The sequence below is a fragment of the Actinoplanes nipponensis genome (assembly GCF_016862275.1).
GTDB lineage: Bacteria > Actinomycetota > Actinomycetes > Mycobacteriales > Micromonosporaceae > Actinoplanes > Actinoplanes nipponensis.
In genome coordinates, this window is sequence record NZ_BOMQ01000103.1 from 1 (window position 1) to 57,003 (window position 57,003).

General features: G+C 72.8%; 47 protein-coding genes and 1 pseudogene (1 of these 48 only partly in view). 22 read left to right on the top strand and 26 right to left on the bottom strand.

The annotated features are described in order from the left end of the window. The first annotated feature begins 127 nt into the window (after positions 1–127). The gene (locus Ani05nite_RS39945) at positions 128–1,441 is read left to right on the top strand and encodes an alpha-amylase family protein (RefSeq protein WP_203777289.1); all 1,314 of its coding nucleotides are present in this window, start codon (positions 128–130) and stop codon (positions 1,439–1,441) included. A 46-nt stretch (positions 1,442–1,487) separates the two neighbouring features. Here the strand turns inward: Ani05nite_RS39945 and Ani05nite_RS39950 are convergent, their stop codons facing one another. Further along, positions 1,488–1,643: a hypothetical protein gene (locus Ani05nite_RS39950; protein ID WP_203777291.1), complete on the bottom strand. Its 156-nt coding sequence runs from the start codon at positions 1,641–1,643 to the stop codon at positions 1,488–1,490. A gap of 83 nt (positions 1,644–1,726) precedes the next feature. After that, a complete protein-coding gene (locus Ani05nite_RS39955) occupies positions 1,727–3,529 on the bottom strand; it encodes a sulfatase-like hydrolase/transferase (RefSeq protein ID WP_239131094.1) in 1,803 nt (600 codons plus the stop codon). Positions 3,530–3,600: 71 nt separating this feature from the next. On the opposite strand from Ani05nite_RS39955, the gene Ani05nite_RS39960 reads away from it, so the two are divergent. The 4 genes from Ani05nite_RS39960 to Ani05nite_RS39975 all read left to right on the top strand — a co-directional run bounded on the left by Ani05nite_RS39960 (position 3,601) and on the right by Ani05nite_RS39975 (position 8,320). Then, positions 3,601–3,963, top strand: a complete 363-nt coding sequence (locus Ani05nite_RS39960) for a DNA polymerase ligase N-terminal domain-containing protein (RefSeq protein ID WP_203777293.1) — start codon at positions 3,601–3,603, stop codon at positions 3,961–3,963. Positions 3,964–4,090: 127 nt separating this feature from the next. Next, complete coding sequence (locus Ani05nite_RS39965; protein WP_203777295.1) at positions 4,091–6,949, top strand: GH92 family glycosyl hydrolase; 2,859 nt, start codon at positions 4,091–4,093, stop codon at positions 6,947–6,949. Between the two features lie 155 nt (positions 6,950–7,104). Then, the gene (locus tag Ani05nite_RS39970) at positions 7,105–7,776 is read left to right on the top strand and encodes a DedA family protein (protein WP_203777297.1); all 672 of its coding nucleotides are present in this window, start codon (positions 7,105–7,107) and stop codon (positions 7,774–7,776) included. Between the two features lie 58 nt (positions 7,777–7,834). Next, positions 7,835–8,320: a hypothetical protein gene (locus Ani05nite_RS39975; protein WP_203777299.1), complete on the top strand. Its 486-nt coding sequence runs from the start codon at positions 7,835–7,837 to the stop codon at positions 8,318–8,320. A 74-nt stretch (positions 8,321–8,394) separates the two neighbouring features. Here Ani05nite_RS39975 and Ani05nite_RS39980 read toward each other — a convergent pair whose 3' ends face one another. Beyond that, positions 8,395–9,150: a hypothetical protein gene (locus tag Ani05nite_RS39980; RefSeq protein ID WP_203777301.1), complete on the bottom strand. Its 756-nt coding sequence runs from the start codon at positions 9,148–9,150 to the stop codon at positions 8,395–8,397. Between the two features lie 117 nt (positions 9,151–9,267). Between Ani05nite_RS39980 and Ani05nite_RS39985 the strand changes: the two genes are divergently transcribed. Genes Ani05nite_RS39985 through Ani05nite_RS40000 form a run of 4 tightly spaced genes read left to right on the top strand, consistent with a single transcriptional unit; the run spans position 9,268 to position 13,402 of the window. Then, complete coding sequence (locus Ani05nite_RS39985) at positions 9,268–10,698, top strand: flavin-containing monooxygenase (protein WP_203777303.1); 1,431 nt, start codon at positions 9,268–9,270, stop codon at positions 10,696–10,698. Beyond that, on the top strand, positions 10,695–11,531 hold the full coding sequence (locus Ani05nite_RS39990; RefSeq protein ID WP_239131095.1) for an SDR family NAD(P)-dependent oxidoreductase: 837 nt from the start codon (positions 10,695–10,697) through the stop codon (positions 11,529–11,531). The genes Ani05nite_RS39985 and Ani05nite_RS39990 overlap by 4 nt, the downstream gene beginning before the upstream one ends. 45 nt (positions 11,532–11,576) lie before the next feature. After that, the gene (locus tag Ani05nite_RS39995) at positions 11,577–12,575 is read left to right on the top strand and encodes an ATP-binding cassette domain-containing protein (protein ID WP_203777305.1); all 999 of its coding nucleotides are present in this window, start codon (positions 11,577–11,579) and stop codon (positions 12,573–12,575) included. Next, positions 12,572–13,402 (top strand): ABC transporter permease, encoded by an 831-nt coding sequence (locus Ani05nite_RS40000; RefSeq protein WP_203777307.1) that lies wholly within the window; start codon positions 12,572–12,574, stop codon positions 13,400–13,402. Before Ani05nite_RS39995 ends, Ani05nite_RS40000 begins: the two co-directional genes overlap by 4 nt. A 45-nt stretch (positions 13,403–13,447) precedes the next feature. Here the strand turns inward: Ani05nite_RS40000 and helR are convergent, their stop codons facing one another. The 3 genes from helR to Ani05nite_RS42065 form a co-directional block, all read right to left on the bottom strand. Beyond that, the gene (gene helR, locus Ani05nite_RS40005) at positions 13,448–15,598 is read right to left on the bottom strand and encodes an RNA polymerase recycling motor ATPase HelR (RefSeq protein ID WP_203777309.1); all 2,151 of its coding nucleotides are present in this window, start codon (positions 15,596–15,598) and stop codon (positions 13,448–13,450) included. Between the two features lie 161 nt (positions 15,599–15,759). Next, positions 15,760–16,923, bottom strand: coding sequence for a WD40 repeat domain-containing protein (locus Ani05nite_RS40010; protein WP_239131096.1), 1,164 nt, complete (start codon positions 16,921–16,923; stop codon positions 15,760–15,762). A 7-nt stretch (positions 16,924–16,930) separates the two neighbouring features. Next, entirely contained in the window at positions 16,931–19,069 is a 2,139-nt protein-coding gene (locus Ani05nite_RS42065; RefSeq protein WP_275410723.1) for an alkaline phosphatase family protein, read from the bottom strand. Between the two features lie 267 nt (positions 19,070–19,336). Between Ani05nite_RS42065 and Ani05nite_RS40020 the strand changes: the two are divergent. After that, a pseudogene (locus Ani05nite_RS40020) lies at positions 19,337–20,491 on the top strand (glycoside hydrolase family 18 protein); the annotation flags it as partial. On the opposite strand, the gene Ani05nite_RS40025 reads toward Ani05nite_RS40020, so the two are convergent. The 3 genes from Ani05nite_RS40025 to Ani05nite_RS40035 form a co-directional block, all read right to left on the bottom strand. Then, positions 20,488–21,270 (bottom strand): LamG-like jellyroll fold domain-containing protein, encoded by a 783-nt coding sequence (locus tag Ani05nite_RS40025; protein WP_203777313.1) that lies wholly within the window; start codon positions 21,268–21,270, stop codon positions 20,488–20,490. The pseudogene Ani05nite_RS40020 and the gene Ani05nite_RS40025 sit on opposite strands and share 4 nt — an antisense overlap. A gap of 115 nt (positions 21,271–21,385) precedes the next feature. Then, a complete protein-coding gene (locus tag Ani05nite_RS40030; protein WP_203777315.1) occupies positions 21,386–22,894 on the bottom strand; it encodes an MFS transporter in 1,509 nt (502 codons plus the stop codon). Between the two features lie 70 nt (positions 22,895–22,964). Further along, positions 22,965–24,677: a CocE/NonD family hydrolase gene (locus Ani05nite_RS40035; RefSeq protein WP_203777317.1), complete on the bottom strand. Its 1,713-nt coding sequence runs from the start codon at positions 24,675–24,677 to the stop codon at positions 22,965–22,967. A gap of 94 nt (positions 24,678–24,771) precedes the next feature. On the opposite strand from Ani05nite_RS40035, the gene Ani05nite_RS40040 reads away from it, so the two are divergent. Further along, positions 24,772–25,254: a GbsR/MarR family transcriptional regulator gene (locus Ani05nite_RS40040; RefSeq protein WP_203777319.1), complete on the top strand. Its 483-nt coding sequence runs from the start codon at positions 24,772–24,774 to the stop codon at positions 25,252–25,254. 60 nt (positions 25,255–25,314) lie between these two features. Beyond that, the gene (locus Ani05nite_RS40045; RefSeq protein WP_203777321.1) at positions 25,315–27,117 is read left to right on the top strand and encodes a glycoside hydrolase family 15 protein; all 1,803 of its coding nucleotides are present in this window, start codon (positions 25,315–25,317) and stop codon (positions 27,115–27,117) included. A 3-nt stretch (positions 27,118–27,120) separates the two neighbouring features. Here Ani05nite_RS40045 and Ani05nite_RS40050 read toward each other — a convergent pair whose 3' ends face one another. After that, a complete protein-coding gene (locus tag Ani05nite_RS40050; RefSeq protein ID WP_203777323.1) occupies positions 27,121–27,396 on the bottom strand; it encodes an HPr family phosphocarrier protein in 276 nt (91 codons plus the stop codon). 393 nt (positions 27,397–27,789) lie between these two features. Between Ani05nite_RS40050 and Ani05nite_RS40055 the strand changes: the two genes are divergently transcribed. From Ani05nite_RS40055 to Ani05nite_RS40065, 3 genes are read left to right on the top strand one after another with little or no spacing between them, the layout of a single operon-like run. After that, positions 27,790–28,320, top strand: a complete 531-nt coding sequence (locus Ani05nite_RS40055) for a SigE family RNA polymerase sigma factor (protein WP_203777325.1) — start codon at positions 27,790–27,792, stop codon at positions 28,318–28,320. Beyond that, complete coding sequence (locus tag Ani05nite_RS40060) at positions 28,317–29,480, top strand: TolB family protein (protein ID WP_203777327.1); 1,164 nt, start codon at positions 28,317–28,319, stop codon at positions 29,478–29,480. Before Ani05nite_RS40055 ends, Ani05nite_RS40060 begins: the two co-directional genes overlap by 4 nt. A gap of 42 nt (positions 29,481–29,522) precedes the next feature. Continuing rightward, positions 29,523–30,551: a lysylphosphatidylglycerol synthase transmembrane domain-containing protein gene (locus tag Ani05nite_RS40065; RefSeq protein WP_203777329.1), complete on the top strand. Its 1,029-nt coding sequence runs from the start codon at positions 29,523–29,525 to the stop codon at positions 30,549–30,551. Here Ani05nite_RS40065 and Ani05nite_RS40070 read toward each other — a convergent pair. The 5 genes from Ani05nite_RS40070 to Ani05nite_RS40090 form a co-directional block, all read right to left on the bottom strand. Continuing rightward, on the bottom strand, positions 30,517–31,245 hold the full coding sequence (locus Ani05nite_RS40070) for a tetratricopeptide repeat protein (protein WP_203777331.1): 729 nt from the start codon (positions 31,243–31,245) through the stop codon (positions 30,517–30,519). The genes Ani05nite_RS40065 and Ani05nite_RS40070 overlap by 35 nt on opposite strands. Before the next feature lie 102 nt (positions 31,246–31,347). Further along, entirely contained in the window at positions 31,348–32,301 is a 954-nt protein-coding gene (locus Ani05nite_RS40075) for a cyclase family protein (RefSeq protein WP_239131097.1), read from the bottom strand. A gap of 14 nt (positions 32,302–32,315) precedes the next feature. Beyond that, on the bottom strand, positions 32,316–32,903 hold the full coding sequence (locus Ani05nite_RS40080) for a TMEM165/GDT1 family protein (RefSeq protein WP_203777381.1): 588 nt from the start codon (positions 32,901–32,903) through the stop codon (positions 32,316–32,318). Positions 32,904–33,188: 285 nt separating this feature from the next. Next, positions 33,189–34,790 (bottom strand): alpha/beta hydrolase, encoded by a 1,602-nt coding sequence (locus tag Ani05nite_RS40085; RefSeq protein WP_203777333.1) that lies wholly within the window; start codon positions 34,788–34,790, stop codon positions 33,189–33,191. Between the two features lie 97 nt (positions 34,791–34,887). Further along, the gene (locus Ani05nite_RS40090) at positions 34,888–36,117 is read right to left on the bottom strand and encodes an MFS transporter (protein ID WP_203777335.1); all 1,230 of its coding nucleotides are present in this window, start codon (positions 36,115–36,117) and stop codon (positions 34,888–34,890) included. Between the two features lie 79 nt (positions 36,118–36,196). On the opposite strand from Ani05nite_RS40090, the gene Ani05nite_RS40095 reads away from it, so the two are divergent. Together Ani05nite_RS40095 and Ani05nite_RS40100 are read left to right on the top strand one after the other, a co-directional pair. Further along, positions 36,197–36,829, top strand: coding sequence for a TetR/AcrR family transcriptional regulator (locus tag Ani05nite_RS40095; RefSeq protein WP_203777337.1), 633 nt, complete (start codon positions 36,197–36,199; stop codon positions 36,827–36,829). 21 nt (positions 36,830–36,850) lie between these two features. Further along, the gene (locus Ani05nite_RS40100) at positions 36,851–37,357 is read left to right on the top strand and encodes a hypothetical protein (protein ID WP_203777339.1); all 507 of its coding nucleotides are present in this window, start codon (positions 36,851–36,853) and stop codon (positions 37,355–37,357) included. An 8-nt stretch (positions 37,358–37,365) separates the two neighbouring features. On the opposite strand, the gene Ani05nite_RS40105 is transcribed toward Ani05nite_RS40100, so the two are convergent. The 5 genes from Ani05nite_RS40105 to Ani05nite_RS40125 all read right to left on the bottom strand — a co-directional run bounded on the left by Ani05nite_RS40105 (position 37,366) and on the right by Ani05nite_RS40125 (position 42,511). Next, the gene (locus Ani05nite_RS40105) at positions 37,366–38,226 is read right to left on the bottom strand and encodes a zinc-dependent alcohol dehydrogenase family protein (protein ID WP_239131098.1); all 861 of its coding nucleotides are present in this window, start codon (positions 38,224–38,226) and stop codon (positions 37,366–37,368) included. 124 nt (positions 38,227–38,350) lie between these two features. Then, entirely contained in the window at positions 38,351–39,181 is an 831-nt protein-coding gene (locus tag Ani05nite_RS40110; RefSeq protein ID WP_203777341.1) for a carbohydrate ABC transporter permease, read from the bottom strand. Then, on the bottom strand, positions 39,178–40,110 hold the full coding sequence (locus tag Ani05nite_RS40115) for a carbohydrate ABC transporter permease (RefSeq protein WP_203777343.1): 933 nt from the start codon (positions 40,108–40,110) through the stop codon (positions 39,178–39,180). The genes Ani05nite_RS40110 and Ani05nite_RS40115 overlap by 4 nt, the downstream gene beginning before the upstream one ends. Before the next feature lie 55 nt (positions 40,111–40,165). Then, the gene (locus Ani05nite_RS40120) at positions 40,166–41,527 is read right to left on the bottom strand and encodes an ABC transporter substrate-binding protein (RefSeq protein WP_239131099.1); all 1,362 of its coding nucleotides are present in this window, start codon (positions 41,525–41,527) and stop codon (positions 40,166–40,168) included. 81 nt (positions 41,528–41,608) lie between these two features. Continuing rightward, positions 41,609–42,511 (bottom strand): DeoR/GlpR family DNA-binding transcription regulator, encoded by a 903-nt coding sequence (locus Ani05nite_RS40125; protein ID WP_239131100.1) that lies wholly within the window; start codon positions 42,509–42,511, stop codon positions 41,609–41,611. Positions 42,512–42,774: 263 nt separating this feature from the next. Here Ani05nite_RS40125 and Ani05nite_RS40130 point away from each other — a divergent pair, with 263 nt between their 5' ends. Further along, on the top strand, positions 42,775–45,030 hold the full coding sequence (locus Ani05nite_RS40130) for a putative bifunctional diguanylate cyclase/phosphodiesterase (RefSeq protein WP_203777347.1): 2,256 nt from the start codon (positions 42,775–42,777) through the stop codon (positions 45,028–45,030). Between the two features lie 1,570 nt (positions 45,031–46,600). Further along, positions 46,601–47,446 carry a DUF4190 domain-containing protein gene (locus tag Ani05nite_RS40135; RefSeq protein ID WP_203777349.1) on the top strand — a complete coding sequence of 282 codons (846 nt, stop codon included), beginning with the start codon at positions 46,601–46,603 and terminating at the stop codon, positions 47,444–47,446. 19 nt (positions 47,447–47,465) lie between these two features. Here Ani05nite_RS40135 and Ani05nite_RS40140 read toward each other — a convergent pair whose 3' ends face one another. Continuing rightward, complete coding sequence (locus Ani05nite_RS40140) at positions 47,466–47,825, bottom strand: fluoride efflux transporter FluC (protein WP_203777351.1); 360 nt, start codon at positions 47,823–47,825, stop codon at positions 47,466–47,468. Further along, the gene (locus tag Ani05nite_RS40145) at positions 47,822–48,190 is read right to left on the bottom strand and encodes a fluoride efflux transporter FluC (RefSeq protein WP_203777353.1); all 369 of its coding nucleotides are present in this window, start codon (positions 48,188–48,190) and stop codon (positions 47,822–47,824) included. Before Ani05nite_RS40145 ends, Ani05nite_RS40140 begins: the two co-directional genes overlap by 4 nt. A gap of 328 nt (positions 48,191–48,518) precedes the next feature. On the opposite strand from Ani05nite_RS40145, the gene Ani05nite_RS40150 reads away from it, so the two are divergent. Further along, a complete protein-coding gene (locus Ani05nite_RS40150; RefSeq protein ID WP_203777355.1) occupies positions 48,519–50,828 on the top strand; it encodes a putative bifunctional diguanylate cyclase/phosphodiesterase in 2,310 nt (769 codons plus the stop codon). Between the two features lie 64 nt (positions 50,829–50,892). Beyond that, positions 50,893–51,066, top strand: coding sequence for a CsbD family protein (locus tag Ani05nite_RS40155; protein ID WP_203777357.1), 174 nt, complete (start codon positions 50,893–50,895; stop codon positions 51,064–51,066). A gap of 154 nt (positions 51,067–51,220) precedes the next feature. On the opposite strand, the gene Ani05nite_RS40160 is transcribed toward Ani05nite_RS40155, so the two are convergent. The 4 genes from Ani05nite_RS40160 to Ani05nite_RS40175 all read right to left on the bottom strand — a co-directional run bounded on the left by Ani05nite_RS40160 (position 51,221) and on the right by Ani05nite_RS40175 (position 56,062). Further along, complete coding sequence (locus Ani05nite_RS40160) at positions 51,221–53,404, bottom strand: MMPL family transporter (RefSeq protein WP_203777359.1); 2,184 nt, start codon at positions 53,402–53,404, stop codon at positions 51,221–51,223. Between the two features lie 72 nt (positions 53,405–53,476). Beyond that, positions 53,477–54,085, bottom strand: coding sequence for an HAD family hydrolase (locus Ani05nite_RS40165; protein WP_203777361.1), 609 nt, complete (start codon positions 54,083–54,085; stop codon positions 53,477–53,479). Then, positions 54,082–54,726, bottom strand: coding sequence for a response regulator (locus Ani05nite_RS40170; protein WP_203777363.1), 645 nt, complete (start codon positions 54,724–54,726; stop codon positions 54,082–54,084). Before Ani05nite_RS40170 ends, Ani05nite_RS40165 begins: the two co-directional genes overlap by 4 nt. Positions 54,727–54,736: 10 nt before the next feature. After that, positions 54,737–56,062: a sensor histidine kinase gene (locus Ani05nite_RS40175; RefSeq protein WP_203777365.1), complete on the bottom strand. Its 1,326-nt coding sequence runs from the start codon at positions 56,060–56,062 to the stop codon at positions 54,737–54,739. Between the two features lie 153 nt (positions 56,063–56,215). On the opposite strand from Ani05nite_RS40175, the gene Ani05nite_RS40180 reads away from it, so the two are divergent. Then, a protein-coding gene (locus Ani05nite_RS40180) for a serine hydrolase domain-containing protein (protein WP_203777367.1) crosses the window boundary here: on the top strand, positions 56,216–57,003 show its 5' portion. Its footprint extends 337 nt past the window's final position; 788 of the gene's 1,125 nt are visible here — the first part of the coding sequence; it begins with the start codon at positions 56,216–56,218; its stop codon lies beyond the right edge, outside the window.

The window sequence follows — 57,003 nt, forward strand, 5'->3', positions numbered from 1 at the left end:
CACCAAGGCCCTGACGAAGCTGCGCACGCAGCTCGCCAGCGAGACCATCTGAGCAACCCGCAGACTGAACGCCGGCCCGGTTCGGGCCGGCGTTTCTGCGTACCCGTCGACGGTGAGGAGTGCGGCTGTGCGAGAGCCGAATTGGGTCGAACACGCGGTGTGGTGGCAGGTCTATCCGCTCGGGTTCACCGGCGCCTACCCGGAGGGCCGGGAGAACGGCGGGCTGACCCGGATCACCGCCTGGCTCGACTACGCCGTCGAGCTCGGCGCCTCCGGCCTCCTGCTCGGGCCGGTGTTCGCGGCCGAGACGCACGGCTACGACACGACCGACCACCTCCGCATCGACCCGCGCCTGGGCGACGACGCCGCCTTCGACGCGTTGGTCGCCGCCGCGCATGACCGCGGGCTGCGGGTCCTGCTGGACGGCGTGTTCAACCACGTCGGACGCGGACACGCCGCCTTCCAGGACGTGCTCGCCCAGGGCCGGGACGCGCCGACGGCCTCGTGGTTCCGGCTCACCTGGCCCGACGGCGGGGGCGAGCCGGAGTACGCCACCTTCGAGGGACACGGCGCGCTGGTCGGGCTCAACCACGCCGAGCCGGCCGTCGCCGACTACGTGACCGAGGTGATGACGCACTGGCTGCGGCGCGGCGCCGACGGCTGGCGGCTCGACGCCGCCTACGCGGTCCCGGCCGGCTTCTGGGCCACCGTGCTCCCCCGGGTCCGGGCCGAGTTCCCCGGCGCGTACCTGGTCGGCGAGGTCATCCACGGCGACTACGCGCAGTTCGTCGAGCAGTCCACCATGGACTCGGTGACCCAGTACGAGCTGTGGAAAGCGATCTGGAGCGCGCTCAACGCGGCCAACTTCTTCGAGCTGAGCTGGGCGCTGGAACGGCACAACGGCTTCCTGGACACCTTCGTGCCGCAGACCTTCGTCGGCAACCACGACGTGACCCGGCTGGCCAGCAAGCTCACCGACGAGCGGCACGTGCCGCTCGCGCTGGCGCTGCTGTGCACCCTGGGCGGCACGCCGTCCATCTACGCCGGCGACGAGCAGGGCTTCCAGGGCGTCAAGGAGGACCGGGAGCACGGCGACGATGCGGTCCGGCCCGCGTTCCCCGCCGAGCCGGCCGGCCTGGCCCCGTACGGGTGGCCGCTCTACCACCTGCACCAGGAGCTGATCGGGTTGCGCCGGCGGCACCCGTGGCTGCACCACGCCCGGACCGAGCCGGTGCACCTGACCAACGAGCAGTTCGCCTACGCGGCCTCGGACGGCGACCGGCGGCTCATCGTGGCCCTGAGCGTCGGCGCCGGGCCCGCCGAGCTGCCCGTGCCGTACGGGAAATCGGTGTTGCACGGCCGCGCGGAGCTGCGCCGGCCCGGGTCGGCCGGGACCGTCGTGGTGCTGCCCGCCCATGGCTGGGCCGTGCTGGAGGCATGAAAAAGCGCCCGCCGGACGGCGGGCGCTCTTCAAGGACTGGTGCGGATCAGAACCAGACTTTTCGGCCACCGACCGGACGGCCGACGGCGCCCAGGATCCACAGCACGGCGCCCACGACCAGCAGCACGGCACCGATCGTGTAGAGGATCGAGACGTTGAGGAAGATACCCAACAGCAGGAGGATGAGACCGAGGATCAACATGGGGGGCTCCGTTCGTCGGCGGCTTGTCCGCCGGCCCCCTGATACCCAGGCGGCCCGATTCCCAATCACGGCCGGGATCGGGCTCAGCGCTTCGGCGGCGCCAGGACCCGGCTGACGTCGCCCGACGGGCCGAACGTGGTCAGGAACCGGTCGCGGAACTCGTCCATCTTCCACACCGGCGCCTTCGGGTCCGGCTTGATCCCGTCGGTCCAGCCCCAGTCCGCGGTCCTGGCCATCACGCCGCGGTCCTTGGCCAGGATGGTGATCGGCACGTCGCGGCTGGCGCCGTCGCCCACGACCATCGGGGACGGCTGGTGGTCGCCGAGGAAGACCATCACGGTGTTCTGGTCGCCGTAGAGCTCCAACCAGGAGACCAGGGTGGTCAGCGTGTACTGGATCGAGCGGGCGTACTCGTGCCGCAGCTTGACCGGGTCCCGCCAGACCGCCTTGACCTTCTTGCCGTCCTGCTGGATCTGCTTGTAGACCGACCCGTCGCCGACGTCGTCCCAGTCGATGAACTGCGGCAGCGGCGCCCACGGCGTGTGGCTGGAGACCAGCGGCATCTCGACGAACATCGGGTCGTGCGCCGGGCCGTGCACGTTCTTCTGGAACCAGCTCAGGGTGTACTGGTCCGGCTGCGGCGCCCAGCTGAAGGCCGGGCCCTGGTAGCCGGTGTTGCGGGAGTCGTAGACCTTGTCGTAGCCGTAGAAGTTGCCCTCCGGCCAGGCCCGGGTGGCGCCCGGCATGACACTCATGGTGTCGAAGCCGGCCCGCTTGAAGGCGCTGGTCAGGGTCAGCCGGTTGCTCGAGGTCAGGTTGCGGTAGCGGTTCTGCTTGTCGATCCAGAGCCCGCTCAGCAGCGTGGAGTGGGCCAGCCAGCTGCCGCCGCCGGCCGTGGGCGAGCCCAGCCAGCCGCTGCGGGTCACGTAGCCGGCCTTCTTCAGCGTCGCCGTGCCCTCGGCCAGCACCTCCGTGGTGCCCGGGTTGAGCACCGGGTCCTCGATCGCCGACCGGCCGTAGCTCTCCACGAAGAAGACCATGACGTCCTTGCCCCGCAGGCCGGTGAGCAGCTGGTCACCGGGGGTGCCGGCGAACGCGTCGGTGGCGGCGAGCCGCTCGAACGCCTTCTCGTCCCGCAGGCCGGCCTTGACCATGCCGGCCCGGTCCCAGACGTAGGTCGCCGAGCTGCGGGCGGCCACCGGGATGCTGTTGAAGGTCTGCGCGCCCAGCAGGAGCAGCACCACCCACACGGCCGTGCCGGTCAGGGCGGTGCCGTAGCCGGCGCGGCGGTGCCGGTCGGCGACCTTGGTGATCCGGATCGCGGCCAGGCTCAGCAGGGTCAGGACCGCCAGCACGAGAACGATCACGCCGATCAGTGCGCCGATCGCGCCGGCCCGGCCGGCCGAGTCCTCGAGGAAGGACTGGGCGTCGTCGAGCAGCACCCAGTCCAGGACCGGGTCGAACGGGCGCGACAGGGTCGCGTGGAAGCCCATGTCGGTGATCTTCTCGATGGTGATCAGCGCGAGACCGGCGCCCAGGATGCCCGCGGCGATCCGCTTCCACCGCCCGGGCAGCAGCAGGACGAGCCCGATGGCCACGAAACCCTCGATCGGGAGCCGCAGGTAGGTGCCGGGGCGCTCCAGCCGGCTCAGCACGTTCGGCAGGATCAGCGCGGCGAAGACCAGCAGGACGGCCGACACGGTCAGCGCATGGCCCGCGACCTGCCGCAGGCGACCGCGTTGACCGGCCGGTTCGGCCTCGATCGGCTCGGCGCCGGCCGTCGCCTCCGGCTCCGCGGTGGCCGCGGGCGCCGTGGTCTCCGGCGCCTCCGGCTGCGGAGCACGACGAAAACGAACAGCGAGTGCTTCACGTACCGAACCAGACAAAACTTGGCCCTCCTCCGGGACATCCCGAAGAGGGGAACGGATCTCGGCCGGATGTAGTTCAATCGGTGCCCATGGACGCCGCGCCCGGACCAGCCTTCGTCCTGCACGACCACCGCAAGCCGCGCCCCCATTTCGACCTGCGGCTGGAGCAGGACGGGGTGCTGCGGTCCTGGGCCCTGCCCCGCGGGCTGCCCACCGACCCGGCCCGCAACCGGCTGGCCATCGCGGTGCCGGATCACGCCCTGGACCACCTCACCTACACCGACGCCGACAAGTTCATCGCGGACATCGGCTGGTGGCAGGAGGAGGACAGCAACGAGCGGCGCCTGCTGTTCACGCTGCACGGCCGCGTTGCCGCGCGCCGGTACGCCCTGATCCACACCGACGGCACGAGCTGGCTGGCCCACCTGACCAAGGACCAGCCGGCGGCCTGACGCGGGGCTGTCCACAGGTTGTCCACAGGCCCCGAGGAATCGCGCGGGCGGGTTGACACATCGGATGTGATCGATACAGGCTGACCTCCGACAGGGTTATGACATCGATGTCAGCAGGGGGCTGCGCATGCTCGGATCCCGTACCGTGGCCGTGCTCGCCGGGGTGGTCCTGACCGTGCCGATCGGCGCGTCGGCCCAGGCGGCGCCGCCACCACCACTGATCGCGGAGCCCGCGGCGTACGTGAACCCGTTCATCGGCACCACCAACCTCGGCAACACCTATCCCGGCGCGGTCACGCCGTTCGGCATGCTCGCCTGGAGCCCGCAGACCTCGCGCGGCAACCAGCTCGCCACCCCCGCCCCGGGCGGCTACCAGTACACGGCGACCCGGATCCGGGGACTGAGCCTGACCCATCTCAGCGGGGTCGGCTGCTCCGGCGCGAACGGCGACATCCCGGTCCTGCCTCACGTCGGGGAGATCACCGGCTCGCCGACGGCCGACGCCACGGACGCGATCTTCGCCAGCACGTTCTCGCACGCCAACGAGGCCGCCCAGCCCGGCTGGTACAAGGTCGGCCTGGACAGCGGCGCCGGCGCGGAGCTCACCGTGACCCCGCGGACCGGGTTCGGCACGTTCACCTTCCCGGCCGACCGGCCGGCGTCGCTGCTGTTCCGCACCTCGATGTCGGAGACCGGCAGCGAGGCAGCCACCGTGCACATCGACCCGGCCACCCGGACGGTGAGCGGCTCGGTGCGCGCCGGCAACTTCTGCGGCCCGCAGAGCACGAACAACTCGCACGCGTACTACACGCTGCACTTCACCGCGCACCTCGACCAGCCCTTCGCCGCCACCGGCACCTGGACGGACACCACTCTGCAGCCGGGCGGCACCGACGCCGCCGGCGGCAGCGGCTACAGCAGCACCGGGCGGCCCAACCCCGGCCGGGGCTCCGGCGGCTACGTGACCTTCGCCCCGGGCACGACCAGCGTCGGCATGCGGGTGGCGATCTCGTACGTGAGCCTGGCCGGCGCCGAGGCCAACCTCGCCGCCGAGTCACCCGCGCGGCTGAGCTTCGCGGCGATCCGGGCCGCGGCCCGCAGCGCGTGGTCGCGGCGGCTCAAGAAGATCGGCATCGGTGGCGGCACCCCGGACCAGCAGACCACGTTCTACACCGCGCTCTACCACGCGATGCTCGAACCGACGCTGACCAGCGACGTGGACGGCCGGTACCACGGCGCCGACGACGCCGTCCACACGCTGTCCCCCGGCCAGCAGGCGCAGTACGGCACCTTCTCCGGCTGGGACGTCTACCGCGCCCAGGTGCAGCTGCTGGCGCTGCTGGACCCGAGGATGGCCAGTGACTTCGCGCAGTCGCTGTACACGTACGCCACCCAGCGTGACGGCGAGTGGGACCGCTGGCTGCTGCAGCACGGCAAGACGGCGGTGATGTCCGGCGACCCGTCGGCGGCCGCGGTGGCCGGCATGTACGCCTTCGGGGCCCGCGACTTCGACGTGCGGGGCGCGTACGAGTCGCTGGTGCGGGCGGCGACCGTACCGAGCGCGAACGACTCGAGCGACGCGGGCTGCAACGTCGAGTGCGTCGGGCAGCGGCCGTCGCTCGACAAGTACCTGACGCTGGGTTACATACCGGCCGACGACTGTCACTGCTGGGGCGGCGCGGCCGAGACCCTGGAGGACGCCGCAGCCGACTACGGGATCGCCCAGCTGGCCGGGGCGCTGGGCGACGACGCCCGGCGCCGCGAGTTCCTGGCCCGCTCGCACAACTGGCGCCACGTCTTCGACCCGGCCGCGCGGGCCGACCCGGGCCTGGCCCACAGCATCCGCGAGCGGATCACCGAGGTCACCGCGAGCGCCGACAACCCGCCCGGCGAGGCGAAGGGCCGGGCCTTCGACGGCGACAAGGGGACCAAGTGGCTGGCCTTCGCGGCCACCGGCTGGGTGCAGGCCCGCACGGCGGCCCCGGTGACCGTCGAGAAGTACGCGCTGACCTCGGCGAACGACGTGCCGGCGCGGGACCCGCGGGACTGGCGGCTGCAGGGCTCGGCGGACGGCAGCACCTGGACCACCCTCGACACGCGGACCGGGCAGGGCTTCACCGGGCGCGGCCAGACGCTGGAGTTCACGGTGGCCGACCCGCGGCCGTACAGCTATCACCGGCTCTCGGTGGACGCCAACGGCGGCGCCCCGATCGTGCAGCTGGCCGAGCTGGAGCTGGCCGACCCGGCCGTGCCCACCCCGGTGCCCGCCGACGGCGGGGCCGTGGGCTGGATGCGCGACCGCTACGCCGACGGGCACTGGGCCGAAGGATTCAGCCCGTCGACCGGCGCCGGCTTCGTCGAGGGCAGCAGCGCGCAGTACACCTGGATGGTCTACTCCGACGTGGTCGGCCTGGCCGCGGCGATGGGCGGGAACGAGGCGGCGGCCGAGCGGCTGGACGCGTTCTTCCGCAACCCGGACGGCACCTTCGACCTGGGCGCCACCCGCAGCACCCGGTTCGACGCCACCAACGAGCCCGACATCCAGACGCCGTACCTCTACAACTATCTGGGCGCCGCCTACAAGACTCAGGAGACGGTCCGGGCGATCATCGACGGCCGGTGGGGCAACTCCACGGGCGGCATCCCAGGCAACGACGACGCGGGCACGATGAGCGCCTGGTACGTCTTCTCCGCCCTGGGCCTCTACCCGACCGTGCCCACCCGGGCGGAGCTGATCCTCACCAGCCCGCTGTTCCCCCGGGCGGAGGTCCGGCTGGCCAACGGGCGGCAGCTGAAAATCACGGCGCCACGGGCGGATGACAAGTCAATCTACGTGCGGGAACTGACGGTCAACGGGAAAACGGCCACCCGGGGATGGCTGCCCGCGTCCACCCTCGCCGACGGCGCCGCGCTCACCTGGACGTTGGCCCCCACACCCAGCCTGACCTGGGGCAGCAGCCCGGAGGACACGCCACCGCAGAACTAGTTGCGGCCCGGTTGTATTACTGGTGCGAGCAGGACGCGGGGTGCCCCGACGAGGGATCGTCAGGGGCACCCCCACGTTTGCGATCCGCGCGGGTGGATACCGTTGGGGCCGGGGTCGCCAGGCCCCGCCAGCGACGACGGGAGACTGCTCAGCCCATGCCCCCCGCCGACGACCTGCCCAGCTTCCTGCACAGCGTGGCGCCCATCCTCGACCGCTGGGGCTATCTGGCCGTGGCCGGCGTCATCGGCGTGGAGAGCTTCGGCGTCCCGGCGCCCGGTCAGACGATCATGGTCGCCGCGGCGATCTACTCGAGCTGGGGCCGGCTGGACATCTTCGCCGTCGCCGCCATCTCGTTCATCGCCGCCGTGCTCGGCGACAACGTCGGCTACTGGATCGGGGTCCGCGGCGGCCGCCGGGCCGTGCACCGGTTCGGCAAGTACATCTTCATCACGCCGGCCCGCCTCGAACGAGCCGAGAAGTTCTTCGCCCGCCGGGGCAACCGGATCGTCGTGGTGGCCCGCTTCATCGACGGCCTGCGCCAGCTCAACGGCGTGATCGCCGGCATCACGGCGATGCCCTGGCGCACCTTCCTGATCTACAACGCGATCGGCGCGGCGCTCTGGGTGGGCTGGTGGTGCACGATCTCGTACCTGCTGGGCACCCACCTGGTCGAGATCATCGACCAGCTGCACCGGTACAAGTTCTGGGCGATCGGGGTGGGCGTCATCGCGGTCGGCGCGTACGTCTGGCTGCACATGCGGCACATCCGGCGGCGCCGGGCCCGCGAGGCCGCCGGCCCGGTCACCGCCGAAGACGCCCCGGCCTGACGATTGCCGGGCGCCCGTCCGGGTACGTCGGAGGGAAGACCGGATGGGAGTGATAGCTGTGACCACGACCGCCCGACCGCTGGACCGTCGCCGTGACAAGGCCGGCGCCGCCGATGCCGCTGCCACCAGGGCCGAGGCCGCGGTGAGCGACATCGACCACCAGCTCGAGACCATCGCCCACCTCACCGAACAACAGCGGCAGGCCCTGCACCGGGCCGCCGAGGAGAGGGACCGGCTCAAGCGGTCGCTCAAGGCCGCCGCCAAGCGCCGCGCGGAGCTGGCCAAGGAACGCAAGAAGGCCGTCGCGAAGGCGGCGCGGGCCCGCACCCGGGCCAAGGCCGCCGAGAGCAAGTACGACCGGGAAGTGCTGGCCGATCTGGTCCGCCGCGAGAAGGAGAAGGACCGCGCGGGTTCCACGGCCGCCCGGGCGCCGCGGCGGTCCGCCGCGGCCGACCCGCCGCCGGAGCAACCGGACGAGGGCACCCAGACGGCGCGGCGCACGGCCGCCCGCAAGACCGCGAAGGCCGCGCGCCTGATCCGCTGACCTCTTTTTCCGGTACGCGGAACAGCGTCGCCGACCGCAGGACCGGCGTACCGGCCCCGACGGGTCGGCGCCGGTCAGGTGCCGGTGACCGCGCCGCCCTGCCCCGTGCCGCCCTGCCCCGTGTCGCCCTGGGTCATGCCGTCCGGAAAGCCACCGCCCGGCTGGGTGCCGCCCGGCTCGCCGGTGGTGGCCAGGTCGGTGTCGATCACGGTCGTCGCCGTCGCGGTGTCGCCCGAGACGCTCGCCACTACCCGGACGGTGTGCCCAGCCCGCACGTCGGCGATCCGGTCGGCGCCGTTGTCGACCGTGGTCGCGCTGCCGACCACGTACGTCCCACTGAAGCCGTCCGCGCTCTTGACGGTGATCGCGCCCGGGCTGACCTCGGACACCGTGCCGGTCTGAGTTTGCTGGGTGACGTAGTTGCCGCTGCCGTCCGACACCACGTACGTGCCGTGCAGCGCTGCCGCCGTACCGCCGCCACCACCGGGACCGCCACCCCGGCCGCCGCCGGGACCCGGACCGCCCGCGAAGCCCGGCCCGGCCGCGCCGGCCGGTCCGCTCGCCGCCGCGGCCCCGCCACCGTCGTCCGCGCCGGCCACCGCCGCGGTGATCCCGGCCGTCGCCGCCACCGCCGCGACGACGATCCCGGCCACCACGAGCTTCGCCCGGTGCCGGTTGGCGCCGGGCGGCGGGTCCCCGTTGTCACCGGCGCCGGCGGACAGCGGCGGCGTCCACTCGGGCGGGCCGCCGGGCGCGAGGGCCGGCGGATGCGCGGCCACCGGATACACGTCGATCACCGTGCGGTCGTCGGCGCGGTCGTGAACAGTCATCGGTACGGGTCTCCCTCTGCTGAACGGGTCCTGTCAGCAGCGTGACCACGCGGGCTGTGGCCGGGCTGTGCGTGCGTCAGGAGCCCGGTGTGGACCGCCGGGCCGGATAATCGGCGGATGAGCGAGCACAGGGACGTCCTGGTCATCGGCGCGGGCCTGTCCGGGATCGGCGCGGCCTACCGGTTGCAGACCGAGTGCCCGGGGCGCAGCTACGCCATCCTCGAGGGACGCGAGTCCAGCGGCGGGACGTGGGACCTGTTCCGTTATCCCGGCGTCCGCTCCGACTCCGACATGTTCACCCTGGGCTATCCGTTCCGGCCGTGGCGGCAGCCGACGTCGATCGCCACCGGGGAGACCATCCTCGAATACCTGCGCGACACCGCCGCCGCGTACGGCATCGACGACCACATCCACTACGGCCGGCGGGTGGTCAGCGCGTCCTGGTCGACGGCCACGGCCCGCTGGACGGTACGCACCGCCACCGGCGAGGAGTGGACGTGCTCGTTCCTCTACCTCTGCACCGGCTACTACCGCTACGAGAGCGGCTACGAGGCCGAGTTCCCGGGCCGGGAGAGCTTCACCGGCGAGGTCGTGCACCCGCAGCGCTGGCCGGCGGCGCTCGACTACGCGGGTCGGCGGGTGGTGGTGATCGGCAGCGGGGCGACCGCCGTGACGCTGGTGCCCGCGCTGGCCGAGCGGGCCGCCCACGTGACGATGCTCCAGCGCTCCCCCAGCTACCTGCTCTCCGTGCCCGCCCGCGAGGACGCGGCCCGCCGGGTCGGCCCGCACGTGGTCCGGGCCCGCAACGTGGTGCTGACCTGGGGTCTCTACCAGGCGTCGCGGCGCTGGCCGGGGCGGGTGTCCCAGCTGCTGCGCGACGGGGTGGCCAAGCAGCTGCCCCCGGAGGTGCCGGTGGATCCGCACTTCCGGCCCCGCTACGACCCGTGGGACCAGCGGCTCTGCGTCGTGCCGGACGGCGACTTCTTCGCCGCGATGCGCGCCGGGCGGGCGTCGGTGGTCACGGCGACGATCGACGCGTTCACCCCGGACGGCATCCGGCTGACCGACGGCCGGCAGCTCGACGCCGACGTGATCGTCACCGCCACCGGGCTGACCATGGTGGCGTTCGGCGAGATCGCGCTGAGCGTCGACGGGCGGCCGGCCCGCTCCGCCGACCTGCACGTCTACAAGGGAATGATGTTCGACGGGGTGCCCAACCTGGCCTGGTGCGTCGGCTACACCAACGCCTCCTGGACCCTGCGCGCCGACCTCACCTCCTCGTACGTCTGCCGGCTGCTCAACTATCTGGACCGGCACCGGATCGACGTCGCCACCCCGCGGCTGCCCGCGTCGGCGCACGACACCGGCGAGCCGTTGATGAACCTCTCCTCCGGCTACGTCCGGCGGGCCGCCGCGGTGCTGCCCCGGCAGAGCGACCGCCGCCGGTGGCGGATGCTCAACAACTATCTGCTCGATCTGCCCCGGATGCGACTGAGCCGGATCGACGACGGTGACATGATGTTCGCCCGGACCAGGTTGGGAGAATGATCGTGGAACGTTTCGCCTTCGCCGGGCGTACGTGTGTCGTCACCGGCGCCGCCAGCGGCATCGGGGCCGCGCTCACCCTCGACCTGGCCCGGCGCCGGGCCGGGCTGGCGCTGGTCGATCGCGACGCCGAGGGCCTGGAGCGGGTCGCCGCCCTGGCCCGCGAGCTGGGCGCCCAGGACGTCAGCACGCACGTGCTGGACCTCTCCGACGGCGGCGACCGGCTCGACCTGGCGGCCGCGGTCGCGGAGCGCCACGGCGGCGCCGACCTGCTGGTCAACAACGCCGGGGTGGCCCTGAGCGGCACGTTCGAGCAGGTCAGCATGAAGGACTTCGACTGGCTGCTGGAGATCAACCTGCACGCCGTGATCCGCACGACCAAGGCTTTCCTGCCGCAGCTGCTGAGCCGCCCCGGCGCCCACGTGGTGAACATCTCCAGCCTCTTCGGCCTGGTCGCGCCCCCGACCCAGGTCGCCTACGTGACCAGCAAGTACGGCGTCCGCGGCTTCTCCGAGGCGCTGCGGCACGAGCTGGCCGGCCGGGTCGGGGTGACGGTGGTGCACCCCGGGGGCGTCCGGACCAACATCGCCACCAACGCCCGGCTCAGCGGGCCGGACCTGGACGGCAAGCAGGCCGCGCAGAACGCCGAGTTCACCCGCAAGGCGCTGACCCTGCCGCCCGAGGAGGCGGCCCGGCAGATCGTGGCGGCCGTCCGGGACCGCAAGCCCCGCCTGGTGATCACCCGGGTGGCCAAGCTGGCCGACGTGCTGGCCCGGGTCGCGCCCGGCCGGTACTGGAGCATCATCCAGCGTCAGCTCGACAAGCGCGGCATGTAGGCGCCGTGTCGGTGCCGTGTCAGCGGCCGCGCGCATCGTGGGGGCATGACAGCTGAACTGGTGATCGAGGCCGAGGGCCTCGTCAAGCACTTCGGGTCGACGAAGGCCCTGCAGGGCGTCGACCTCGCCGTGCCCCGGGGGACCGTGCTCGGCGTTCTCGGCCCCAACGGCGCGGGCAAGACCACCGCCGTCCGCATCCTCTCCACCCTGCTCACCCCCGACGCCGGCCACGCCCGGATCTCCGGCTTCGACGTGGTCCGCGACGCCGAGCGGGTCCGCCAGGTGATCGGCCTGACCGGCCAGTACGCCTCGGTCGACGAGGACCTGACCGGCCGGCAGAACCTGGAGCTGTTCGGCACGCTGCTCGACCTGGGCCGGGCCGGCGCCCGCCGGCGGGCCGCCGAGCTGCTCGAGTGGTTCGACCTGACCGACGCGGCCGGGCGGCAGGCCAAGACCTACTCCGGCGGCATGCGCCGGCGCCTCGACCTGGCCGCGAGCCTGGTCGGCTCGCCCGACGTGATCTTCCTGGACGAGCCGACGACCGGCCTGGACCCGGCCAAGCGCGAGGACATGTGGGACGTGGTCCGCTCGCTGGTCACCGCCGGCTCGACGGTGCTGCTGACCACCCAGTACCTGGAGGAGGCGGACGCGCTGGCCGACGAGATCACGGTGATCGACCACGGCCGGGTCATCGCGCACGACACCCCCGAGGGACTCAAGCGGGTGGTCGGCGGTCAGACCCTCTCGGTGCGCCCCGCCGACCCGGCCCAGCTCCCGCTCACCGCGGCCATCCTCGCCGAGGTGTCGGCCGGCGCCGAGGCCGACGAGATCCGCAAGGGCATGCTGGCCGTCCCGGTCGCCGACGACACGGCGATGACCGAGGCCGTCGCCCGGCTCGCCGCCGCCGGGGTCGCGGTCACCGAGCTGGCCCTGCACCTGCCCAGCCTCGACGAGGTCTTCTTCACCCTCACCGGTCGCACCGCGTCCGACGACGACACGACCACCACCACCACCACCACGATCAAGGAAGAGGTGGCGGCATGACCACGACGCTCAGCACGCCCCGGACCAGCCACCCGGTGATGCCGGCGGCGGTGACCCCGAACCCGCGACCGTTCCGCCTCCTGCGGCACTCCCTCGCGCTCGCCAAACGCAGCCTGATCAAGACGGCCCGGACGCCCGAGGCGCTCATCGACGTCACGCTCCAACCGGTGCTGTTCCTGATCATCTTCGTCTACGTGTTCGGCGGCGCGGTCGCCGGCTCCACCCACGACTACCTGCAGTTCCTGCTGCCCGGCATCCTCGCCCAGACCATCGCGACCGGCTGCATCGCGATCGGCGTCAACCTCAACACCGACCTGGCCAAGGGCATCTTCGACCGCTTCCGCTCGCTGCCCGTGCCCCGGTCGGCGCCGCTGCTCGGCGCGGTCCTCGGCGACATCGTCCGGTACGTCATCGTCACGCTCTCCACCCTGGCCATCGGCTACGTGATGGGCTTCCGGATCACCACCGACCCGCTGAGCGCGGTGGCCGGCTGCGCGCTGGCGGTGCTGTTCGCGCTGTGCCTGAGCTGGCTGCCGGTCTACGTGTCGATGAAGGTCCGCACCCCGGGCGCGGTCCAGGGCCTGATGTTCGCGCTGATCATGCCGCTGAGCTTCGCGTCCAACGTGTTCGTGGGAACCAGCACGCTGCCCGGCTGGATGCAGGGCTTCGTCGACGTCAACCCGCTGACCCACCTGGTCGGGGCGGTACGGGGACTGTTCCTTGGCTCGCCGCTCGGCAACCACGTGTGGTGGACGCTGGCCTGGTGTGCCGGCTTCGTGGTGGTGTTCATGCCGCTGGCGCTGCGGGCGTACCGGAAGAAGGTCTAGCGGATCGAGCCGCCGCGTCCCCCCGGGCGCGGCGCTCGGTCGCCTTCACGCCGTGGTGAGAATGACCAGCTGCTGGGTCGCCCGGGTCATCGCGACGTAGCGGTCCACCGCCCCCTCGATGCCCGCGCCGAAGGACTGCGGGTCGACCAGCACGACCAGGTCGAACTCCAGCCCCTTGGCCAGTTCCGGGGTCAGCGACCGCACGCGGGGCGACGCGGGGAACGACGGGTCGCCGATCACGCAGGCGATCCCCTCGGCGGGCCCGGCCAGCCAGGCGTCGACGACGGCGCCCAGCTCCGCGGTGGATCCGTGGTGGACCGGCACGCCGCTGCTCCGCACGGACAGCGGCACGTTGGCGTCCGGCAGCACGGCCCGGATCACCGGCTCCGCCTCGGCCATGACCTCCGCCGGCGTCCGGTAGTTGATGCTCAGCGAGGCGAGCGCGATCCGGTCGAGCCCGATCCGCTGCAGCCGTTCGCGCCACGACTCGGTGAACCCGTGCCGGGCCTGCGCGCGGTCCCCGACGATGGTGAGGCTGCGGGACGGGCAGCGCTGCAGCACCATCTGCCACTCGGCGTCGGTCAGCTCCTGCGCCTCGTCCACGACGACGTGCGCGAACGGGCCGGCGAGCAGGTCCGGGTCGGCGCCGGGCAGGGCGGCCTCGTCGACCAGGGCGTCCTGCAGGTCCAGCTGGCGCAGGCTGGACAGCACGCCCTCACCGTCGTCGTACGCGTGCGCCTCGATCAGGTCGTCGACGACGGTGGCCATCCGCTCGCGCTCGGTGGCGAGCACGGCATCGCGCCGGCGGTTGCGCCGCGACGCCTCCGGGTCACCGAGCCGGCGGCGGGCCGCGTCCAGCAGCGGCAGGTCGGACACCGTCCAGGCCCGGGGGTCGCCACGCTGGAGGCGGCGGACGTCGTCGCGGCTGAGCCGGGGAGCGCACCGGCGCAGATAGGCGGGCACCGACCACAGGTCGCCGACGAGGTCGGCCGCTTCGAGCAGCGGCCACGCGCGCTGGAAGGCGCTGCGCAGCTCCCGGTTCTCCAGCAGCGACCGGCGGACCAGGCTCTCCGGTTCGTCGCCGTCGTACTTGGCCAGCAGGATCGTCAGCAGTTCGGCCCAGACCTCGTCGCGCGCCTCGTTGTGCGGCGTACCGGGTCCGGGCGCCCCGAACGCCTCGGCCCAGTCCTCGGCGCTCAGCCGGATGTCGGTGTCGCCCGCCGGCACGGTCATCGGTTGCGCCGGCGGCTCCTCGTAGAACGCGACGGCCGCCTCGATGGCGCGGACCAGATCGGCCGACGACTTCAGCCGGGCCACCTCCGGGTCGGTCTCCACCGTCGCCGTGGCCCCCTCGGCGACCAGGTCGCGCAGGGTGCAGGTCTGCACGTCCTCCTCGCCGAGGCTGGGCAGCACGTCGCCGACGTAGGCCAGGTACGGCTCGTGCGGGCCGATGAACAGCACGCCACCCCGGCGGTGCCCGAGGCGCGGGTCGGAGTAGAGCAGGTACGCGGTGCGGTGCAGGGCGACGACGGTCTTGCCCGTACCGGGGCCGCCGTCGACGACCAGGGCCCCGGCCGAACCGGCCCGGATGATGGCGTCCTGGTCGGCCTGGATGGTGCCGAGCACGTCGCGCATCCGGGCCGAGCGGTGGCCGCCCAGGCTGGCGATGAAGGCGGAGTCGTCGTCGAGGGCCGCCCCGGCGTAGCCGTCCGGGTCGAACACCTCGTCCCAGTAGTCGCTGACCAGGCCGCCGGTCCAGCGGTACCGGCGGCGGCTCACCAGCCCCATCGGGTTGGCGTGGGTCGCGCCGAAGAACGGCTCCGCCGCCGGGGACCGCCAGTCGAGCAGCAGCCTGCGGCCGGTGCGGTCGGTGAGGCCGAACCGGCCCACGTACACCGGCTCCGGGTCGTCCGCGCGGACCATGCGCCCGAGGCACAGGTCCAGGCTGAACCGGCTGAGCCCGCGCAGGCGGGCGGCCAGCCGGCGCACCTCCAGGTCCCGGTCGACCGCCTGCCGGCCCTTGCCGGCCGGGGCCCGGCGCTCGGCGTCGAGGCGGTCGGACAGGTCCGCGGTCACCTGCGCCAGGCTCTCGGCGATGGCCGCGAAGTGCCGCTCGTCGACCGCGATCAGCGCCGGGCCGGCCTTGTGGGCGAGCCGGGCGGGCAGGGCGAACGCGCTGGTGGCCCGGGCGCTCATGCGGGACCGCCCGGCGAGTTCTCTGTTGACAAAAACCTACGCACTTCGCAGATCACCCATTTCCGCAGCTTCCGGCCTCGGGCGATGATTCTGCGCCGGCACCCGGGTCTTGCCACAAGCCCCCGGGTCCGATATACGTTAAAAAGGGAGAACGTTAGCGGCTAGAAGAACGCGAGACGCTTGCGGTTCTGGCCGTTGATCGTGGTGAAGTCGCCGCCCGCGGCGATCCCCATCCGGGCGCGGTCCACCGCCAGCGCGCGTACGCCGATCACGCCGTTCGCCCGCGGGGCCCACGAGGTCAGCCCGCCGCGCCGGTCGATCGCGGCCAGCTTGACCCGGTCGACCGCGCCGTCGGTGCAGGCGCCCTGGCTGCCGTTGCGGTTGGTCAGGCAGGCCCGGTCGAAGTGCCCGCCGACGTAGACGATCCCGCCCAGCGCGGCGACGGCCACCGTGTCGCCGTCGAAGGTCCTCCGCCAGCGGGCCGCGCCGGCGGAGGAGTACGCCAGGACCTTGCCGCCCTGCCCGCCGGTGGCCGCGTAGACGCCGTTCGGGTCGGTGGCGAGCGCGTTGACCTGCGCCGGCGCGTTGGGCCGGAAGGTGCTGAGGACCCGGCCGCTGGTCGCGGAGAGGGCGGCGATCCGCAGCGTGCCGGCGGCCCCGTTGACCTTGTGGAACGCGCCGCCGGCGTAGAGCCGGGAGCCGGACAGCGCCAGCGCGTGCACCGAGTCGTCGGCGCCGGCCCGCCAGGTGCGGTCGAGGCGGCCCCCGGCCAGGGCGAACGCCGCCAGGTTGGGCCGGGGCACGCCGTCGACCGAGGCGAAGCTGCCGGCCACGTACAGCCGGCCGTGACCGGCCGCGAGGGCGTACGGCGCCCCGGTCACCACGTGCGAGAAGGTGCCCACCGCGCCGGTGGTGGCGTCGATCCGGGCCAGCGCGTCACGCCGCAGGCCCGAGACCCGGTGGAAGTCACCGCCGGCGTAGACGGCGGACCCGCTGACCGCCAGGGCCCGGACGGTGGCGTCGGCGGCCGGCGACCAGCTCAGCAGCGTCCCGGACGACACGTCGAACGCCGCCAGCCGCTGCCGGTCGTAGCTGCGCCCGCCCCAGCCCACGCTGGTGAAGGACCCGCCGACGTAGACAGTGCTGCCGCGGTACGCGACCGCGTACACGGAGCCGTTGAACAGCGGGGCCTTTCCCGGGCCGGCGCTCACCGCCGGCGCCGGGGCCGCCCCGGAGACGAGGGCGACGGCGGCGGCCACGCCGGCGGTCAGCAGACGGCGGGACGAGGTGCGCAGCGAATCACGCGCGAACTGGAAGAAGAGCACATCCGGGTTAACCGTCCCGGCTGGGGGAAAGTCGCGCCGCGGCGCCGTCGCGCTCCGCGCCGGGCCGGCTCAGGCCGGCCAGCCGCAGCGGTTCGCCCGCGCCCAGCTCGACGTGGGCGGCCGGCCGGCTGCGCAGCCCGAGCCCCGCCAACCACTCGACCAGCTGCCGGTGCACCGCGTCCGGCCCGACCAGGTCGCCCTGGGTGATCTGCCACTCGGCCGGGTGCACGAGCATCGCCTCGGTCTGCCAGCCGCCCAGCCCGCCGTGCGAGCCGACCAGCTCCTCGAACGCCGCCACCTCGTCGGTGACCGGATCGACCGAGCTGATCAGGACGAGATCGCCGATGTGGGCCGCCTCCTGGTGCCGCAACAGATCCGCCCGGGCGTGCGGCCCGTACGGCAGCAGCGGGTCCACCCCGTGCACCGCGCCCTCGACCAGCCGGTGGCTGCCGGCGGCCCCGATCGCCACCGGCCCGTCGTCGTCGACGACCACCAGCCCGACCCCCGGGTGCCCGGCGAGACCGGGGATGAGCTGCGGATACTCCCGGTCGATGGCGGCCCGGTCGAGCCGGCCGGGGAACCGGGTCAGATAGATCAGGGCCAGGTTGCCGGACGAGACGACCAGCAGCGGCGCCACCGGGGACGGCGGGAAGCCGGGCTCCGCGGTGGCCTCGGCCGGGGTCGTGGGCGCGTCGGCCGGGTCCGGGGCGGAGTAGCGCTCGACCGCCTGCGTCAGGGTCTCGCCGTGCCGCTGCCGGAAGGTGGCGCCCTGGCTCTGGCCGTGGTCGGAGAGCACCACGATCCGGTACGGCCGGGCCGCCTCGGGCGCCAGCCGTTCGATCACGCCGAGCATCCTGTCCAGGCTCTCCAGCTGCCGCATCGACTCCGGCCGGGCCGGGCCGGCGTGGTGCGCCACCTCGTCGTAGTCGACCAGGTCGCAGTAGACGGCCGGGGCGCCGCGGGCCATCTGCTCGGCGACCAGCGAGATGTTGACGTCCCGCAGCAGCATGGAGGCCGGCCGCAGGGCGAGGAACGCCCCCGAGCGGCTGACCCGGGGTTGCAGGTTGCGCCGGCGCTGGAGCCGGGCCTGGTGCAGCTCGGTGAGGACCTCGCCGACCCCGAGCACCAGCGCCCGGGTGAAGCCGAAGGGGCTGGCCATGAACGCCGCCCAGCCGCGGGCCGAGCGGCCGGGCAGCGCGGCGTGGCTGACGGTGAGCAGGCTGATCGCGGCGTCCCCGGAGAAGGCGTTGCCGATGCTGACGCCGCCGTCGCGCAGCAGCCCGCGGCCGTCGGAGAGCCGTGGCTCGATCATCGCCGCGTCCCGGGGCCGGTTCGACACCATCAGCCGGCCGGTCGCCTTCTCGTACCAGCGGAAGGCCGGGATCTGGCCGGAGGCGCCGTGCAGGATGCCGGCCTGCGCGGCGGGGGTGGTCGAGGGCAGCCCGGTGTGCCAGCCGCGCATGGCGTGCGTGCCGGTCCGCAGCCAGCGCCCGATGGTCGGCAGGTTGCCCGCGCGGACCGCCCAGCGCAGCACCGGCTCGCTGACCCCGTCGAGCTGCACCATCAGCAGCCCCGGCTCGGTGCCCTGACGCGGACGGCGCAGCGTGAGCAGCCGGCCGCCGCCGTGGCGGGCCTGACGCCGCCGGATGCCGCGCATGAGCCGGCGGGCCTCCTTGACGAAGGTGTCCTCGGTACCGCTGTCGGCCATCCAGTCGAGGATCGCCGCGCAGACCACCGCCAGCAGGGCCGCGATGCCCACCGTGGGCCAGCCGCTGAGCCGCTTCGACGGATCCAGCTGCAGCGCCACCGCCATCACGATGACCTGGGCGGTGACGCCGAGCAGCATCGCTCCCCAGCCGCCCAGCGCGACCACGCCGGCCAGCAGCAGGGGGCGCAGCACCGCGCCGACGGCCGCGACCAGCAGCACCAGGCCCAGGGTGTCGATCACGTCAGTGGCGCGTACGCCGGGCATCAGCCACAGCGTGAAGGTCAGCACCACGAAGGTGGTGACCGCGCTGCGGATGACCGCCCGGCTGCGGTCGACGACCCGGGGCCAGGCGAACAGGGCACGCAGCTCGGCCCGGCGGTTGCGGGCGCCCGGCAGCCGCGCGGGATCGCGCGGGCTGCCCCCTGTGCTTACGGCCACCCGAAAACGATCGCACAGCGGGTGCGACTCCGGCCGCCCCGCGTCGCGAACGCCACTCACCCGGAGGCCCGGAACCCCGGTCCCGGCAGGCCGCGGACGACGGGGGGTGTCACACGATCGAGGACTACCCGATCGGGTTAGCGGCCGGGCCGTCGCCCTCGCCGCCGCGATAGGTTCGGGTCTCGGCGAGGGACTGGGGAGGCCCGCATGCGGGTCGTACCCGTCGTCCTGGCAGCCGCGCTGCTGCTGACCGGCGCCTGCGACGGGCCGGCCCGGAAGACGTCCGCGCCGTCGCCCCCGGCCGGCGCGACGGCGCAGCGGGTGGTCGGCTACTTCACCGACTGGGGCGTCTACGGTCGCAACTTCCAGGTCCGCAACGTCGAGGCCAGCGGCGCCGCGGCCCGCCTCACTCACCTGAACTACGCCTTCGGCAAGGTCGCCGACGGCGGCTGCGCGACCGGCGACAAGTGGGCCGACCACGAGAAGCCGGTCGCCGCGGCGGACAGCGTCGACGGGGTCGCGGACACCCCGGGCCGGGGGCTGCGCGGCAACTTCGGTCAGCTGCGCAAGCTCAAGGCCCGGCATCCGGGGCTCAAGGTGCTGTGGTCCTTCGGCGGCTGGACCGGCTCGAAGGGCTTCACCGCGGCGGCCGGCGACCCGCGCGCCTTCGCCCGCTCGTGCCGTGCGCTGCTCACCGATCCCCGCTGGGCGGACGTCTTCGACGGCATCGACCTGGACTGGGAGTATCCGAACGCCTGCGGGCTGGTCTGCGACTCCAGCGGGCGGGAGGCGCTCCCGGCGCTGGTCACGGCGCTGCGCGCGGAGCTGGGGCCGGCGCGGCTGATCACCGTCGCGGTCTCGGGTGACCTCGCCAAGCTGACGGCCACCGACTACGCCGCCGTGGCGCGCGACGCCGACTGGCTCAACGCCATGACCTACGACTTCTTCGGCACCGGGACGGGTACGGGGCCGACCGCGCCGCATTCGCCGCTGACGGCGTACCCGGGCATCCCGCGCGCCACCGCGACCACCGACGCCGCGATCAGCAAGCTGGTGGAGCTGGGGGTCCCGGCCCGGCAGGTGCTGCTCGGCGTCGGTTTCTACGGCCGCGGTTGGGCCGGGGTCGGCACCGCGGCCCCGGGCGGCCGGGGCACCGGGCCGGCGCCGGGCAGCTACGAGCCGGGCCTGGAGGACTACGCGGTGCTGCGCGAGACCTGCCCGCCGACCGGGACGGTCGGCGGGACGGCCTACGCGCTCTGCCGCGGCCAGTGGTGGGGCTACGACACCCCGGAGACGGTCCGGGCCAAGATGGCGTACGCGCGCAGCCGGGGTCTCGGCGGCGCGTTCGCCTGGGAGCTCTCGGGGGACACCGACGACGCCCAGCTGATCGGCGCGATGGCCGCCGTCCTGCGCTCCCCCTAGCCCACCCGCACCCACACGTCGTCGAGGGTGCCCTGGAACTGGTCGTTGTCCGAATAGGCGCCCTTGCCGCCGATGCTGAGCGGCCGGTCGTTGGCCACCGACAGGCCGGGCTGGATCGCCCGGTTGCCCCGCACCGCGCCGTCCACCAGCACCGTCAGCGCCCTCGCGGTCCGCCGGCACTCCACCGTGTGCCAGGTGCCGTCGGCGACCGAGACCGTGCTGGTGATCAGCTTGATGCCGGGCCGGGCGCCGACCAGCACGCAGCTGGCCCGGCCGGCGGCGCCGTCCACCTGGAGCTTGTACTGGCTGCTGGTGGCGGAGTAGCCCTTCTGCACGACGTTCTGGCCCTTGCTGGTCTGGCTGGGCGAGAGCAGGACCTTGGCGCCGTACGAGATCGGCCTGGTGCCCGGGTTGAGGTTCGGGGCGCTGGGGCTCTGCAACGCGGCGTGCGGGCATCTGCGCCCGGTCAGGCACTTGCCGGGGAAGCGCAGGGCGTGGCCGATGCCGTGCCGCACCGCGCTGACCGTGCCGCCGTTGCGGGTGACCAGGCGCAGGGTGTGGCCCTTGCCGGACTCGTCGGCGATCGGCGTGGGCCGGCCGCCGTCGAAGCCGTACCGCGCCACCAGGGTCCACCCGGCGGTCACGCGGGACGCCGGTGCCGCGCCGACGACCGCGGCGGAGGGCGTGCTGACCTGCTCATGAGCCGAGGCCGGATCCGCGACGGAGCCGGCGAGCAGGCCGGCCAGCACCGCGGGGACGACGAGAGAACGAGATCGCATGCCCGAATTATTACTTGTAGACCGTTTGTCGGGTCACGCAACCACCTACAACGGATGGTCGATGATGGTGACCTTTCGGGCCAATTCCCCGGCGGACCGCGGGGCGCGGCGCGCGTCAGCCGACGTGGACGGCGGCCTCCCCCGCCGGCAGGTCCTCCTTGCCGACCTTGACGAACACCGCGGTGACGACCCCGGCGAGCAGGATCAGCCCGGCCGCCCAGGTGAACGCGTCGGCGTAACCGTCCACCTGCGCCTCCAGCGCCGCCCGCGGCGTGGGCTGCCCGCTCGCGGTGAGGTGGCCGGCCAGGTACGCCGCGATGGCGCTGGTCGCGATGGTGTTCAGCAGCGCGGTGCCCAGCGAGCCGCCGACCTGCTGGGTGGCGTTGAGCGCCGCGCTGGCCGCGCCGGCGTCGTGCTCCGGCACGCCCACCAGGGCCAGGCTGGACAGCGGCACGAACGTGAAACCCAGCCCGAGGCCGAGCAGCACCTGCGCGGGCATCAGGTGGCCCCAGAAGGACGTGTCCAGGTCGATGAAGCGCAGCGAGATCATGCCGGCCGCGGCCAGCACCGGGCCGGTCATCATCAGGATCTTCGGGCCGAACCGCGGCAGCAGGTTCGACGCCACGGTCGCCGAGACGAGCACGCCGGCCGTCACCGGCAGCGAGGCGAAACCCGCCTCGAGCGGGGTGTAGCCCAGCACGTTCTGCAGGAACAGGGTGAGGAACAGGAACGCGCCGAACAGGCCCGCGCCGACCAGCATCGAGGTCAGGTACGCCCCGCCCCGGTTGCGGTCGAGCACGATGCGCAGCGGCAGCAGCGGGTTCCGGCTGGCCCGCTCGATCAGCACGAAGATCACCAGGAGCAGCAGCCCAGCGCCGATGTACGCCCAGGTGGTGCCCGCGTCCCAGCCCTTGTCCGGCTTGGCGGCCTCGGTGAAGCCGTAGACCAGCGAGGCCAGGCCCAGCGTGACGACCACCGCGCCCGGCACGTCGTACGAGGTGTCACCGTGCGCCTTGCTCTCCGGCACCAGCGGGATCGCCAGGGCCAGGGCCAGCAGCGCGATCGGGATGTTGACCAGCAGGCACCAGCGCCAGCTCGCGTACTCGGTCAGCACGCCGCCGAGCAGCAGGCCGACCGCCGAGCCACCGCCGGCGATGGCGCCGTAGACCGCGAACGCCTTGGCCCGCTCGCGCGCCTCGGTGAACAGCACGGTGAGCAACGCGAGCGAGGCGGGGGCGAGCAACGCCCCGAAGGCGCCCTGCAGGGCGCGCGCGCCGAACAGCAGCGGACCGGTGGTGGCGAGGCCGCCGACGGCGGAAGCGGCGGCGAACCCGACGGCGCCGACCATGAAGGTGCGCTTGCGGCCCCAGTAGTCGGCGATCCGGCCGCCGAGCAGCAGCAGGCCGCCGAAGGCCAGCGTGTACGCGGTGACCACCCACTGCTGGTCCGCCACGGTGATGCCCAGGTCGAGCCGGGCGCTGGGCAGCGCGATGTTGACGATGGTGGCGTCGAGCACGACCATGAGCTGCGAGATCGCGATCACGCCGAGGGCGGCCCAACGCCGGGGATGCGGCTGCGAGGCGTGCCCCGGGCGTACGGCGGACGCTTCTGCGGCAGCGGACATCGGGCGGTCCTTTCGGCGGTGCGGGGAGGCGCCGGTTCGCCGTCACGTACCGGCGCCGGTCAGGGCGACACTACTGAGGCGTGATCCCGGAAACCCGCCGTGAGCTGGGAATGAGACGCGGCTCGCAGTCCCGCGCGGCCGGGAGGACGAGCCGCGAGGCCGACAGGTCGATGGTCCGGCGGGAAGGCTCCGTCCGGGTCGAGGTGGCCGGGTCGTCGCCCGTTCCGAGGTTGCGTTCCCAGCGCGGGTGCGACCCGCCCGCCACGAGCAGCCGGATCCGGCTGCCTCGCGCGAAACGGTGCGCGACACCATCGAGGGCCAGCCGGGTGACGCCCCGGGGCGGCGCGGGGTCGAGCCGGACGAACCCGTCGCTGACGTTGCGTGACCGGCCCCGGGCATCCACCTCCGACACGCGGACGAAGAGGTCGGCGTGGCGGTTGTCCGACCCGTGACCGAGTTCCACGACCGGGCTGCCGGTGACCTCGAGCTCCGTGGCCAGCGGCTCCGACGTGAAGGCCAGCACGTCGGAGCGCCGAGCGAGGGCGCTGTCATCCACGTAGCCGGCGGTCAGCCCCGGCGACACCTGGGTGACGAAGGCCCCGCCGGTGGTCGGGGTCGGCGCGGCCGGGTCGTACGTGAACCCGGCCGTCTCACCGGGCTGGGCCGGGTGCGCGGCCAGGAGGTTACCCACGCGGGGATAGAGGATCCGCTCGGCCGTGGCCGGCGGCCACGCCGGGAGGTCACGCCACCCCGCGTCCGGGCCGCCGACGAAGACCCGGACCGGCATCGCCCGGCGCCCGGTGCCGGATCCGGCCAGGTGCTCGTCGAACCAGGCGAGGGCCTCGGGAAGCAGGACGCGGGTGCCCGCGGCGCCGCCCTGGGCATGCGTCCACGGCCCCAGGGTGAGACCGACATCGACCCCGCGCTCGGCCAGCCGCGCGTACGCGCCCAGCGTCTGGTGCAGAAAGCCGTCCTGCCACCCGCCCTGGAGCAGCACGGGTACGGACACCCGCTCCAGCGCCTCGGTCAGGTCGGCGCGCTGCCACCAGGCGTCGCCCAGGTCCCGCCGCCTGATCCACTCCTGGTACCAGGGCGCCCCGCCCATCACCTTCGCCGCGGCATCGGCCAGCGGGAGCTCGGCCAGGGCGTCCTTGATCCGGCCCCGGGCCGACAGCACCGACACCATGCGCGGCAGGATCGGCCGCTCCTGCCGGGTGGTGACGAACGACCACTCGAACGCCGTGCTGAGCAGGAACGCGCCGCCCGGGTAGAGGAATGCCCCGAAGTCGTAGGGCGCGAAGGCGATGACCGCGGTCACCAGTTCGGGTGGCGGGTCCATCAGCAGCGCCCACTGGGTGAACCCGCAGGACGAGTAGCCGTAGGTGGCGAAGCGCCCGTCGAACCACGGCTGCTCGCGCATCCACGCGACGATGTCGGCCCCGTCGTCGACCTCCCGCATGTGCGGTTCGAAGGCGCCGCCCGACCCGAACGTGCCCCGCCACCTGACCAGCACCACCCGGTAACCGCGGCAGCAGAACACCCCGCCGGTCATCGCCGCGCCGACCACGTTCCAGCCGTAGGGCGAACTCACCAGGACGGTCCCCGAGGCCGGCCGGTCCGGCTCGTAGACATCGGCCAGCAGCTCGACCTCGTCCCGCATCGGGATCCGCACGTCGCGGGTGGTGGTGTAGCTGGTCGTCGGGGCGGGAAGCCGGGCGTAGCGCGACCACTGGGAGTCGGCGAGCCGCTGCCAAAACGTCCGTTCCTCAGCCGGCTGGCTCATCCGTCTCCCCCTCGCGCCGCAATGGGCACCGGAAGAGTAGCATCAACTTTCACTAATTCCTGAAAGTTCATGTCGTCGGCGTAAGCTCGGCGACGTGGCTGACGACGAGACCGCCAAGATCGACGCCTTCGTCGAGCGGTTCGCCTCGACCCTCGCCGACGCCGGCTTCCCGCGGCTCGCGGCCCGCGTGTTCGCGGCGCTGCTGGCCAGCGAGGAGGGGCGCATGACCGCGGCCGCACTCGCGGAGAGGCTGCACGCCAGCACCGGCGGGGTGTCGGGCGCCGTCCGCTACCTGGTCCAGATCCGCCTCATCCGGACCGAACGCGACCCGGGAACCCGCCGGCACGCCTACGTCGTCGATGGCTCCTGGTACGAGGCGACGGTCACCGGCAACCCCTTCCTCTCCCGGGGCGAGGCCGACCTCCGGGCCGGCATCGCCGTCCTGGGCGACTCGCCGGCCGCCGACCGCCTGCAGGAGACCCTCGAGCTCATCCAGTTCCTCCGGGCCGAGACCAGCGCGATGATGCGCCGCTGGGAAGACCGCAAGGCGACGCTGCGCGCGCGGCGCACCGCCTGACAAAGTCGCCGGATCACGCCAGGCGGGTAGAGATCCGGTCGCGCCGGGTAAGGGCATCGGATGGCCCTGCCGATCGAGGACTACGCGATCATCGCCGACACCCAGACCGCCGCCCTGGTCGGGCGCAACGGCTCGATCGACTGGTTGTGCGTGCCCCGCTTCGACTCCGGCGCGATCTTCGCCGCGCTGCTGGGCGACGAGGACAACGGACACTGGACGATCGCCCCGGCCGGCGAGATCCGCGCGGTCCGGCGCCGCTACCGCCCCGAGACGCTGGTGCTCGAGACCGAGTTCGAGACCGACGAGGGCGTGGTGCGGCTCACCGACTTCATGCCGCCCCGCGACGAGGCGCCCGACGTCATCCGCATCGTCGAGGGCGTCCGCGGCGAGGTGCCGATGACCATGCGGCTGCGGCTGCGCTTCGACTACGGCCACGTGGTGCCGTGGGTCTACCGCGAGCAGGGTGACCTGGTCGCGGTGGCCGGTCCGGACGCGGTCTGGCTGCGCACGCCGGTCGAGACCCACGGCGAGAACATGGCCACCCGGGCCGACTTCACCGTGGCGGCCGGCGACCGAGCCCCGTTCGTGCTGACCTGGCGGCCCTCGCACCTGCCGCCCCCCGAGCCGCTCGACCCGGTCGAGGAGCTGGGCGCTACCGACGGCTACTGGCGCGGCTGGGTCTCGGCCTGCACCTACGAGGGCGAGTGGCGCGACGCGGTGGTCCGGTCGCTGCTCACCCTCAAGGCCCTGACCTACGCGCCCACCGGCGGCATCGTCGCCGCCGCGACCACCTCGCTGCCGGAGAAGCTCGGCGGCGTCCGCAACTGGGACTACCGCTTCTGCTGGCTGCGCGACGCCACCATCACGTTGCAGTCGCTGCTCTACTCCGGCTTCCAGAGCGAGGCCCGGGACTGGCGCAAGTGGCTGCTGCGGGCGATCGCCGGCGATCCGGCCGAGCTGCAGATCATGTACGGCGTGGCCGGCGAGCGCCGCCTCGACGAGTACCGCGCGGAGTGGCTCAGCGGCTACGACGGCAACCCGGTGCGGATCGGCAACGCGGCCGCCGAGCAGTTCCAGCTCGACGTGTACGGCGAGGTCATGGACGCCCTGCACCAGGGCCGGCGGGCGGGCCTGAAGGCCGACGACCCGGCGTGGGGACTCCAGGTCAAGCTCATGGACTTCGTCCGGGAGCACTGGACCGAGCCGGACGAGGGCATCTGGGAGGTCCGGGGCGGGCCCAAGCAGTTCGTCCACTCCAAGCTGATGGCCTGGGTCGCCGCCGACCGCGCGGTGAAGGCGGTCGAGGAGTTCGACCTGGACGGCCCGGTGGACGACTGGCGCGAACTGCGCGACGCCATCCGCGCGGACATCCTCGAGAAGGGCTACGACCGCGAGCGCCGCACGTTCACCCAGTTCTACGGCTCCGAGGAGCTGGATGCCGCGCTGCTGATGGTGCCGCTGGTCGGCTTCCTGCCGGCCGACGACGAGCGGGTGGCCGGCACGGTGGCGGCGATCGAGGAGCACCTGCTGCAGGACGGCTTCGTGCAGCGCTACACCCAGCACCCCGGCACCGATGTGGACGGCCTGCCGCCGGGCGAGGGCGCGTTCCTGGCCTGCACGTTCTGGCTGGCCGACAACTACGCGCTGATGGGGCGGCACGAGGAGGCGCGCGCGGTGTTCGAGCGGCTGCTGGCCCTGCGCAACGACGTCGGGCTGCTCTCCGAGGAGTACGACACCGACGCCGGGCGGCTGGTCGGGAACTTCCCGCAGGCGTTCAGCCACGTGCCGCTGATCGACACCGCCCGTACCCTCACGGACACGCTGGCGGCCACCGAGGCGCGCGCCCGCGAGGGCCGGCGGTAGGGCTCAGCTGCCGACCACGTCCGGGTCGACGGCGAGCAGGGTGGCCAGCTGCCCCAGGGCCTCGCGCGCCCCCGGGCCGTACGCCTCGAGGATCAGCTCGGTGCCGCAGAGCGCGCCCAGGCTCAGCAGCTCCAGGACGCTGTCCGCGGGCACGGCCACCGGGCGTTGCGCGGTGCGTACCGTGATGGGCACCGGCTGGCGGGCCGCGGCCTCGGCGATCCGCACGGCCGCGCGCAGGTGGATCCCGGAGCGGCCGGCCAGCAGCACTGTGCGGATCATGCCGGCGCCACCGGATGGGTCCTGGCGGCCATCCGGCCCGTCCTGCTCGCAGCTCGTACCGGCACGCCGCCATTCTCGCCGCGTTCACCCGCCGCCACCAGGGCCGGAGCGTCACTGAGGCAGGTGACACCCGCCTGGCGCGGCGCTCCGGAACCGGCTGACCGTTCGGCCGGCACGAACCGGCCGAACGTACTGTCACCCGGGAACGGGCCCGCGCGCGTCTAGCTGGCGTACGCGCGTGAGCCGGTGCTGGAAATCGGGGGGCACCGGCCTACGCCTCTCATCCTCAGCGCGGGAAAACGGGTTCGGAGACGAGACGTGAGCACCGATGCGGCGATTGACCGTCCGCTGTACGCTCACGACTCTTTCCGGACACCGATCGGAAAACGGGGCATGGACGACGTTCGCGACTGCGCCTACGCGGACTTCGTTCGTGAGCGCTCGCACGCCCTGCTGCGTTCGGCGTTCCTGCTCACGGGCGACCAGCACCTCGCCGAGGACCTCGTGCAGGAGGCGCTGGCCCGCACCCACCGGGCCTGGTCCCGGCTGGAGCGGCCGGGCAATGCCGAGGCGTACGCCCGCAAGGTCATGTATCACGCCCAGGTCTCCTTCTGGCGGCGGCCGCGGGTCGCCGAGTCCCTGCCCGGCGACGACCTGGAGCGCCACGGCGGCAGCACCGACGACCCGGCCGAGGCCACGGTCCGCCGGGTCGCCCTGCACCGGGCCCTGCTCGCCCTCAGCCCCAAGCAGCGCGCGGTGATCGTGCTGCGCTACTTCGAGGACCACACCGAGGTCGAGGCGGCGCAACTGCTCGGCGTCTCGGTCAGCACCGTCAAGACCCAGTGCGCCCGGGGCCTGGACCGGCTCCGCACCCTGGTGCCCGACCTGCGGGTGCTGGCCGACGCGCACGAGGCCGGCCGATGAGCGCCCCCGATCCGTTGCGCGAGGAACTGCGCGAGCTCGCCGACTCGGTGGCCCCGGCGGACCTGTACGAGCGGTCGCTGGCCCGCTCGCGCCGGCTCGGCCGCCGGGAGGCCGCCGTGGGCACGGCGGCCGCGGTGGCCGCCCTGGCCCTGCTGGGCAGCGGGCTGTGGCAGTTGCCGGGCTCCGGCCCGGCTCCGGCCACGCCGGTGGCCGGTCCGCCGGTCGTGTCGTCGGCCCCGGCCCCGGTCGCCGAGGCCGCGACGAGCGCCGCCACCCTGCCGGTGCGGCCACCGGGCACCGACCGGCCCGACCGGCCCCGGCCCGCCCGCACCACGACGAGCCCCCGCTCGACCTCCATCGCCGATCTGCCCGGGCACATCTTCTACGCCGACGCCGCCGACGACGGCCGGCTGGTCCGGCTCACCCCGGGCGGCCGGCCCGAGACGGTGCTCACGAAGCCGTACGCCACGGTCGGCGTCTCGCCCGACGGCGCCCGGGTGGCCTACGTCGCGGACGGCGCCCTCCTGGTGGCGGACACCGCCGGGGGCGACCCGCAGCAGGCCTACGCGGGCACCGCCTCGGCGGCGCAGGCCCCGGCCTGGTCCCCGGACGGCTCCCGGCTGATCATCGAGGCCGCCGAGCCGGGCGTGCTCGACATGGCCACCGGCGCGGTGACCCCGCTGCCCAGCGGCCTGGACGGGCAGCACTTCCGCTGGTCCGGCGACGGCTCCACGCTGGTCTACGCCACCGCCGGCTGCGGGCTGGAGGTGGCCGACGCGACCGCCCAGTCCGGCACCCCGGTGCCCGCGACCGGCGACACGGACGGCCGCGCCGTCTGCCGACCGGTCAGTGTCGACGCGACCGGCGACCTGGTGACCGTGCGGCTGGGCCGGGGCACGCCCGACTCCGCCGAGACCACCGACGCGGCCGGGACGCCCGCCGACGCGGTCCTGGACACCGTGACCGGCGACATCGTCGACCTGCCGGTCTCCGGCCGGATCATCGGCGCCGTGTTCGACCCCGCCGGCAACCTGCTGGTCCGCTCGGTCCAGGACGGCCGGCGCCGGCTCTCCCTCTTCGCACCGGACTTCACCCTGCTGCTACGGGCCCGGGAGCCGGCCACTGTCGCCGACCTGACGCTGGTGGCGTACACGCGGTGAACGCCGTGCCGGCCGGCGCGGATGGTGCGACGATGATCGGCGATGGTCGTTTCGGAGGAGACCGCGCGGCCGGCCTGGTGGCGTCGCCCGCCGGCCGTCGTGGCCGTCATCGTGCTCATCCTCGGCACCGAGCTGATCCTCGGCTGGTCGTCGCTGGCCGGGGCCGTCCACCAGCTGCGCACCCCGGCCTGGAACTGGGTCGCGGGCGCGGTCGTCGCCGAGATCGCCTCGATGGGCACCTACGCCCGGATGCAGCGGGCGCTGCTGCGCGGCGCCGGCACCAGCGTGCCGATCCGCAAGCACGTGGCGCTGGCCTACGCGGCCCACTCGCTGAGCGCGACACTGCCCGGCGGCCCGGTCTTCTCCACCGCCTTCAACTTCCGCACCCTGCGCCGCTACGGCGCCTCGTCGGCCGTCGCCTCCTGGTGCATCGCGCTCAGCGGCGTGCTGTCGGCGGGCGCGCTGGTGGTGATCGGCGCGGTCTTCGGCATCCTGACCCGCAGCACCGGCAGCTGGCGCACCCTGGTGCTCTACATGGCCGGCGCGCTGCTGGTGGCGTTCCTGGTGCGGTTGCTGGCGCAGCACCCACAGTGGCTGATCACGCCGTCGCGCGGGCTGCTCAGTGGGGTCAACAAGGTGCGCCGGCGGCCCGCCGACTCCGGGCACGCCCGGCTGGCCGGGTTCGTGGACCAGCTGCGCTCGGTGCGGGTGCGGCCGGCCGACTTCGGCTTCGCGGTGGTGCTGGCCGTGGCCAACTGGCTGCTGGACGCGCTGTGCCTGTGGATGTGCTGCATCGCGGTCGGCGCCGAGGGCATCCATCCGGCGCAGCTCGTCATCGCGTACTGCGCCGGGATGGCCGCGGCCAGCGTGCCGATCGTGCCGGGCGGGCTCGGCGTGGTCGACGGCGCGCTGGTGCTGGGCCTGGTCGCCGGCGGCCTGACCAGCGCTTCCGCGCTGGCCGCGGTGGTGCTCTACCGGCTGATCAGCTTCGGCTTCATCATCGGTACGGGCTGGCTGGTCTGGCTGATCATGCGGGCTAGGGCAGGTGCTCCTCGGGGCGTGCCGGCATAGCGGCGGTGCCACCGCGCTTGCCGAAGAGCTTCCAGCCCCGCTTCTTGCGCTCCGGCGCCCGTACGCTTTCGCCGTTGAGCACCGCCAGCCGGTGCTGGGCGACGGGGTTCTCCGGCTCCAGCCTGAGCGAGATCAGGAACGCCTGCCGGGCCTGATCGGCGTGGCCCAGCGCGTCGAGGGTCACGCCGTGGGTGAAGTAGTAGTGCGCCTCGTTCGGCTCCAGCCCGATGGCGGTCCGGGCGGCCTGCTCGGCGTCGGCGTACTGGCGGTCGGCGGCCAGCAGGGCCCAGGCGACCCGGTCGTGCCACAGCGGGTTCTTCGGCTCGACGATCACCGCCCGGTACGCCGTCGCCACGGCCTCCTCGTGCCGGCCCAGCAGGGTGAACGCGCGGCTCGCCATGGCCAGCGGCCGGGGGTCCTCCGGGGCCAGGGCGATCGCCCGGTTCGCGGCGTCCAGGGCCTTGTCGACCTCGTCCAGCACCAGCCGGATGCGGGCCAGCAGGATCCAGCCGGCCGCGGACCCCGGATCGGCGGCGAGGACCGGCTCCAGGTGCGCCGCCGCGGCCGCGGGGTCCACCCGTTCGAACAGGGCGGCGGCCCGCGCGACCCCGATCTCGGTGGGCGTGCGCGGCTCGGGTGTGCCCGGCCCCGGTTCGCCGGGCTGCCGCGTCCGCGTCGCGTCCAGATCGGTCATCGCCCTGCTCCGGAGTTAAAGCTCACACCGTCATCATCGGCATCCCGGGCGCCCTTCTGAGCCGATTCCCCGATTCCCACCCGCCCGGAGCACCGCCCCGGGTCACCCGTCCGACGTCGGCAGCCAGCCGGCGGACCTGCGGTGATCGTGCTGCTCGACAGCGGGCACCGACGCGTACGCCCGCACCGGGAACGTGCCGAAGGCGGACACCCGGGGCGGCGCCGCCGTGAACCGGGCCCCGGTCGGCGGCAGGTTCGCCAGGCCGGTCAGGTGCTCGACGATCGGGATGCCGGCGGCCAGCAGCAGCGTGTGCGCGGGACGCTCCCCCGCCGGGACCATGTCGTCGATGTTGATCGCGTCGATGCCGACCAGCGCCGCGCCGTGGTCCACCAGCCACTGCGCGCCGGCGGCGCTGAGGTGGGGCGCGTCCTCCGCGTACTGCGGGGTGGCCCAGTGGACGTCGCCGCCGGTGTGCAGCAGCACCGCCCGGCCCGCGACGTCCAGCCCTTCCAGCGCGTCCACCCCGACGGCCCGTACCCCGCTGCCGGCGGTGCGGACGACGACCGCGGGCAGGTCGGCCAGCTTCTCCAGGGGCAGCCCGGCCAGGTCGGCGCCGTCCGGGTAGCGGTGGAACGGGCTGTCCAGGTACGTGCCCGTGTTGCCGACCATGGTGATCCGGTCGATGGTGAACTCGGTGCCGGCGGCGTAGACGTCGCGCGAGGCCGCCCGGCTCAGGTGCGGGGTGATCTCCGGGACCGGCATCCCGGGCAGCGTGGTCAGCCCGGCCGAGATGACGTGGCTGAGCTCCACCCAGCGCCGCCGCTGCGGGTCCGCCGGCCCGGCCGGGGTGCCCCGGTGCGGCTCGGCGAAGACCCGGATGTTGCGCAGCTCGACCCGGGCCACCGGCGGCAGCCGGCACGCGGCGACGAACAGCGCCGCGATCTCCGCCTCGGCCGGCTCGGCGTGCGGCACGTCGACCGTGAAACCCTGCGCGTGCAGGCCGCCGCCGGCGCTGAACATGACGGTGGCGTCGAACTCGGCCCGGTACTGCAGCACCGCGTCTCCCCCTGCTAGTTGAGCTCGAGGAACGCTTCCACGAGCAGCCAGATGCCGAAGATAGCGAAGAGCGCCGCCGCGCCGTACCTGATGACCCGCTCGGGCAGGTGCCGGCCGAGCAGCCGGCCGACCAGGATGGCCAGGGCGTCGGCGGCGACCATGCCGAGCGTGGAGCCGAGCCAGGTGCCGAACCAGCCGTGCTGGGTGGCCAGCGTGATGGTGGCCAGCATGGTCTTGTCACCCAGCTCGGCGAGGAAGAACGCGCCGCCCACGGCGAGGATCGCGGAACCGGTCGAGCGTTCCGCCTTGGTCTTCTCCTCGTCGGTGAGCTTGTCGCCGCGCAGCGTCCAGGCCCCGAAGGCGAGGAACGCCAGCCCCGCGACCAGGGAGATCCAGCCGGTCGGCAGGGTGGCGCCGAGGCCGTAGCCGATGCCCACGGAGAAGGCGTGCACCACCGCGGTGGCGACCGTGATGCCGATCAGCACCGGCACGGTCTTGAACCGGGTGGCGAAGGTCATGGCCATGAGCTGCGACTTGTCGCCCAGCTCGGCGACGAAGATCACCGCGAAGCTGAGCGCGGTGGCGGCGAGGAACCCGTTGATGAGAATCTCCCGGTGCTCGGTGGGCCGGGATCCAGGCGCAGGGCGACCTCGACCCGGCCGGTGTGGGAACGGCCAAGTCGAAGGTCTCGCTCGCCCCGGCGAACCGAGGCCGCGTGGCCGGGCTCTCGAACCGCAGAGCCAGTATGTCGACCACGACGTTGGGAGCTACTCCCCTTCGCGCTGACAACCCTACCGGGAGCAGGCCCGGGGCGTCGCGGACCGATCATGTGAGCCTGCAGACACCGCCCGCGCCGGGACCGGAGCCGGTCCCGGCGCGGGACCGGCTCACCGGACGCCGATCAGCTCCTGCAGCTCCAGGCGGGTCCGCAGCGCCGCGCTCTCGGTGCTCCTGGCGGTGGCGACGGCCGGGCTCGGATCCGGCGGCGCGATGGGCCGGCACTGCCGGTCCGACCGGTTGGCCTTCACCCGCCGGGGCAGGGCGCCGGTGGCGAGGTAGTCGGCGACCGCGTTGTCCACGCAGGCGTTGCCGAAGAGCGAGCCCGCGTGGGTGGTGCCGCCGACCCCCTCGATCAGGGCCGAACGCGGGAAGAGCCGGCGGACCTGGAGAGCGCCCTCGAACGGGGTGGCCGCGTCCAGGGTCTCGCTGAGCAGCAGGACCGGCGGGGCGGCGGCGCCGTTCACCCGTACCGGCCGGCCGGCCGGGGCGGCCCAGTCGCGGCAGGGCGCGTTGTACCAGGCGTTGCCCCAGGTCTCGAACGGCGCGGCCCGGTGCACCCGCCAGTTGTCCCTGCGCCACTGCTGCCAGGACGCCGGCCACGGCGCGTCGGTGCACTGCACGGCGAGGTAGATGGCGTAGCCGTTGTCGGAACCGGCCTCCTGGGTGTTGTTGTCGTCGTAGAGCTTGCGCAGCGCCGCCGGGTCGTGGTCGTTGACCCAGCTCGCGAACGCCGCGGCGACCGACTCCCAGCCGAAGACGTAGTACCCGGCCTGCAGGAAGACGTCGGTCAGCTCGTCCGGGCCGAGCACACCGCCGGCCGGCTTGCGCTCCAGTTCCGCCTGCTCGGCGTAGAACAGCTGCTCGACCTTCCGCGCCGTCCGGCCGAGGTGGTAGACGTCGTCGTGGTCGGCCAGCCAGCGGAAGTAGATCCTGATGTTGCGGTCGAACGCGATGTCCTGGTCCAGGTTGGCCGCGTACCAGACCCGGCGGGGGTTCACGTTGCCGTCGAGCACCATCCGGCGGACCCGCTGCGGGTAGCGGGTGGCGTAAACCTGGCCCAGGTACGTGCCGTACGAGAAGCCGTAGAAGTTGAGCTGCTCCGCGCCGAGCGCGGCGCGCAGCAGCTCCATGTCCTGCACGGTGTCGGTGGTCCGCAGGTGGCGGAGCAGCGCGCCGCCGCTCGCGGCACAGGCCGCCGCGTAGCCCTTGGCCCGGGCCAGCCACGCCTGCTCGATCGCGCGGGTGCTGGGCACGTACGGCGGCCGGTCGTAGCCCATGTACTTCGGGTCGCAGGCCAGCGCCGGCCGGCTGGAGCCGACGCCGCGCGGGTCGAGGCCGATCCAGTCGTACGCCGCGCCGGCCCGCTTCGGCACGAGGCCGCCGAGCGCCGACAGGGCCAGCCCGGAGCCCCCGGGTCCGCCCGGGTTGACCAGCATGACGCCCTGGTACTCGCGGTCCGGCACGGTGTGCTTGATCCGGGAGACGGCCAGTTCGATCTGCCGGCCGCCCGGCGCGGCGTGGTCCAGCGGGACGCGCAGGAAGCCGCACTCGGCGTTGCGGGCCTTGAGGACGGCGTTCTCGCACCCCCGCCAGGCGATCGCCGGATATCCGGACGTGCCACGCGGCGGTTCCGCGTGCGCGCCGGACGCGACGGCCGCGCCGCTCAGTGCCAGCGCGAACGTGGCGACAGTCGCCAGAAGTCTCTTCATGCCCAGCCCTTCGTATGGATTCGCCCCTTATGCTCCGGGGCGAACGGCCGCTTGACCGCCGCCCACGCCGGGGAGATACCACGAAAGAGCTGACCGGTCAGGCTCGCCGCAGTCGCTGGGCGATCAGCGCGAGCACGCCGAGCACCACCACGACCAGGCTGTAGACCACAGTGGTCGGGTGCAGGCCGGCGGAGGTCGCAGCCAGGCCGGCGAGCACCGCCGGCAGGCTGAACGCGACGTACGCGATGGTGAGCGCCACCGCGAACAACTCGCCGCGCTCGTGCGGGCCGGCCAGCATCGCCAGGGTGCCGAAGCTCGCCAGCGCGGAGGCGCCGAAGCCGATGCCGGCGAGCACCGTGCCGGTCGCGCCGAGCACGACGCTGCCGGTCAGCACCCCGGCCAGCGTCACGGCGGTGCCCACGGTGAGCAGCGCGCCGGCGATGGTCAGCACCCGCGGGGTCGGCCAGGCACGCAGCACGAATGCGGCCACCGCCCCGGTGCCGCAGAGCAGCGTCACCACCAGCCCGCCGATGAGGTGGTTCGACAGCCCGAAGACGCCCACCGCCACGGACGGGCCCAGCGAGAGGTAGAGGCCGCCCAGCGCCCAGCTGGCCACGATGATCGGCACGAGCGCGAACACCGCGCCGCGCAACCGGGCCGGCACGCCGAGCCGGGGCACCAGCGAGGCCGCGCCGCCGGGGCGCCGGGTCGAGGTCTCCGGCATCAGCAGCACCGCGACCGCGGCGGCGGCCATGCCGGCCAGCAGCAGGGCGTAGACGAGGTGGGTCGGGCCCGGCGCGAACTGCACCAGCGCGCCGGTGCCCAGCGAGCCGATCGCCAGGCCGGCCGGCGGCACGACGCTGTTGACCAGGCCGGCCCGGCCGGGGGCGTGCGGCGGGTTGAGGTCGACGAGGGCGGCGCCGAGGGTGGTGAGCGCGGCGCCGGTCGCGATGCCCTGGAGGAAGCGGGCGGCGAGCAGCACCGTGACGTCGCCGGCCGCGAGGAAGAGCAGCAGCGCGACGATCTCCAGGCCGATCGCCGCGGCGAGCACCGGCCGCCGGCCGACGTGGTCGGAGAGGGCGCCGAGGATCAGCAGCGCGGCGATCAGGCCGACGACGTAGACGGCGAAGACCACCGTGAGCGTGACCGCGGAGAAGCCCCACAACTGCTGATAGACGACGTAGAGGGGGGAGGGCGCGCTGGACGCGGCGGTGAACGTCACGAAGATCGCCGCGATCGCGGCGAAGGCGACCGGCGGCGACAGGCGTCGGCGACGGGCGGCCGGCGCGCCGGTACGGGCGGCCGCGGGGGTCGTGGTGGTGGTCATGACACTCCCTGACGGAACGAACAGACAGGTCTGTCTGCAGGCCCGACACTAGACAGATCTGTCTGCTATCGTCAAACGCATGTCTGCCGCGTCACCCGTGACCGCCCCCCGCAAGCCCTCGGCGCGTGCCCGGCTGCTCGCCGCCGCCGACGAGCTGTTCTACGCCGAGGGCGTGCACACCGTCGGGATCGACCGGATCATCGAGCACGCCGGGGTCGCCAAGGCGTCGCTGTACAGCGCGTTCGGCAGCAAGGACGGCCTCATCCGGGCCTACCTGGAGGGCCGCCACCAGCGCCGCCGGGAGCGCATCCTGACCGCGCTCCAGCGGTACGACAATCCCCGCGACCGCCTGCTGGGCGTCTTCGACGTGCTGGCCGAGCTGGCCGCCTCCGCCTCGTTCCGCGGCTGCGCGTTCTACAACGCCAGCGCCGAGTCCCCGGACGGCGGCGTGGTCCAGGAGGTCTGCGACGAGAACCGGGCCTGGACCCGCGCGCTCTTCACCGACCTGGCCCGCGACGCCGGCGCCCGGGACCCGCAGGCGCTGGCCGCCCAGCTCGTCGTCCTGTACGACGGCTCGTCGGTCGGCGCCCGGATGGACCGCAACGCCGGCGCGGCCACCACGTCCCGCACCGTCGCGGCGGCACTGCTGGACGCCGCCACCGCCGGGCCGGCCACCCGTACGCGCGGGCCAGGAATGCAGCGTGGACTATGACCGAAATGTGACAATGCGGTGATGGACTGGCTCCATCCCCTCATGGGGACCACCACCGTGGACGGCCGGGCACCGCAGGCGTACATGGTCGCGCTGCAGCACGTCGTGGTGACGCTCGACGGCGACCCCGCGTGGCGCCGCTGGTGGGACGCGGCCGGCGTGGCGGAGTGCGAGCTCGGCATCGTCGCCGAGGGTCCGCTCGACCACCTGCGCCCGAGCGCCGACATCTGCAAGGTCAGCGGCAAGCTGCGGGCCCACTTCACCTGCGCCGCCCCGGAGGCCGGGGGCGGGCGTCCGGCGGAGCTGTTCCCGCTGGCGGTGCACGAGGTCACCGGCATGTTCGAGGTGATCCGCGAGGCGATGGGCCTGGGCGCGCTGCCGCCGGTGCCGCCGCTGCCGGAGCTGCCCGACCACGCCCGCGACCTGGACGTCACCTGCAAGCCGGTGCCACCGGAGAGCAACGCGGCGGACCCCCAGGGCTACCTGACACTCACCCAGATCAAGGAGTTCTTCGGCGAGGACTCCTGACCGGCCCGTCACGGCTCGATGAGGATCTTCCGCCCCACCCCCGCCCGGAACTGCTCCAGCGCCCGCGGGTAGTCGTCCAGCGGGAACCGGTGGCTGACGAAGACCTCCGGGTCCAGGACCCCGGCCGCCATCAGCTCGCCGGCCCGGTCGAAGCTGTGCAGCACCGCCATCGAGCCGGTGATGGTGATCTCGCGGCGGGAGATCTCGTACGGCTCGATCTCCACCCGCGCGTCGTACGCCGACACCCCGAACTGCAGGAACGTGCCACCCCGGCCGACCCGGGCCAGCCCGTCGCGGATCGCCGCCGCGGCGCCGGTGCAGTCGATCACGACGTCCCAGCCGCGCGGCGCGTCCAGCTCCTCGGCGCTGGTCACCGCCGCGGTGCAGCCGAGCCGCGTCGCCGTCGCCAGGCGCTCCGGGTTGAGGTCCACCATGGAGACCGTCGCCGCGCCGGCCCGCTTGGCCAGCTCCAGCATCATCAGGCCCATCGTGCCCGAGCCGTAGATCAGGAAGTTGTCGGCCAGCCGGCGGGGCAGCACGTCGAAACCGCGGACCGCGCAGGACAGCGGCTCGATCAGCGCCGCGTCCCGGGCGGCCAGGTGGGGCGGCAGCTTGAACAGGTTGGCCATGGGCGCCGCCACGAACTCGGCCGCGCCCCCGCTGCGGGTCACCCCGATCGCGTTCCAGTTCTCGCACTGGTTGCCCCGGGCCCGCTTGCAGTAGTAGCAGTACCCGCAGTACAGCGACGGGTCGACCGCGACCAGGTCGCCGACGGCGTGACCGGTGACCTGCGCACCGAGCGCCACGATCTCGCCGGCGAACTCGTGGCCCGGCACGATCGGGTACGCGGGGGCGAACTCGCCGTCCATGATGTGCAGGTCGTGCCGCAGATCCCGACGGCGGCCGGCCGGACCACGACGTCCAGCGGGCCCGGCGCGGGGGCCGGCACGGTCTCCACCGAGATCGTGCCGGGCGTGACGACGACGGCTGCCTTCACTTGACCGCTCCCATCGAGAGCCCGCGGACCAGCTTGTTCTGGGCGACCCAGCCGGCCAGCAGCACCGGCAGGGAGAGCAGCACGGCGGCGGCGGACAGGTCGGCCAGGAACGGCCCCCGGCCGGAGATGAAGCCGAGCAGGAAGATCGGCGCCGTGCTGGCGTTCGTGTCGGTCAGGTTGACCGCCAGGAAGAACTCGTTCCAGGTGAAGATGAAGCAGATCAGCGCGGTGGCGGCCAGCCCGGGCGACACCATCGGCAGGATGATCCGCCGGATCGACAGGATCAGGCCCGCGCCGTCGACCTCGCCCGCCTCCAGCACCTCGCGCGGCACCTCCAGCAGGAACGACCGCATCATCCAGATGGCCAGCGGCAGGTTCATCGACGTGTAGAGGACGACCATCGTCCAGATGTTGTCCTTCATGCCGATCTCCACCGTCAGCAGGTACACCGGCAGCACGGCGGCCACCACGGGCATCATCTTGGTGGAGATGAAGAAGAACAGCACGTCGGTCCACTTGGCCACCGGCCGCAGCGACAACGCGTACGCCGCCGGGGTGGCCAGCACCACGACCAGCAGGGTGGAGAACACGCTGGCCATGAGCGAGTTCAGCAGGAACGGGGTGATGTTGCTGTCGAAGACGTTGGCGAAGTGCTCGAAGGTCGGCGTGAAGAACCAGACCGGCGGGTTGGTCGTGACGTCCTTGGCCTGCTTGAGGCTGGTCAGCAGCATCCAGATGACCGGGAAGACGAAGATGATCCCGGCGATCCAGGCGACCACCCCCCAGGCCGCGTCGGCCACCCGGCGCCCGCTCGCGGTGCCCGTCATCGGCCCTCCTCCACCTTGAACAGACCCGAGATCACGCGCAGGGCGAAGGTCGCCACGATGATCGTCAGGATCACCACCACGACGCCGGCCGCGGAGGCCTCGCCGTACTCGTACTTGCTGAAGATCGTCTGGTAGATCTGGTAGGGCAGGTTGGTGGTGGCCGTGCCCGGGCCGCCCTGGGTGATGGTGAAGATGGCGTCGAAGGTGTTCACCAGGTAGATCGAGCCGAGCAGCGCGCCCAGCTCCAGGTACTGCCGCAGGTGCGGCAGCGTCATCCGGGTGAAGATCCGCCAGGCGTTGGCGCCGTCCATCCGGGCCGCCTCCAGCACGTCGTTGCTCTGCGACTGCAGGCCGGCCAGCAGGATCAGCATCATGAACGGCGTCCACTGCCAGACCAGCGTGGCGATGATGGCGGTCTTCGGATAGGAGGTCGCCCAGGCCGTGCTGCCCCCGAAGATGCCGTTGATCAGGCCGTAGTCCGGGTTGTAGATGCCGTGCTTCCAGAGCAGCGCGGCCGCCACCGGCATGATCAGGAACGGGGTGATCAGCATGGTCCGCACGATCGACCGGCCGAGGAACTTGCGGTCCAGCAGGACGGCCAGGGCGAGCCCGAGGATCATCGAGAAGATGACCGCGCCGGCCGTGAGGATCACCGTGTTGACCAGCGCGGACCGCATCCGGTCGTCGGTGAGCACCGTGACGTAGTTGTCCAGACCGACGAACTTCTTCGAGCCCGGGCGCAGCGCGTTCCAGCTGAGCGTGGAGAAGTAGACGGTGACCAGGAACGGCACCTGGGTCACGATGATGGCGAAGACGAGCGCCGGCAGCAGCGGGGCCCGCCGGACCCAGCGGTCCCGGGCGCCCCCCTTGCGGGAGACGGGCGGCGGGGTCCGGGTCTGCTCGTCCGCCCGGGTGATGACGTCGGTCATTTCTGGCCTTCCGGTCGGTGCGGGGGCGCCGCCATCGGCGGCGCCCCCGCCGGCACTACTTGTAGTTCTTCGCCACGTCCTCGGCGAGTTTCTGTCCGTCGTTCAGCGCCTCGTCGACCGTCTTGCTGCCGGCGAGGGAGGCGCTGAGCTCCTGGGAGATCTTCGTGCCGAGGTCGGCGAACTCCGGGATGCCGACGAACTGCACACCCAGCGCCGGCCGCGGCTGCACACCCGGGTCGGTCGGATTGGCGTTTTCGATCGAGCCCAGCGTGATGTCGGCGAAGGCCTTGGCCGACTCCTTGTACTCGGGGATCGCGTACGTCGAGGTGCGCTTGCCGGACGGCACCCGGGACCAGCCGAGCTTCTCGCCGACCAGCTTCTCGTAGTCCTTGCTGGTCGCCCACGAGATGAACTTCCAGGCGTCGTCGGCCTTCTTGGTGGTCTTGGGCATCGCGAACGCCCAGGTCCACAGCCAGCCGGAGTACTCGGTCTTGTTGACCGGCGCGTACGCGTAGCCGACCTTGCCGGCCACCTTGGACGAGTTCGGGTCCTCCAGCGTGCCGGCCGCGGAGGTGGCGTCGTACCACATGGCCGCCTTGCCCTGACCGAAGTTGTTCAGGCACTCGGTGAAGCCGGCCTGCGGGGCGCCCGCCTCGCCGTGCTGCTTGACCAGGTTGACGTAGAAGTTGGCCGCTTCCTTGAACTCCGGGGCGTTGACCTTGGCCGTCCAGTCCTTCTCGAACCAGGTGCCGCCGTACGTGTTGACCACCGTGGTCAGCGGGGCGAACATCTCGCCCCAGCCCGGCAGGCCGCGCAGGCAGATGCCGGCGACGCCCTTGCCCTTGTCGTCGAGCTTGGCGGCGAAGTCCGCGACCTGCGCCCAGGTCGGCTTCTCCGGCATGGTGAGGCCCTTGGCCTCGAACATCTCCTTGTTGTACATGAGGAACGAGGACTCGCCGTAGAACGGCGCCGCGTACATCTTGCCGTCGTCGCCGGTCAGCGACTGCACCATCGGCTTGATGAGGTCGGCCTGGTCGTACGCCGCGTCCGCCCCGGCCTGCGTCGAGACCTCGTGCAGCCAGCCGTTCTTGGCCCAGATCGGCACCTCGTACGCGCCGACGGTGACGGCGTCGTACTGCCCGCCCTTGTTGGCGACGTCCTGGGTGACCTTGTCGCGCAGTTCGTTCTCGGGAAGGATCGTGAACTTCACCGTGACGCCGGACTGCTTGGTGAAGTTCTCGGCGGTGAGCTTCTGGATGTCCTCCATCTGCGGGTTGCCGACCATGAGCACGGTGATGGTCTTGTCGCCGCTGTCGCCGCTGCCGGTGGAGCCGGCGCCGGAACAACCGGAGAGCACGAGGGCGCCCGCGGTGGCCCCCGCGATCAGCAGAGAGAGCTTCTTACCTGGTTTCCGCACAGCAGATCCTCCGTTGGCAGACATGCACGAACCGTGCCGGCGATGCAATGGCCGGCAATAAAATGGCGAGATGTTTTCCGGTCAGACCCGGATGACCTGCGGGCCGAGCCGGGAATAGCGGTGCGCCTCGGACGCCGGCAGGCCGGTGTCCGTGACCAGTGATTCGAAATCCGATATCTCGGCGAAACGGCAGAACGTCCGCACGCCGAATTTCGTGTGAATGCCGACGAAGATCCGGCGGCGGGCGGCCCGGACGGCGTGGGCCTTGACGTCGGCCACGGCCGGGTCCGGGGTGGTGAGGCCGACCTCGCGGGAGATGCCGTTGGCGCCCACGAAGGCCAGATCGATGACGAAGCCGGCCAGCATGCCGCTGGCCCAGTGGTCGACGGTGGCCAGCGTGCGGCCCCGGACCCGGCCGCCGAGCAGGAGCACGGTGGCCGGGGTGGAGGTGGACAGCCAGGCCGCGGTGTTCAGCGAGGCGGTGACCACGGTCAGCGGGCGGTCGGTCGGCAGCGCCTCGGCGATCAACTGCGGGGTGAAGCCCTCGTCGATGAAGATGGTCTCCGCGTCGCCCAGCAGAGCGACCGCGGCGGCGGCGATCCGCCGTTTCTCGGGCACCCCGCGGGTGGTCCGCATGGCCAGATCGGTTTCGAATTTGGCGGTTTCCACTGGATAGGCGCCGCCATGCGTACGGCGCAGCAGCCCGTGCTTTTCCAGCAGCCGCAGATCGCGCCGGATCGTCTCGGCGGAAACCGTCAGTTCGGCGGCCAGTTTGGCGACGTCCACCTCGCCGTGGCGCCGGGCCAGGGCGACGATCTGGTGCTGGCGTTCTTCCGCGTTCACATTCACACCTCCGGCCGCCCACCTGGCATTCGCTTTGTGCGCGGCTGCCGTGGACCATTTGTAACACCGGGGAAACGTGTGGTCCCCATCACAGACCGGGCTGATTCGGTGTGTCTCTGCCCGCTTCGGTACGGTCGCCACCCGGCCATATCATCCCATTGACCGGCGAAAGCGGACGAAGGTCATGCCCGAATGATCGAAAATCCTGCCCGAGCTCTGCCCGAGGGTGTGAACTCGGTACACCGGGGCGGCCCCGATCGGGCGTTCGGCCGCCGCCCGGGCCGCGCGGGGATCGTCAACCGGACCCGGGCGGGGCCGCTCGTGTGGGAACGGCCACGCTCGTGCCCGAAAACGGTCACGCTGAACGCCTCAGCTCCGTACCCGCCGAACCGACAGACTTGGTCATGGGCATGCTTGCAACCCAGCAGCTGACGGAGTTCCTCTCCGTGGTCGCTGACCGGCCGGACGGGCCGGGCGCGCAGTACGCGGCGGTCGAATGCGCGGCGCGCGCCCTCGACGCCGACGTCGCCGTGCTCGTCATCGCCGGTCACGTGGTCGCCGCCGCCGGCGTGCCCGCGGCCCACGTACGCCCGGAAGTGCTCACCGAGCTGGCCGCCGGACGCCACCGCACGCTGCACCTGGACGGCGCCACGTACGAGGTCACCGCCGCGGCCCTGGGCGGCGAGGCGCCCGGCGCGCTGATCGTCGGCCGCGCCGGCCGCGACTTCACCGACGAGGACGTCTGCCTGCTCCGGGGCATGGCCCTGGTGCTCGAGCTCAGCCTGCAGGCCCTGCACGTCATCGAGTCGGAACGCCGGCAGGCGCGGGAGAACGGCCGGCTGGCCGACTCGCTGCAGGAGCGCCAGCGACTCTTCGAACACCTCACCCGGATCCAGCGGCTGATCGCCCGCCGCGCCCCGCTCCAGCAGATCCTCGACGCCATCACCGCCGGCGCCGCCGAACTGCTCGAGGTGGAGATGGCCTCGCTGAACCTGCTGGAGAAGGACGACCCGACGGTCGGCTCGATGGTGTCCAGCGTCGGCTTCGCCCCGACCGTGCTGCCCAAGATGAAACGCATCCCGCTGCACTCGGCCGGCGTCGCCGGCCTGGCCGTGCTCGGCGACGAACTGATCATGGTCGAGGACTACGCGAACTCGCCGATCGCCATCCCCGAGGTGGTGCGCTCCAGCATGAAGGCTGTGATGGCCATCCCCGTGCACGAGAACGGCGCTGTCGTCGGCTGCCTCACCGTCGGCTCGTACGCCGGTCCGCGGGACTGGGACAAGCCGGCCCAGGAGATCCTGCGCGCGTTCGCCGAACACGTCAGCCTGGCCCTGACCGACGCCCGCACCCTGGAGGCGATGAACGAGGCGTTCCACGACTCCCTGACCGGGCTGGCCAGCCGCGCGCTGTTCCAGGCCCGGATGGACCGCGCCTTCGCCACGGCCGAGCAGGAGAGCGCCAGCGTGTCCATGCTCTTCGTCGACCTGGACCGCTTCAAGGTCGTCAACGACTCCCTCGGGCACACCGCCGGCGACCAGCTGCTCGTCGCGGTGGCCGAACGGATCAAACTGTGCCTGCGCTCGGCGGACATGGCGGCGCGGCTCGGCGGCGACGAGTTCGCGGTGCTGCTGCCGCTGGTGCACGGGCTCGAGGAGGCCGTACCGGTGGCCCGCCGCATCCTGGAGGCCATGCGGGAGCCGTTCGACCTCAACGGCAAGGAAACCTTCATCAGCTGCAGCATCGGGGTGGCGCACAGCCTCGCCCACGGCCACGACGGCCAGGAGCTGATGGTCTCCGCCGACCTGGCCATGTACCAGGCCAAGAAGCAGGGCAAGGACCGCTACGAGATCTTCGAGCCGGCCATGCAGGCGGTGTTCCAGGCCGGCCTGCGGATGGAGGCCGACCTGCGCCGGGCGGTCGTCCGGCACGAGTTCGAGCTGCGCTACCAGCCGATCGTGCACCTCCGGACCGGCGAGATCACCGGCCTGGAGGCGCTGGTCCGCTGGCAGCACCCGGAACGCGGCATCATCCCGCCCCTGGACTTCATCCCGCTGGCCGAGGAAACCGGGATGATCGTCCCGATCGGCGAATGGGTGCTGCGCGAGGCGTGCCGGCAGGCGGCCCGCTGGAACGAGCAACGGGAGGACGGCCGCCCGCTGAGCGTGAGCGTCAACCTGTCGGCGGTGCAGCTCGACCAGGCCGACCTGCCCGAGGTGGTGGCGTCGGCGCTGAGCAACAGCGGGCTGCCGGCCACCAGCCTGGTGATCGAGCTGACCGAGTCCCTGCTGGTGGACCACAGGCCGTCGACCCTGCACCAGCTGGAAAAGATCAAGAGCCTGGGGGTACGCCTGGCGATCGACGACTTCGGCACGGGGTACTCCAGCCTGGCGTACCTGCGCCGCTTCCCCATCGACATCATCAAGATCGACAAGTCGTTCGTGGACGATGTCGGCGACGTACCGGCCGCGGCGGCGCTGACGCTGGGGATCATCCAGCTCGGCCAGGCCCTGCACCTGTCGACGATCGCGGAGGGGATCGAGGATGCCGGGCAGCTCAGCGAGCTGACGGACGGGAATTGTGAGCTGGGGCAGGGGTATTACTTCGCGGAGCCGCTCAATGACGTGGATATGGGGGAATTGTTGTTTCCCTCGTCTTGAGGGCTTTGTCTGGGTCTGTCGTCGTTCCGCGCTCAGTTGTCCTTCTGACATTGCTGGGCTGAACGGCGCACTCAGGAGTGCGCTCGGGCGGGCGGGTAGCGGGCGGGTCCCGGCGGGTCGCGGCGGGTCGCGGCGGGTCGCGGCGGGTCAGCTTTCGCTCGGCCGGGCGGATGGCGTGCCCCTTTCCTCGGTCCAGCCTTCGCGATCGTGCCGGGCTTTCGGGGAGCGCAGCCTTCCAATCCCGCTCAGGCCCTTCGCCGCGCTCGCCCCGCGGGGTCGCAACATCTCAAGATCTTTGTTCTTGCTGATTCTTGAGGCGCTGGTGCCACGTGCGCCGCCTGCTTGCCACAAGATCCGTGCGCGAGAGCGCGGGAGCGCGGGAGCGCGGGGCGCATGGCGACCCCACATGGGTGCCTGCATTCTCGGCGCCCTCAAGTCCACTTCCTTGCCGGATCTTGGGACGCCAGCAGCCACGAAATTGTCGGCGCGACACAAGATCCGCACAAGAAGGCGGCCAGCGCGCCGCGGGTGGGGCCGCTATCTCCATCGGCGCACGCAACGCGCATCCCGCCGATCGCACCCCAGTTACGCCCCGACTTCGCACTCGACTTTGCGCCCGCTTCCTGCTCGGCTTCACGCCCGCTTCCCGCCCGGCTTTGCGCCCGGCTTTGCGCCCGCTTCCCGCTCCGCTTCACGCCCCGCGTTCTGCTCGGCTTACCGATCATGCGGAGCATTCCGGCCACCGCCCGCGAGGCCGCCGCAGCCACAAAGTTCCTTTCCCCGCTGAATCTTGGGGCGGCACGGCCCACGAACCCACGCTCCCGTCACAAGATCTGCACGAGGAATCGGCAGGCGTCCAGCGAGTGACGTCGCGACCACCCATCGGCGCTCACACGACGACATCCCGCCGGTCGTGCTGACTTCGTGCCGGCTTCCCAACCCCTGCTTGGCCTTCTGCCGCCGCCCGCGAGCCCGCCGCACCCCCAAAGTGCTTTCCCCGCTGAATCTTGAGGCGCCAGCACCCACGAACCCACCCCCGCGCCACAAGATCCGCACAAGAAAGCGGCAGACGCACAGCACGTAGCGTTGCGACCACTCATCGGCAACAACAAAGACGGCATCCCGCGGGTCACACCCGCCTTCGGGCCCGGCTTCCCATCCGGCTCGGCCTTCCCACCGCCGCCTGCGGCTGCCACACCCTCAGGTCTCTTTCTCGCTGGATCTTGAAGCGCCACCGCCAACGAACCCACCCGCACGCCACAAGATCCGCACGAGATAGCGATGGCGCGGATGGGTGGTGGCCGCGCCGCGCGCTGCCCGCCTGCCGCAAGTGGGTTCCGATCACCACCGCCAGTGGACCTTTGCACTGCCGCCACTCAATCCTGGCCACTGCCGCCAGTTGACCCCCGACCCCTGCCACAGAGACCAGACACCAACCGCCAGTCCCACAAACGCCCACCCCCGCAGCCTGGCCAAACACCGTGACCGATAACTCCCAACCCCACGCCGATGCGGAGTTGAAACCGTCACGGGACAACGCAAAATCTTGCCGGTTGTTAGCGTCCCTCGAGTGAACGACCACCCCCCGCGACCCCCCGCCGATCCCACAGCAGCCCCGCACTCCAACACCGACCCGCTCGCCCCCGCCGTGCCCCAGCCCGCCACGGATTGGCCGGCCGAGCCGGGCCCCGCCTGGAGCCCCCAGGCCCCCGCATTCGCCGCCGCACCGCATCAACACCCCGGCTACTCCCCGGACGCGCCTTGGAGCACCCAGCCTTACGGCGCCCACCCCTACTCCCCGGCCCCGGGTGGATATCCGCCCCCCGGCACCGGCGGCACCAGCGGTTTCGCCATCGCGTCGCTCATCTTCGGCATCTTCGGTGGCGTGTTGCTCAGCGTCATCTTCGGCATCGTCGCGCTGGTGCAGATCCGCAAGCGCGGGCAGACCGGCCGCGGCCTGGCGATCGCCGGTCTCACCCTGTCCGGCTGCTGGGTCCTGGCGATCCTGGTCGGCGTGACGGCCGGGGTCCTCAGCGACCGGAACGAGTCGGCGCGCGGGTTGACCGGCGGCGGCACGGTTTCGGTCACCGAGCTCGAGGCGGGCGACTGCGTCACCGATCTGCAGACCGCGCTCAGCGTCGAGGAGCTGCCGGTCACTTCCTGCGGGCTGCCGCACGAGGGCGAGGTGTACGCGACCTTCGACCTTCCCGCCGGGCCGTGGCCCGGCGACTCCGTGGTGCAGGAGCAGGCGGAGCAGCGCTGCGACGCGGAGTTCAAGACGTACGCGCCCGAGGCGCCCGCCACCGCCCAGGTGCTCTACCTGCACCCGTTGCGCCAGTCCTGGTCGCGCGACCGGGGTGTGACCTGCGTGGCAACTGACAAGCGCGGGACCACCACCGGTTCGGTGCGCAACTGACCCTTCCCCCTCGGCGCGGTCAGCCCGCCGTCTGGGCCAGCAGCAGGCCGGCGTAGGCGGCGCCGAGTCCGGCCAGCACGCTGCCGGCCGCGTACGCCGATCCCAGCGCCCGTTCCCCGTCGCGTACCAGCCGCAGGGTCTCGGGGCTGAGCGTCGAGTACCTGCTCAGCGCCCCGCACAGCCCGGCGCCCAGGACCGCGGCCAGCCAGGGCGCCACCGGCAGCCCGATGAGGTAGCCGAGCAGCAGCGAGCCCGCCACGTTGACCGTGAACGCGCCCCACGGGAACGTGGACGCGTGGCGGGCCCGGATCGCCCGGCCGGCGCGGTGGCGCAGTGGCGCGCCGATCGCCGCGCCCAGCGCCACCAGCAGCACCGTCATCGGCGCAGCACCGCCTCCGTCGCCGCCGTGCCGGCCCAGACCGCGAGCAGCGCGCCGATCACGGTCAGGCCCAGGTAGGCCAGTCCGGTGCCCGGTGCGACGCGGAGCACGTCGACGCTCGCGGTGGAGAAGGTGGTGTAGCCGCCGAGCACTCCGATGCCCCAGAACGGGCGGATCAGGCGCTGGTCCGGCCGCCGCCGGGTGATCAGCACGAGCAGCACCCCGATCAGCAGGCAGCCGGTGACGTTGACCAGCCAGGTGGACCACGGGAAGCCGCCCGGCCGGTGCGGCCAGGCGAGGCCGACGCCGTAGCGGGTCACCGCGCCCACGACCCCGCCCGCCGAGATCGCCGCCAGGACCGGCATGGGGGGCCTCGATTTCGCAGGGTGCGCCACGGGATCACGCTAGCCGAGCCGTCCGGGAGGCCGGGGGCGGACGTGGCGGCGTCCACCCCCGGCCTCGTTCCGGGGGCCGCGGGGCGCCGCACGCGCCGCGCCACCGCGATCGAAGATCCACTGTAGGGGACGATCTTGAACCTCGGCGGGCCGGGAGACGACCGGCGGAGGAATGTGCCGGGTACCGGGCCAAAGGACTCTTTGTCGGTTTCCGGGCGCCCGGGGACGGGGCAATCGCTCACGATCTTCCCGCCGCTACCGATCAGGACGATAGACCGACGGGTGAGGGAGCTGACGCATGGGCACGGCTGAGGTGGCGTCCACGCACCGGGACCGGCTGGTGCCGGCCTCGGGCCTGATCGCCGCTCTCGCCGTGCTCATGGTGAGCGTCGACTACGTGCACCCGTTCGGGCCCAAGCTGCTGCTCTGGCTGCCGTCGACCGCCGGCGCCATCGTGACCTTCCTGGCCTTCTGGCGCACCGCCCGTACGCCCGCGCTGTCCGCACCCACCCGGCGCTTCTGGCGGCACCTGTCCGTCGCGCTGGGCTTCGTCGGCATCGGGATCACCGCCCAGATCTTCGACGTGCTGACCACCGACGACCCCACCGGCCAGCACAACGGGCCGGTCATGCTGGCCTTCTGCGGCGCCGGCGTCTGCACCGTGATGTACGCGCTGTTCCGGCTCCCGCTGGGCCGCCAGTCCCCCGGCGAACTGTTGAGGGTGTTCCTGGACGGCAGCACGCTCATGATCGCGGCGGCGGTGTTCATCTGGCACTACGCGACCCGCCACGCGCTCGACGGCGGCGACCGCACCGCCGTCTTCACCTCCCTGTTCGTCACCGTGATCGCCCTGCTGGCGGTGTTCGCGGTGGCGAAGTTCGTGCTCTCCAGCCACCTGTACGTCAGCAACGAGGCGTTACGGCTGATCGCCGCCGCCATGCTGATCGGCGCGGTCGGGCCGATGTTCCGGGCGCCGTTCGCGGCGGCCGACCCGCAGCTGTTCCCCGACATGGTCGGCACGCCGATCGTGTACTTCTGCGCCACCCTGGCCGCCATGCGGCAGCGCGGCGCCGCCCTGCGGGCGCGTCGCGGCGAGGTCAGCCCGCCGCGGCGGTCCTTCAGCCTGTTGCCGTACCTGGCGGTGGCGGCCGTCGACGGCCTGCTGATCGCCGTCACGCTGCGCGGCGAGGCCGACGAGCAGGCCGTGGTCGCCGCGGCGGTGCTGACCACCGCGCTGGTGGTGGTGCGCCAGCTCATCGCCTTCCGGGACAACAACCGGCTGCTGAGCCGGCTGGACCACGGCGCCACCCACGACGCGCTCACCCAGCTGCCCAACCGGGTGCTGTTCCACACCCGGCTGCAGCGGGCGCTGACCGGCGCCACCGCCCGGCCGGTCGCGGTGGCGCTGATCGACCTGGACGACTTCAAGGAGGTCAACGACACCCTCGGGCACGAGGTCGGCGACCAGCTGCTGATCGGCGTGGCCCAGCGGCTGGAGGGCTGCGTCCGGGCCGGCGACACCGTGGCCCGCCTGGGCGGCGACGAGTTCGTGGTGGTCCTCGACGACGCCGATCCCGGGGCCGCCGGCCTGGCCGCCGAGCGGATGATGAACGCGCTGCGCCAGCCCGTCTACGCCGACGGCCACGAGCTGCCGATCCGGGCCAGCATCGGCATCGCCGACGGCCACACCGGCGACGAGCCCTCGGTGCTGCTGCGGCACGCCGACATCGCCATGTACGCGGCCAAGAAGCTGGCCGGCACGGCGTACCTGCACTACGAGCCGGCCATGGCGGCCCACGGCAGCGAGCACGCCCACCTCGGCGCCGAGCTGCGCGAGGCGATCACCGGCGACCAGCTCTTCCTGCTCTACCAGCCGATCGTCGCGCTCGCCGACGGCCGGATCCTCGGCGCCGAGGCGCTGGTCCGCTGGGCCCACCCGGACCGCGGCGCGCTGGCCCCGGACTCGTTCATCCCGGTGGCCGAACGCACCGGCCTGATCGTGCCGCTCGGCCGCTGGGTCATGCGCACGGCGTTCGCCCAGCTGGCCGCCTGGATCGCCGAGTGCGGCGACGCGGCGCCGGGCGTGCTGAACGTCAACGTGTCGGCCCGCGACCTGCGCGAGCCCGGCTTCGCCGACCAGGTGGCGGCGCTGCTGCGCGAGCACGGCCTGGACGCCGGCCGCATCGTCCTGGAGATCACCGAGACCATGGCGCTGGAGGGCGGCCAGTCGATCACCAACCTGCACCGGCTGCGGGCCCTCGGCGTGAAGGTCTCCCTCGACGACTTCGGCACCGGCCACTCCACCCTGACGCTGCTGCACGACTGCCCGATCGACGAGATCAAGCTGGACCGCTCGTTCACCCAGGCGCAGGCCGGCGGGCGCCCGCCGATCGCGGCCGCGGTCATCCAGCTGGCCCGGGCGCTGGAACTGCACGCCGTGGCCGAGGGGGTGGAGACCGCCGAACAGGCGGAGCAGCTGCTGTCCCTGGGCTACACCGCGGCGCAGGGATACTACTTCGCCCGGCCGATGGCGCCGGACCGCCTGGGCGAGCTGCTGCGCGGACCCGCGTCGCTGATGCCGGCCCCCCAATGGCAGATGACGGCCTGATCGAGGATTGCGCGTCGCGGACCCGGGTATCCCTGGTGCGTAGGCCACACACCTGGAGGTCACCATGGCTACCGACGACAAGATTGACAACAAGTCCGAAGAGCTGGCGGGCAAGGTCAAGGAGGGCGTCGGCAAGGCGACCGACAACGAGTCCCTCGAGGCCGAAGGCAAGGCCGACCAGACCGGCTCGAAGCTCAAGCAGGCCGGCGAGAACATCAAGGACGCGTTCAAGTCCTAGACCTTTTTGGGGTACGCGCGCACCACGGCTCTGTGACCCACGACCCGATCGGGTTGCCGGTCCGGGCCGTTGCGGGTGCGCCGGTCTGAAGGTTTCGCAAGAGCAGGGGTGGTCGCCGTCCGCGACCACCCCTGCTCTTCGCTCGTGGTGCGGATCAGGCAGCGGGGACCAGTTCGCGGTCCTCGCGCGCCGGAGTGGGCGCCTCGGGCAGGTCGTGGGCGACCTGAGGGAGCCAGTTCAGCCAGCGGGGGAGCCACCAGTTCTTCGCGCCCAGCAGGCTCATCAGGGCCGGGAGCAGGATGGCCCGGATGATCGTCGCGTCCAGCAGGACCGCGGCCGCCAGGCCGATGCCCAGCTCCTTGGTGGAGATCAGGGGCAGGGTGGCGAAGAGGGCGAAGACCGCCACCATCACCAGCGCCGCGCTCGTGATCACTCCCGCCGTACGGCCGATGCCCTCGCTGACCGCCTGCCGGGTGGGCAGGCCGCGGTCGTGGCCCTCGCGGATGCGGCTCAGCACGAAGACGTGGTAGTCCATCGACAGGCCGAACAGGATGATGAACAGGAACAGCGGCATCCAGTTGGTGATGCCCCCGCCGGACTTGAAGTCCAGCGCCGACTCGAAGTGGCCGTCCTGGAAGACGAACACCAGCATCCCGTAGGCGGCGGCGACCGAGAACAGGTTGAGCACCACCCCGGTCACGGCGACCACCACGGACCGGAACGACACCAGCAGCAGCAGGAACGCCAGGCCCAGGACGAAACCGAACACCCACGGCACCGAGTCGGACAGCCGCGTGTTGAAGTCCATGTTCTCCGCGGTGTCCCCGCCGACCGCCACCGTCGCCCCCGCGAGCTTGCCCAAGGTGTCCGGCGCGACGGTCGCCCGCAGCGTGTCGACCGCGCTCTCCGACGTACGGTCGCTGCCGTTGCCGGCCAGGCCCACCGTGACGACCGCGACCGTCCCGGCGGGATTGACCCGCACCTCGATCGGCTCGCGCAGCCGGCCGCTGGCCGCCGCTGCCCGGCGGAAGGCGGCCAGCGCGGCCTCGAACCGCGGCCCGCGCACGCTGGGCGCCTGGACGACCACCTCGGCCGGCACCACCTCGGTCGGGAACGCCTCGGCGATCGCCACGAACGTCCGCACGGTGGGCTGCTTCGGCGACATGTCCTCGATGCTGCCGCCCCGGGTCCGCAGGTCGAGCGCCGGCGCGGCCAGCGTGGCCAGCACCCCGACGGCGACAACCACCGACAGCAGCGGCTTGGCCAGCACCACCCGCAGCAGGGCGGGCCAGACCCGGCCCTCGCGGCGGCGGTACAGGCCCGGGATCTTGATCGCGTCGACCCGGTCGCCCAGCGCCGAGAGCAGCGCGGGGAGCACCGTCAGCGACCCGAGCACGGCGGTGGCGACGACCAGGATGGTCGCCATCCCGAAGCTGGCGAACGTGGCGTCCTGGGTGAAGAACATGCCGGCCATGGCGACGATGACGGTGAGGCCGGAGATCCAGACGGACCGCCCGGACGTCTGCGCGGCGATCACCAGCGCCCGGTGCGGGTCGGCCCCGGCGCGGCGCTCGTCGCGTTCCCGGCGGATGTAGAACAGGCAGTAGTCGACGCCGACGGCCAGGCCGACGAGCAGCAGGACGTGCTGGGTGGTGTCGACCGCGGGCGCGAGCCGGCTCGCCCCCGCGAGCAAGCCGATCGCGGCCACGATGGCGGTCAGCGCCAGGCCCACCGGGATCAGCGCGGCGACGACCGCGCCGAACGCCACCAGCAGGATGCCCAGGGTGACCGGGATGGACAGCATCGACAGCCGGGACAGCCCCGCGTCGAGGGTGTCCGAGAACATCTTGTCGGCGCTGGCGTCGCCGGCCTCGGCGATGAAGAGCCCGGGATGCCTCTCCTGGACCTGCGCGACGGCGTCCCGCAGCGGCTGCACCCGGTCCATGGCGGTCTCCGGGTCCCCGGTCATGGTGAAGCTGACCAGCGTGGCCCGCCCGTCGGCCGACGCGACCGGCTCGGCGATCCCGCCGACCTCGGGCCGCCCGTCGAGCGCCTTGGTGACCTCGGCGACCGCGGCGTCCCGGTCGGCGCCCTGGACGATGACCATCTCCCCGGCGGGCTGCTCCGGGAAGCCGGCCCGCTCGACGATCTGCTCGGCCCGCCGCGACTCCCCGTGTCCCTGATCGGACCCGGTGGCCTCCAGCGTCCCGATTTGACCACTGAGGACGGTGGCGCCGACGACGAACACGAGCCAGCCGACGATGGCGAGAGCGCGGTGCCGGGCGCTCCACATCGCGACCCGGGCCGCGAATCCGGTGACATTCTCCCTGTGCTTCATGGGGATTGACGCTAGGGAGCGGGGACCCCGGTATCGATCCGGCGAGCAGGCCGGTCGAGGGTAGGGCTAGCCCTACGCCGCCAGGTGCGCCTCGATCGCCGCCACCGTCGACGCGTTGCCGGTGTGCAGGACCGCCCGCATGCCGAAGGCCTCCGCGGCCGCGATGTTCGGCGGGTGGTCGTCCACGAGGAGACAGTCCCCGGGCCGCGAGCGCAGCCGTTCGCAGACGAGGGCGAAGGTTTTCGGGTCCGGCTTGTTCAGGCCGATCTCGTGTGAGTACACGGCCTCGTCCACCAGGTCGACGAGGTGCTGCTCGCGCTCCCGGGCGCCCACGAAGCTGTTGCTCAGGATGCCCAGGCGGCAGCGGGGGCGCAGGCTGCGGACGTAGGCGATCAGGTCCTCGTTGAGCGTGCCCAGGTATTCCCGCCACAGGTCGGCCATGATGGCGTCCAGCTGTCGCGGCCCGAGACCCAGCTGCTCGGCGACCTGCTCGCGTACCTCGGCCTCGGTGATCTCCCCGACGCCGCCCGCCGCCCACACCCCGGCGCAGCGCCGGCCGATCTCGCCGGCCGGCAGGCCGAGCCGGCGCTCCCAGCTCGCCGGCCAGCCGGTGGCCGGGGTGATCTCGAGGACGCCGCCGATGTCGAAGACGACGGCGCGCCGGGTGGGGATCGTGCTCACGACTGCAGGTAGGTCAGCACGGCCAGGACCCGGCGGTGCTGCTCCTCGTCTGGCGGCAGGTCCAGCTTCGTGAAGATGTTGCGGACGTGCTTCTCCACCGCGCCCTCGGTGACCACCATCTTGCGGGCGATCGCGGTGTTGGACCGGCCCTCCGCCATCAGCCCGAGCACCTCGCGCTCGCGGGGGGTGATGTTGCGCAGCGGGTCGTCGCGGCGCCGCCGGACCAGCAGCTGGGACACCACCTCGGGGTCGAGGACCGTGCCGCCGCCGGCCACCCGGCTCAGCGCGTCGAGGAAGTCGGCGACCTCGGAGACCCGGTCCTTGAGCAGGTAGCCGATCGCCCCGGCCCGGTCGGCCAGCAGGTCGTCGGCGTACTCGACCTCGACGTACTGGGACAGCACCAGCACCGGGCTGCCCGGCACCTTGCCGCGCGCCTCGACCGCCGCCCGCAGGCCCTCGTCGGTGTGGGTGGGCGGCATCCGCACGTCCACGATGGACACGTCGGGCCGGTGCGTGACGATCGCCTCGACCAGCGACGGGCCGTCGCCGACCGCCGCGACCACCGTGTGGCCGTTCTCCCGCACCAGCCGGACCAGACCCTCGCGCAACAGCACGGCGTCGTCAGCGATCACCACCCGCATGCCGACGATCTTAGGCGCTGCGGGGGTCCTCCAGGGGGAGGGCCACGGTCAGGGTGGTGCCCCCGCCCGCGGGGGACTCCAGGCTGAGCACGCCGCCGGCCGCCTCGACCCGGTCGGCCAGGCCGGCCAGGCCGTGCCCCTTGGCCAGGCTCGCTCCCCCGACGCCGTCGTCCGCGACCGTGATGAGCAGCCCGGTCGGCGCCCGCCGGACGCTGACCTGCACCTCCCCCGCGTGGCTGTGCTTGGCCACGTTGGTCAGCGCCTCGGCCACCACGAAGTACGCGGTCGTCTCCACCGCCGGCTCCAGCCGGGCGATCGGGGGCGCGTCCAGGTCGACCGGGATGGTGCTGCGGCCGGCCAGCGCGGTCAGGGCCGCCTGCAGGCCGCGGTCGACCAGGATCGGCGGGGCGATGCCGCGGGACAGCGCGCGCAGCTCGTCCAGGGTCTCGCGGGTCTGTGCCAGCGCCTCGGCGACCGTCGCCCGGGCCGCCTCCGGGTCGGTGGTGAACTGCTGCTGGGCCCGGCCCAGGTCCATGGCCAGCCGGACCAGCCGCTGCTGCGGGCCGTCGTGGATGTCGCGTTCAAGCCGGCGCAGCGCGGTCGCCTCGGCCGAGACGGCCGCCGCCTTCTGCGCCTGCGCGGTGTCCCGGGCCGCCTCGGCCGAGGCGACCTGCTCGCGCAGCTCGTTGACGCCGCTCAGCAGGCCCCGGGCGAAACCCGCCTCGAGCAGGGCCAGCCCCCGGAGCATCGGCAGCAGGGTGCCGGCGAAGAAGAAGCCCAGCGCCATGTAGAAGACGATCCGGGTGGAGTACGCCTCGCCGAGACCGAGCAGCTCCGGCAGATCCTGGTTGTCCGGGCCGCGCGGGATCGACCAGTCCCACAGCGGGAAGGTCAGGCCGCCGAGCGCGCCGGCCCACCAGGCGACCGCGAAGGCGAAGCCGATGGTGCTGGGCAGGAACCGGAAGATGCCGTGCAGCAGGTCGAGCCACGACTGCCCGTCGCTGAGCGGGACCAGCACCCGCCGGACGGCGCCGGCGTCCGCCGCCGCGCGCTTGTAGACCGGGTGCGGCAGCCGGCGGCCGAGCACGGGCGCCAGGCGGGCCCGTTCCACGGTGGCGAAACCACGGGCCATCATGATCGTGGCGGCCAGCACCGGCAGGCCGATCCAGATGACGATCGTGCCGACGCCGAAGAAGAAGCCGACCACGCACAGGACCAGCGTGATCAGGCCCAGCGGGAAGCCGACGAGGAGGTAGAGGGTGTCCTGGCCCAGCCGGCGCAACAGGCGCTGAGCCAGGCCCGGGTCGTAACCGGCGGTGGCGGAGGTGGTGGTCATACCGTTGACGCTAGGCACTGCGCGCCTCCCGACCGATCCCGCTGACCGCCCAGTCGACAGTAGGGTTAACCCGACCCCGCCTCAACCGCTTTGCCGTCTCCCGCCTTACCCGAAGCGGCCCGCGCGGGCCGGAAACTACGCCATGCTGGAGCCGTGCGGGACGCGGACCGGCTCCAGGCGCGGGTGCAACGGGCGATCGACGCGCTGGTCGGCTCCGGCCGCGAGATCGGCGTGCAGGTGGCCGCGTACCTGCACGGCGAGCCGATCGTTAACGCCGTGTCCGGGCTCGCCGACGAGGCCGGCGGCCGGCCGGTCACCCCCGACACCCCGTTCTTCAGCTTCGCCACCGGCCTGGCCCTGACCAGCACGGTCGTGCACGTCCTGGCCGAGCAGGGCAAGCTCGACTACGACCTGCGCATCGCCGACGTGTGGCCGGAGTACGCGCGGCACGGCAAGGAACAGACCACACTGCGGCACGCGCTGACCCACGCGGCGGGGGTGCCGGGGCTGCCGTCGTACACCTCCCCGGAGGACCTGCTGGACTGGGACCACATGTGCCGGACCATCGCCGGGTCCGCCCCGGCGTGGCGGCCGGGAACCGCGCACGGCTTCCACCAGTGGACGTACGGCTGGCTGATCGGCGAGGTGGTGCGCCGGGCCGTGCACCGGCCGATCGCCTGGGTGCTCGCCGAGGACATCGCCCGGCCGCTGCAGGCCGACCGGGAGCTGTTCTTCGGCGTGCCGCCGGAGCAGCTCCACCGGGTGGCCCGGCTCAAGGACCGCAACTGGCACGCGGCGCTGGAGGCGCTCAGCGAGCGGGTCGAGAACTTCGCCGCGGTCGTCCCGCCCGGCGTCCGCCCGGATGCGGCCCTGGCGAACCGCCGGGACATCCTGCGCGCCGACATCCCGTCGGTCGCCACGGTGAGCGCCCGCGGCCTCGC

Coding starts and splice junctions, on each gene's coding strand:
- Ani05nite_RS39950 (WP_203777291.1), bottom strand. CDS start 1,643: ATGTTGATCCTCGGTCTCATCCTCCTGCTGTTGGGTATCTTCCTCAAC.
- Ani05nite_RS39960 (WP_203777293.1), top strand. CDS start 3,601: ATGGACGCCGCGCCCGGACCAGCCTTCGTCCTGCACGACCACCGCAAG.
- Ani05nite_RS39965 (WP_203777295.1), top strand. CDS start 4,091: ATGCTCGGATCCCGTACCGTGGCCGTGCTCGCCGGGGTGGTCCTGACC.
- Ani05nite_RS39970 (WP_203777297.1), top strand. CDS start 7,105: ATGCCCCCCGCCGACGACCTGCCCAGCTTCCTGCACAGCGTGGCGCCC.
- Ani05nite_RS39980 (WP_203777301.1), bottom strand. CDS start 9,150: ATGACTGTTCACGACCGCGCCGACGACCGCACGGTGATCGACGTGTAT.
- Ani05nite_RS39985 (WP_203777303.1), top strand. CDS start 9,268: ATGAGCGAGCACAGGGACGTCCTGGTCATCGGCGCGGGCCTGTCCGGG.
- Ani05nite_RS39990 (WP_239131095.1), top strand. CDS start 10,695: ATGATCGTGGAACGTTTCGCCTTCGCCGGGCGTACGTGTGTCGTCACC.
- Ani05nite_RS39995 (WP_203777305.1), top strand. CDS start 11,577: ATGACAGCTGAACTGGTGATCGAGGCCGAGGGCCTCGTCAAGCACTTC.
- Ani05nite_RS40000 (WP_203777307.1), top strand. CDS start 12,572: ATGACCACGACGCTCAGCACGCCCCGGACCAGCCACCCGGTGATGCCG.
- helR (WP_203777309.1), bottom strand. CDS start 15,598: ATGAGCGCCCGGGCCACCAGCGCGTTCGCCCTGCCCGCCCGGCTCGCC.
- Ani05nite_RS40025 (WP_203777313.1), bottom strand. CDS start 21,270: ATGCGATCTCGTTCTCTCGTCGTCCCCGCGGTGCTGGCCGGCCTGCTC.
- Ani05nite_RS40030 (WP_203777315.1), bottom strand. CDS start 22,894: ATGTCCGCTGCCGCAGAAGCGTCCGCCGTACGCCCGGGGCACGCCTCG.
- Ani05nite_RS40035 (WP_203777317.1), bottom strand. CDS start 24,677: ATGAGCCAGCCGGCTGAGGAACGGACGTTTTGGCAGCGGCTCGCCGAC.
- Ani05nite_RS40045 (WP_203777321.1), top strand. CDS start 25,315: ATGGCCCTGCCGATCGAGGACTACGCGATCATCGCCGACACCCAGACC.
- Ani05nite_RS40050 (WP_203777323.1), bottom strand. CDS start 27,396: ATGATCCGCACAGTGCTGCTGGCCGGCCGCTCCGGGATCCACCTGCGC.
- Ani05nite_RS40055 (WP_203777325.1), top strand. CDS start 27,790: ATGGACGACGTTCGCGACTGCGCCTACGCGGACTTCGTTCGTGAGCGC.
- Ani05nite_RS40060 (WP_203777327.1), top strand. CDS start 28,317: ATGAGCGCCCCCGATCCGTTGCGCGAGGAACTGCGCGAGCTCGCCGAC.
- Ani05nite_RS40065 (WP_203777329.1), top strand. CDS start 29,523: ATGGTCGTTTCGGAGGAGACCGCGCGGCCGGCCTGGTGGCGTCGCCCG.
- Ani05nite_RS40070 (WP_203777331.1), bottom strand. CDS start 31,245: ATGACCGATCTGGACGCGACGCGGACGCGGCAGCCCGGCGAACCGGGG.
- Ani05nite_RS40085 (WP_203777333.1), bottom strand. CDS start 34,790: ATGAAGAGACTTCTGGCGACTGTCGCCACGTTCGCGCTGGCACTGAGC.
- Ani05nite_RS40090 (WP_203777335.1), bottom strand. CDS start 36,117: ATGACCACCACCACGACCCCCGCGGCCGCCCGTACCGGCGCGCCGGCC.
- Ani05nite_RS40095 (WP_203777337.1), top strand. CDS start 36,197: ATGTCTGCCGCGTCACCCGTGACCGCCCCCCGCAAGCCCTCGGCGCGT.
- Ani05nite_RS40100 (WP_203777339.1), top strand. CDS start 36,851: ATGGACTGGCTCCATCCCCTCATGGGGACCACCACCGTGGACGGCCGG.
- Ani05nite_RS40105 (WP_239131098.1), bottom strand. CDS start 38,226: ATGGACGGCGAGTTCGCCCCCGCGTACCCGATCGTGCCGGGCCACGAG.
- Ani05nite_RS40110 (WP_203777341.1), bottom strand. CDS start 39,181: ATGACGGGCACCGCGAGCGGGCGCCGGGTGGCCGACGCGGCCTGGGGG.
- Ani05nite_RS40115 (WP_203777343.1), bottom strand. CDS start 40,110: ATGACCGACGTCATCACCCGGGCGGACGAGCAGACCCGGACCCCGCCG.
- Ani05nite_RS40130 (WP_203777347.1), top strand. CDS start 42,775: ATGGGCATGCTTGCAACCCAGCAGCTGACGGAGTTCCTCTCCGTGGTC.
- Ani05nite_RS40140 (WP_203777351.1), bottom strand. CDS start 47,825: ATGACGGTGCTGCTGGTGGCGCTGGGCGCGGCGATCGGCGCGCCACTG.
- Ani05nite_RS40145 (WP_203777353.1), bottom strand. CDS start 48,190: ATGCCGGTCCTGGCGGCGATCTCGGCGGGCGGGGTCGTGGGCGCGGTG.
- Ani05nite_RS40150 (WP_203777355.1), top strand. CDS start 48,519: ATGGGCACGGCTGAGGTGGCGTCCACGCACCGGGACCGGCTGGTGCCG.
- Ani05nite_RS40155 (WP_203777357.1), top strand. CDS start 50,893: ATGGCTACCGACGACAAGATTGACAACAAGTCCGAAGAGCTGGCGGGC.
- Ani05nite_RS40160 (WP_203777359.1), bottom strand. CDS start 53,404: ATGAAGCACAGGGAGAATGTCACCGGATTCGCGGCCCGGGTCGCGATG.
- Ani05nite_RS40170 (WP_203777363.1), bottom strand. CDS start 54,726: ATGCGGGTGGTGATCGCTGACGACGCCGTGCTGTTGCGCGAGGGTCTG.
- Ani05nite_RS40175 (WP_203777365.1), bottom strand. CDS start 56,062: ATGACCACCACCTCCGCCACCGCCGGTTACGACCCGGGCCTGGCTCAG.